Raw genomic sequence first — 55,877 nt, forward strand, 5'->3', positions numbered from 1 at the left:
AGGCCCCCAGGCGCAGGCGACCGTCACGCCTTGCCATGGCTGGGCTCCTGCTCGGCAGCCGCCTCGGCGGGCGCGGCCACCCGGGCCCGCAGCAGCAAGGCGACGCTGGCCCAGACCAGCAGCACGCTGGCGGCGAGGAACAGCATCACCGCCTGGTAGCCCTGGAGGAAGGCGTCGTGCACCCAGCCCTGCAGCACCTCCGGGGCTTGCGCCAGGTGCGCGCCCAGCAGTGCCACGCCCTGCTCCGGCGCGGCGGCCGCACGGGCCAGCCAGTCGGTATCGGCCGCCACGCCCGTGGAGCCGGCCAGCGCGTGGGCGGCGAATGCGCGGTAGAGGCCCACGCCGACCGCCAGACCGAGGCCGCCGCCGACGTTGTGCAGGGTCATCAGCGAGCCCATGGCCACCGAGCCCACCTGCTGCGGCACCGAGGAGATGCCCAGCACCGTGGACGGCCCGAGGATGCAGGCCCAGCCCAGCCCCATCACCGCGAAGGCGCCCAGCAGGTACGGCAGCGAGGTGCCCTCGGCGAAGCCGGCCTGCAGCAAGGCCGACAGGGTGAAGAACAGCAGCCCGGCCTGGATCAGCAGCGCCGGGCCCTTGTGGTCCACCAGCCGCCCCACCACCGGCGACAGCAGCGCCACGCCCAGGGTGGTGGGCAGTAGCAGCAGGCCGCTGGCCTGCACGCTCTCGCCACGGATCAGCGACAGGTACAGCGGCATCACGAAGAAGGCCACGCAGTAGAACAGCGCCAGGCCGAAACTGGCGGTCACCGCGGCGACGAAGCGGCGGTTGACGAACAGGCGCAGGTCGACGATGGGCGCACGCACCCGCAGCTCCACCGCGACGAAGGCGATGAAGGCCAGCGCGGCCAGGCCGATCAGCCCCAGGGTGGTGGCCGAGGCCCAGCCCCAGGCACCGCCCTGGACGATCACCAGCACCAGGCTCGGCAGGCCCACCAGCAGCAGCGCTGCACCGGCCCAGTCGAGCCGCGCGCCGTCCTGCTCGGCACGGGATTCGTCCGCCGCCAGGGCGATGATCGCCAGGCTGAGCAGCACGAAGGGCACGTTGACCAGGAAGATCCACTGCCAGCCGAAGGCGCTGGTGATCACCCCGCCCAGCACCGGTCCCACGGCGAGGCCGACGCCGTTGACGCCGAACAGCACGCCGAAGGCCTTGCCCTGCTCCTCGCTGGCGAAGGTGGCCGAGACGATGGCGCCGGAGGCCGTGTACAGCACCGCACAGGCCAGCCCCTGGGCCACCCGCGCGGCCACCAGGGCATCGATGCTGGTGGCCAGCCCGGCACCGAGGGAGGCCAGGCCGAACACCGCGAGGCCGATGTTCAGCACCCGCCGGCGGCCATGCAGGTCGGCCAGCCGGCCAACCAGCACCATGGTGCTGGAGAGCGCGAGGATGAAGCCGTTGATGACCCATTGCAGGCTTTCCACCGAAGCACCGAGGTCGGCCTGCAGGGCCGGTAGCGCGGTGTTGACGATGGTGAAATCCACGCAGCCGAGAAAACTGGCGATGCTCACACCGAGCAAGGCCCACCATTTGCGTTGCTGTTGCGCAAAAACGCTCATGGGAACTCCTTCCGTCATGACAGGGGGTGGAGGCCGTCGTCCGTGTGGCGTGGGGCCCTCTGGTTGGGGCGAATTCATTCGCCCAGGCAGCCCTTAGGGCTGCTTTTTTCGCGGATGAATCCGCTCCTACGGTTGGTTCATCAACCCTCCGGCTGTGTGCCGGGTGGGTTGGCGATGCGGCGCATCGCTGGGCGAATAAATTCGCCCCTACAGGTTTTTGTGGGAGCGAATTCATTCGCGATGGCGGCGCAAGCCGCCCTTCATGGAACATTCAGATCGCAATCGCACTCCCCGCCCAGGCCGGGTGCACGGCGCCCGGGAGGGTGAAGGGGATCGGGATGCCGCGCTTCTTGAACTTCAGCGGCAGCCAGTGCACCCGGTCCGGCGCGTGGGGTTCGATCAGCAGGCGCCGGGCGGTGGCCATGGCGTCAGTCATCTGCTGTGGGTAGATCACGTAGTCGTAGCCCTCCTCCGCCCACAGCGGGAGGATGATCGGCACCTCTTCCAGGATGTACTCGCGGCACTGGGCGGCCGCGCGCTCGACGTCGGCGTCCGGGTCGCGCAATCGCAGGCGCTCGATGAACACGCCGATGGTGGCTTCGATGGCGCCGCGCAGGTCCTCGCTCTCGCGATAGAGCTGGTCCACCTGCTGGCGCAGCTCGGCGTAGCGGTCCGAGGCCAGCTCCTGGTTCCAGCGGCTGACCGTTACCGGTGCTTCCAGCCCCGACAGGTAGCGGCGGTTGCGCGCCAGCCAGGCATCGCCGTCGCGGATCGAGGCGGACAGCGCCTCCCCCGGCGACTTGCCGTGCTTGTTGTGGCGCTGCAGGGTGTCGGCCACTACCACCTTCACCCGGCTGAAGCCGGACTTGTTGATCAGGTGCACGGTGGAGCTGAGTTTCTGCCCCTCGTGGTACTCCTGCCCCACGCTCACCGCCAGCACGCAGCGCTTGCCGGTGAAGTCCAGCTCCTCGCCGCCCTTGTTGAAATAGGCTTTCAGGTTGATCGCTTCCACGTCACTCATGCTGCTTAGCTCCAATAGGCCAGGGGCTGGTCGTCGCCGAAATAACCGATGAATACGCCGAGGGTGATCCGCGTGGCGGTGGCCGAGGGGCGCACCGCATGGATCAGCCGCGGGTTGAGCAGGATCAGGTCGCCCGGCTCGGGCTTGACCACCACCTCCGGCGGCGGCAGCAGGTGCCGTTCGATGCCGTAGGCACGCGAGCCGCGCAGCCGCTCGTATTCCGCCTCATCGGGCTGCTGGCCCCAGAACTCCAGTTCGCCGCCGTCCTCCGGGATGGCCAGGTAGACGTTGGCGGACAGCTGCGTCAGCAGCTTGGGCTCGTGGTCCTGGGGCGCGTTGCGCTCGAGGTTGTCGGTATGGGGGGTGAGGTCGGTGCCATTGCCGAGGAAGCGGGTGATGCCGACGAAGCACTTCTGCCCGTTCACATCCAGCAGGCGCGCGCCCTTGGGCCAGACCTCATCGAGCAGCAGGCGCAGCTCGTCGATGGGCGACGCCAGGGGCCGGAACACGTCGCGCACGCGGCGGATGGTGGGCACGGCCTGGGCGTGGTACTCGGCGCGGCTGGCCTCGTCGCCGATCTCGATATAGGCCTTGCCCAGGCGCACGAACTCGTTCTGCTCGCTGAAGGCGCTGCGCAGTTCGTGGCGGCTGAGCCGCTCGCGGGCCAGTTCGACGGTGTCGGCCGGGGCAAAGCCCTTGATGAGGATGCCGTAGTGCCGGGCCTGGATCAGGCCGGCCAGGTGGTCGGCGGTCAGTTCGTCGACCGTGGTGGTGATCAGCATGGTGTTGCCTCGCATGTATCCCTGAAATGGAACGTCCGTTGTGGGTTCGGGGAAGGGTCGGCCCTGGAGGGGCGTGGGCTTCGGGACGGGTCATGGATGCGCCTCCCCGTGGCTGTTGAAGCGCCGGTCCACCTGCTCGGCTGCCACGAAGCCGGGGCCGATCACACCCTCGTCCCGGTACAGCCGGGCGGTGTCGGCGAGGTCCTGCACCAGGGCCTCGTCCACGTCCACCCGCCTGGGTTGCGAGTAGCGGTTGGAGCGCAGGTGCACCTCCAGCGGCAGGCCGCTCTGGCGCGCCTGGATCGCCGAGAAGGCCTCGACATGGGCGTTGGCCCAGTCCCAGGCACGGCCGACGCGCTGGAGGAAGTCCCGCAGCTGCTCCGGCTTGTCACGGATCGCCGCCGGGTTGGCCACCAGCAGCATGTTGCCGGCGAACAGCCCTTCCCCGCTGACCACAACCCGCGTGCCGCCTTCCAGCTGCACCATGCTGGTGTACGGGTCCCAGGTGGCCCAGGCATCCGCCCCACCGTTGGCCAGCAGGCTGCGGGACTCCCCCGGCTGCAGGAACACGAACGTCGCATCGCGCCCGCTGCGGCCCACCGAGCGCAGCGCAGCCAGCGCCAGGTAATGGCCGATGGAGCCGCGCGTGGTGGTGATGCGCGTGCCCACCAGGGACGCGGCATCGGTGAGCGGCGAGCCTTCGGGCACGACGATGGCCACCGCCGTGGGCGTGACCTTCAGGCGCACCACGCCCACCGTCTTCAACCCGGCACCGGCCGAGGCGGCGAAGACGAAGGGCGCGACGCCCAGGGTGCCGACATCCACCGCGCCGGCGCTCAGGGCCTCGGCCGTGGGCGCCGCCGCGCCGAAGGCGGCGAACTCGATGGGGTACGGCACCGACTCCAGCTCGCCGGCGGCCTGCAGCAGCACCTGCAGCGAGTTCTTCTGGCTCGACACGCGCAGCGCCTCGGCGCCCAGCGCGGGGGCAGCCCCCAGCGCCAGGCACAGGAGGCCCGCCAGCAAACGTCCCGTGCCCATCATCAGAACGCCAGGCTCACGCGGCCGTAGTAGTAGCCGCCACCTAGCCCGTACGGGGAGAACATCCCGTACTCGTAGGTGCCGGCCCAGGGCACGATGCCGATCTTGTCCGGGTAGACGTCGAACAGGTTGTTCGCCCCCAGGGCCACGGTGAGGTTCTGGGTGACGTCGTAGGCGACGTCGATGTCGGTGATCCACTTGGCGCTGTAGGTGCGGTCGTTGGCCGGGATGTTCGAGCCCTCGGTGTATTCGCCATAGCGGGTCAGCGTCAGGTTGAGGGTCCAGTCGTCCACCTTGTAGTTGGTGTTGAGGATCCACTTGTCCTTGGGCGTGGCCTTGGTCAGGTCGGTCTGCTGCTGGCGGTCGAACAGCACGTAGCCGGAACCCAGGCTGGACAGCTCGGGCGGCGTGTCGGCGAGGTCGCGGATGGTGGTCTTGTTGTGGTTGTAGGCCAGGCTCCAGCGCACCGTGCCGTACTCGTCCAGCGGTTGGCGGTACTCGGCCACCAGGTCGACGCCCTTGGTGCGGGTGTCGGCGGCGTTGGCGAAATACTGGCCGGAAAGGTTCGGCGACAGGCCGTTGGCCACCAGGATCGCCGACACCGCCGGGCCGGTGAGCACGCCGGTCTGCAGGATGCGGTCGTCGATGTCGATCAGGTAGAAGTCGGCGGTGAGGCGCAGGCGGTCGGTGGGTTCGGCGGTGAAGCCCAGGCTGTAGTTGCGCGAGGTCTCCGGTTCCAGGGCCTTGGCACCGAGGGCGATGGCTTCCGGCGAGCCGGGGCGCATCTGCTTGGTGCGCGCGGTGGTGGTGGAGCCACCGCTACCGAAGATGGTCACCGAGCTGGTGGAGGAGAACACGTTCTGCGCCAGGGATGGCGCGCGGAAGCCGTTGCTCGCCGCCGCCCGCACCGCGTAGCCCGGGGCGAACTCGTAGCGGGTGGTGAACTTGCCGCTGAGGGTCTCGCCGATGTCCTGGTTGTAGCGCTCGTAGCGCAGGGCGAAGGCGTTGTACCACTGCGGGGTGACGTTGAGGCCGAAGTCCACATAGGCGGCGCCGCTGTGGCGGATCATGTCGCCGGCGTCCTCGGGGGTGGTGCCGTTGACCGAGAACAGGCCCGGGTCGGGTCGGCGCCCGCCCAGGCTGCCGCTGGGAATCACGTAGTTGCCGTAGTTGTAGGAGTTGGGCTCGCCCTCGGTGAGTTCGTACTTCTCCCAGCGGTATTCGATGCCGGCGGAGGTTTCCAGGGGGCTGTCCAGGCCGATGTCCAACGCACGGGTCAGGTCCAGGTTGGTGGTCCACTGGTCGAAGATCTCGTCGGTCAGGTGGAAACGCCGCTGACTGAAATCCGGCCCGTTGGAGAGGTTGAGGTTGTTGTCGGTGTAGAGCTTGGCCTTGTCGCGGCCGTAGCTGGTGGAGAGGTCCCAGTCCCAGTCGGCGGCCAGGCCCTTGAGCCCGGCGAGGAACTGGTAGTCCGTCTCGTTCACCTCGCGGGTGGCCTGGCCGCCCTTGGGGTACGGCTGGTTGGCCAGCCAGTTGGTGGCGGTGATGTCGGTGGGCGCGCGGTGGCCGAGCACCTTCTTGCCGTCGCGGTAGCTGAGGGTGGAGAAGGAGTAGAGCTTGAGGTCCTCGCCCAGCGGCAGCTCCAGGTTGTAGGCGCTGCTGTAGGTGCGGTCGCGGCCCAGGCCGTACTCCTCGCCCCAGCCGTGGCGCTGGGTGATGCGCGGGTCCGGCTGGCCGTTCTCCAGGGTGCCGAAGTTGCCGCGCACGGCGCCGGCGCGGTCGTAGGGCTCCTGCACCTTGGCGTCGAAGGAAAGGTTGAAGAAGCCGCCCTCCCCCAGGCCGAAGCCGAAGTTGGCGGCCTCGTGGCCGGTGGTGCCGTCGCCGCTGTAGTACTGGCCGAGGGAGCTGTCCGAGGTGATCCCCTCGGCGTCCTTCTTGAGGATGATGTTGATCACCCCGGCGATGGCGTCGGAGCCGTACTGGGCGGCGGCGCCGTCGCGCAGCACCTCGATGCGCTCGATGGCGGCGGTGGGGATCAGGTCCAGGTCCACCGGCACGGCGGCGGTGCCGACCCGGGCGTTGTTGTTGATCATCGCGGTGTTGTGGCGGCGCTTGCCGTTCACCAGGATCAGCACCTGGTCACCGCCCAGGCCGCGCATGCTGATGCCACGCACCAGGAAGGCGGTGCCGCCGCCGTTGATGGTGGGTGCGTTGAAGGACGGCAGCAGGCGCGTGAGCATGTCCTTGAGGCCATTCTGGCCGCTGGTCTTCAACTGCTCGCCGGAGATCACGTCCACCGGCGCGGGGCTGTCGGTCACGGTGCGCTGCTGGCTGCCGCGCACGCCGGTCACCACCACGGTGGACAGGGTCGGGTCGCTGGCGGCCACGGCCTCGCCGCCCAGGGCGAGGAGCAGCGCGGCGCTGAGGGGGGAAAGCGAGAAGGTCTTGCTGAAGGCGTTACGCATCACGGGACTTCCTGTAGGCGACCGCAACCCGGCCGCATCTGGCTCGATCTGTGGGGGATTGGGTCAACGGGCCTTGGCGGCCACCGCCTCGACTTCGATCAGCGCGCCGGGCAACACCAGCCCGGCCACCTGCACCGTGGTGCGGGTCGGCTTCAGCGGCTGCTTCTCGCTGCCGAAGAACTGCCGGAAGCCGCGCTGCAGGCCCTCGAAGTCCATGCGCCCGTCCAGCTTCGGGTCGCCCACCAGGTACACCCGCAGTTGCACCACATCGCCCAGGCCGAGGCCACGCGGGGCCAGGGCGGCCTCCACCTTGCGCAGCACGGCGACGGTCTGCGCCTCGGTGTCGCCGGCAGCGCGCAGATCATCCTTGGCGGCCTTGGGGTCGGCCGGGTCCGGCAGGATGCCGGAGACGAAGGTCAGCGCCGTGCCCGGCGGCAGGGTCGCCGACTGCAGGATCGGCGAGTTGGGATAGGTCGAGGGCACCCGCTCGATCTCCGCGGCCTGGCCGACGGTGGCGAAAAGGACCCCCAACCCCAGAAGGGCATGTTTGAAAGGCATCGCGAAAGCTCCAAGGTCTGTGTTGGCGCCAGCCTCGGAGGTCCGCTACCTGGCAGGTGGATCTGGTTATGGATGTGGCGCGGCGTGGTTCAGGCCGTTTGCCGGTGTTGCGACGTGCCTTGCGCACGCTCGAAGATGTTCCGCACCACGCGCCGGGCAGCGCCGGCGGCGGCTTCCTGCCAGATGCCCACGCCGCTGTGGGCGAGGCCGTCGCTGGTCAGGTGCACGCGGCCCTGGGCCTGGTTGAGCAGGCCGTAGTCCGGCTCCGCCACCTCGTGGCTGATCCAGGGGCCGAGGCTGTGGGGAATGCGGTTCCAGGCGATGGCCAGCGGCTTGCGCAGGTCCTGCCCGTGGCCGGGGTGCAGCAGCTCCACGGCCTGGCGCGACAGGGCGATCTGCTCATCGATGGTCTTGTCGCCGAATTTGCGCGCCACCTCGCCGTTGTTGTACGCGGCAATGAGGATGCCCTCGGCCTGGTTGAAGCCGCCGCTGGGGTACCAGAGCCCGGAGGCCTCCTGGTTGATGAAGGAAAGCCCGCCGTAGATCTGGTAGTCGGTCTCCCAGAAGCGCCGCGACTGCCAGGCCACCTTGTTGGCGTAGCCGAACTGCACCGCCGAGATCGCCTGGCGCACCGGGGCGGTGAAGTTGCTGTCGACCTTCGCCAGCAGCGGCAGCGGCAGCGCGATCACCGCGTAGTCGCTGGTCACCTGCTGCTCGCGGCCGCTGCGGCGGTCGCGGTAGCCGATCTCCACGCGGTCCTCGTGGTTGCGGATGGAGCGCACCTCCGCACCCAGGCGCAGGGACGGCTGCAGGTGGCGTTGGAAGGCCACCGGGATGCGGTCCATGCCGCCCACCGGCTGGAACATGGTCGGCGAGAATTCCGGGTATTCGTCGATCATCAGCGCGGTGCCCAGGGCCGGGTTGAGCAGCGTGCGCAGCGGCAGCGGCTCGTTCTTCTGCGCCAGCTGGTCGCCGGCACCGGGCCAGACCTTGTAGCCGGAGCGCGCCGAGCCGAGGTAGTCGAGCTTCTCCGACAGGTCGCCCCAGGTCTTGAGGAAGCCCAGCAGGTTCTGCCGGTCGGCCGCGTTCAGCTCCTGGTCCAGGGCCTGGCGGTTGACCGCCTTGGCCAGCAGCTCGGCGATGTGGCCACGGCTGTCGTTCACCGCCTGGCGGATCTGCATCGGCGGTGCGGACAGGTCCGGGCGCACCAGGGCGTTGCGGCTGGTGTTGACCAGCACCTCCAGCTCCACGCCCAGCTCGCGGCAGTAGCCGAGCATCAGCTGGTGGTGGCTGGGCAGGCGCGCGGGGCCGGCGTTGAAGTAGAAGCCTTCGTCGAAGTCGGCGACCTGGGTGGTGCCGTCGGTGTACTCGACGCGATCGCCGCGGCGCAGCGTCCAGTTGCGCCCGCCGACCCGCTCGCGGGCCTCCAGCAGGGTCACGGCGAAGCCGGCCTTGCGCAGCTCGTAGGCCGCCACCAGCCCACCGATGCCGGCACCGACCACGGTGACGCTGGCGCCCTGCCCCAGGCCGCTGGCCGGTTGCAGCGCCGCGTAGTTCTCCTGGCTGGCAGCCGTGGCCGGGCTCATCACCCCGAGCACACCCATGGCCGCCATGGCGGCGCGGTAGCCCCCAACGGCACCGATGCGGGCGATGAGCTGTCGTCTGGTCAAAGGCATTGCAGGCACTCTCCTTGATTCCCTTCCACCAGGCACGGCTCGCCCGATGGCGCCCTTCCCTGGCTGCATCCGGATATCGCATCCGGTTATAGATTCACATCCAAGAGCTTCGAAATCGCTCTATGTGGAGCCATCCTATGGGGCGGAATTTGATAAGAGAAATACATTTTGAGCATATGCAAATATTAAAATGTTTCATTTTTATCAATCTGCATATTGCGCGAAACGCATAATCATCTTGAAACATCATGCCCACGTAGCCCAAGGCACGGGCGGCGCGGTGTTGGCAGGAGCGCGGAGCTGACGAGACGGGATGGCAACCGTAGGAGGCGAAGGGCGCAGGCACCGTCCGTAGCCCGGACTTCAGTCCGGGGGTAGCGGAAACCCCGTTCCCGGGCTGAAGCCCGGGCTACGGTTTGCCTGGACCTGCGTTTACCGCATGGGATGGCGCTGAGCGATTTCGTGTGGAGATCGGCGCCAGGGAGCATCTGGGTAGCCCGGACTTCAGTCCGGGGATGCCACAGGCTTCGCTCCCGGGCTGAAGCCCGGGCTACTTCGAGGCGGCGTTTGCTTCCGCTGCCGCCAGCACCCGCAGCAGGTTGCCGCCCCAGATCGCGGCGAGGTTCTGTTCGCTGTAGCCGGCGGCGAGCAGGCGTTCGCTGATGCGTGGCAGGTCGCTGACGTCGCGCAGGCCTTCCACGCCGCCGCCGCCGTCCCAGTCGGCGCCGATGCCGACGTGTTGCGGGCCGACCACGTCGAGGATGTGCAGCAGGTGCGCCATGAAGTCGTCCAGACGCGTGGGCGGCAACGGGTAGCGGGCATCGGCCTCGCGGATGCGCCGGGCGAGGTCGGCCACCTGTTCCGGGGAGAGACTGGCGGCCAGGCGGAACTCGCGGTACAGCGGCGCCAGGGCCTTTTCCCGCTCGGGGTTTGGCGGCCGGGGGACCAGGTCGCTGGGGAAGCTGTTGACCTGTATCACCCCGCCCTTTTCCGCGAGCCTGCGCAGGCGCGCGTCGTCGAGGTTGCGCGGGTGCGGGCCGATGGCGCGGGCGCCGGAGTGGGAGGCGATCACCGGGGCGCGGGACAGCGCCAGCACCTGGTCGAACACCGCGTCGGAGGCATGGGACACATCAATGAGAATCCCCAGCCGGTTGGCCTCCCCCACCAGTTCGCGCCCGGCCGGGCTGAGGCCGTGCCATTCCGGCAGCGCGGTGGCCGAGTCGGCGAATGAATTGTTCTGCGCGTGCACCAGGCCGAGCATGCGCAGCCCCAGGCGCTGGTAGGTGGCCAGACGGCCGGGATCGGCGGCCAGGGGCTCGGCGTTCTCCATGCTGATCAGCACCACGCGGCGACCGGAGGCGACGATGCCGGGCACCTCCTGCGCCCGCGTGGCCAGGGCGAATTCATCGGGCCGCGCGGCGACCATGTCGCGGATGCGCGTGATCACCGCCAGGCCGTGTTCGCTGGCCAGGGTGCGCCCCTCTGCCGTGCGCGGGCCCTGAGGCGTGAACACGGCGAAGAAGCCGCCATCCAGCCCGCCCTCGTGCATGCGCGGCAGGTCGACCTGGGACAGGTCGTCGGCGTAGCGGTGGCGCTGGCTGATGTCCCAGCCGGGCCGCGCCAGTTGCATGGGGGTGTCGAGGTGGCTGTCGAGCACCAGCAGCCGCTCGTGGAGGGCGCGGATAGCGGGCGGGACGTCGGCAGCCTGGGCGCTGCCGGTGAGCAGTGCCAGGGCGATCAGGGTTGGCTTGAGGTACATGGAACCGATCCTTGGATGCCTGGGATACGTGACGGGCTCAGCCCCAGCGGAAGCTCCTGTCCCACAACGGCGCCACGTCCAGCCGCTGCGGCAGCACACCAGCCTCGAAGAAGGTGTCGGCCACGGCCTGCTGGGAGCGCACCGCTGCGTCGTCCACCGCCTGCAGCACGCGCGGCCCGCTCTGGGCCTTGTACTGGGCGAGGAACACCTCGCGGGGGATGCCGAGGATCTTCTCGCTCTTCGCCGCCCAGGCCTCCGGGTTGTGCTGCACCCATTGCCAGCTGCGGTACTCGCGCTGGACGTAGTCCTCGATGGCGGCGCGCTTGCCCGGGTCGTCGATGGCGCGCTGGTTGGCAGCGATCACGTAGTTGCCGGATAGATAGCCCTGCCCCGTGCGCAGCACTCGCGCGCCGCTGCGCAGCTCGGCCAACTGGATGAAGTAGCCGAAGGTCACCCAGACATCCAGGTTGCCGTTCTGGAAGGCGGCGAAACCATCCTGGGGCGTCAGCGCGAAGGGCTGGATGTCGGCCAGGGTCAGGCCCTGCTCCTTCAATGCGCGCAGCAGCATGTAGTGCGAGGAGGTGGAGCGGATGTAGCCCACGCGCTTGCCCGGCAGCTCCGCCAGGGACTGCATGGCCGAGCCCTTGGGCACCACGAAGGCCTGGTTGTTGACGTCGCCGGTGAGCACGGCGATGAGCTTCACCGGCGCCTGGTTGCGGATGCCGAAGATGGGCGGGATCTCGCTCATGGGCGCGAGGTCCAGGGTGCCGCTGATCAGCGCTTCGAAGCCGAGGTTGCCGCCGTTGAACTCGGCGTATTTCACCGCGTAGGGCGGGCGCTCGATGCCCGCCTCGTCGAAGAAGGTGGGCGCCGCGCCCTTGTAGGTGGCGACGTTGAGGCCGATGCCGTTCCAGTCCCGGGCGAAGGCCGTGGGCAGCGCGCAAGCGAGCCCGGCCAGGGCGGAGTACTGGAGGAAGTGGCGGCGGTTCATGGGGGCTCCTTGCAATCAGTCGAGGAAGTCGGGCTCGTCGCGCAACAGGCGGTCCCAGTAGGGCTGGAAGCTGAACCAGCCGCCGAATTCGGTGCCCACCTGGCGCGCGGTGTGTTCGGCCACGGCCGGGGGAATGGGCCGGGGCGTGCCGGCGGCCTCGGCCAGCAGCTGGGCGTGGGCGGCGTTGTCCAGGGCGATGAAGCGCCAGACGGCGGCCTCCACGGTGCGGCCGACGGTGAGCAGGCCGTGGTTCTGCAGGATCAGCGCGACGTTGCTCGGCCCCAGGGTGGCGGCGATGCGTGCGCCCTCGCTGGCTTCCAGCACCACGCCGGTGAAGTTGTCGAACAGCGCGTGCTTGCCGTGGAAGGCGCAGGCGTCCTGGGTCAGCGGGTCGAGCAGACGCCCGAGGCTGGACCAGGCCTTGCCATAGAGCGAATGGGCATGGGCGGCGGCGACCACGTCCGGCCGGGCCTCGTGCAGCGCGGCATGGATGGCGAAGGCGGCGAGGTTGAGCGCGCCCTGCCCTTCGACGATCTCGCCGTGGGGGTTGACCAGCAGCAGGTCGGAGACGCGGATATGGCCGAAGTACACGCCCACCGGGTTGACCCAGAAGTGGTCGGGGAACTCCGGGTCGCGCACGGTGATGTGGCCGGCGCCGCCCATGTCGAAGCCGTGGCGGGCGAACAGGCGGAAGGAGCCGGCCAGGCGCTGCTTGCGCAGCAGGCGCTCGGCCTCGACCGTGGGTTGCTGCGGCGGCTCCTGCCAGCGGTATACGGTGTGGCCGTCGCGGGGCAGCGAGTAGGCCGTGGGTTGCGGGGTGCCGGTGAGGCCGGTCAGCCTGGCGGTCATGCGGTTTCTCCTTGAAGGGCCGGCGGGCTCAGTAGCCACGCGCGGCCTGCACCAGGTTCTCCAGCGGTTGCCCGCTGTGGAAACGTTCGAGGTTGCGCGCCAGCAGCGCGGCGAGGTTGCGGTACACCTGCGGCGTGTTGGCCGAGGTGTGGGGGCTCAGCCGTACACGGGGATGGCTGTAGAACGGGTGCCCGGCCGGCAGCGGCTCGGGGTCGGTGACATCGAGGCTGGCGAGCGCCAGGCGCCCGTCGTCCAGGGCTTGCAGCAGCGCGGCCTGGTCCACCAGGGCGCCGCGCGCGACGTTGATCAGGTGCAGGCCGGGGCGCGCCGAGGCCAGGGTCTGGCGGTTCACCACCTGGTGCGTCTCGTCGGTGGCCGGCGCGGCCAGCACCAGGTGATCGGCACGGGCGAAGAGATCATGGATGTCGCCGGCACGCTGCACGCCGTCCAGGCCGAAGGGCTGGGGCGAACGGCGCAGGGCGAGCACCTGCATGTCCAGCGCCAGGGCCTTGCGCGCCAGGTCCCGGGCGATGCTGCCGAAGCCGTAGAGGCCGAGGGTGCTGCCGGCCAAGGACGCCAGCGGGCGTTGTCGCCAGGCGTCGGCGCTGTCGATCCACAGCTCGGGCAGCTGCTTGGCGGCGGCGAAGATGGCTGCCAGGGCGAACTCGGCGATGCTGCTGGCGGTGGCGCCCCGGGCGCTGGCCACCGGCGGGCCGTCGAACAGCCAGGGCGGGAAGAAATCCAGCCCCGAGCTCACCAGTTGCAGGAAGCCCAGGCCGAAGGGCCAGCCGGGGGGCGGCTCGGCGGCGTTGCGCCAATCGGCGTGGGGCGCGGCGATCAGCACCTGTATGTCCGTCGGCAGCGTGCTGGGCAGGCCACGAGGCAGGTCCAGCACCTCCACCCCCGGCAGGCGCGCGCGCAGCAGGTCGTTGAAGGTGCCGTCCAGCTGGCTGGCGATGCGCGCCCGGCTCATGCCTGCCCGCCCCGGCTGGGCAACGCGAACGCGGCGCGGCCGGCGGCGCCGAGCACGGCGTCGTTCTGCGGGGTGTGGATGCGGCTGCAGAGCACGTCGCGGTAGTGCCGTTCCAGCGGGTTGCCCCGGGCCAGGGCCGGGTTGCCGATGGCTTCCACGCCCAGCTCCACGGCGGTGATGGCCTGGGTGGTGACCAGGTACTTGACCTGGGTCGCCTCGCTGGCGGGGATGCGGCCTTCGGCGGCGGCGTCGAGCAGCACGCGGTTGGACAGCAGCAGTGCATCGATGCGCCCCACCAGCTCCTGGAAGCGCGGCAGGCTGGAGAGCGGCGCGCCGAGGTTGGCCGGTGTACGCTCGGCCAGCCAGCCCACCAGCCAGTCACGGGCGGCGCGGGCCACGCCGTCGTAGATGCTGGAGAGCAGCACGGCGAGCCAGAGCACGCCGCTGGAGTCCAGCTCCGAGGGGCGCGGCTGGCTGGCGGGGAGGATGTCCACGGCGTATTCGTCGGGCACCAGGACGTCGTCGAAGACCACGTCGTGGCTGCAGGTGGCGCGCATGCCCAGGTGATCCCAGGTTTCCTCGATGCGGATGCCCGGCGTGTCGCGGTGCACCAGCCAGGTGCCGACGCGGGGCTCGGCCTCGTCGCTGCGCGCCCACACAGACAGCCAGGTGAGCCCGGGGATGCCGGTGGAGTAGATCTTCCGCCCGCTGATGCGCCAGCCCTCGGGCACGCGCCGGGCGATGGTGCCCGGCAGGCCGCCACGGGCGGGGGTGCCCAGGTCCGGCTCCACACGCAGGGCGTTGATCAGCGCGCCCTCTTCCACCGCCTCGCGTGCCAGGCGCAGGCGCAGGTGCTCGGGCCAGGCCTGGTTGGCCTGCAGGCGCGCGTGCTGCAGGTACTGCATCACCAGTACCAGGGCGGTGGACGGCTCGCCCCGCGCCACGGCGGCGATCACCCGGCGCGCCTGGGCCAGGCTGGCCTCGCTGCCGCCGAGGCGACGCGGCACGGTGAGGGCGATGAGGCCGTGCTCGTGCAGGCGGCGCAGGTTGGCGTGGGGGAATTCGCCGTGGCGGTCGTAATGGGCGGCGCTGGCGGCGAACTCGTCGCTGAGCTGGGCCAGCAGGTCGGCGAAGGCCGGGGAATCGAGGTCGGGCACGCGGGCCGTCTCCTTGGCGGTTTTCAGGTCGAGGCTCATCGTTGGGCGGTCCGTGCGAGGGTGTGGACGAAGGGGCTGGCCGGCGCTTCGACGCCGAGCAGGGTGAGCAGGTGCTGGCGCAGCTCCTGGAAGCCGCGGCTGGCCACCTCCCGTGGACGCGGCAGGCGCACGGGGATCTGCTCGGCGATGCGCCCGGCCTCCAGCACGACGACGCGATCGGCCAGCAGCACGGCCTCGTCGACGTCGTGGGTGACCAGCAGCACCGAGGGCTGGTGGGTGCGCCACAGCTCGATGATCAGCTGGTGCATGCGAATGCGGGTCAGGGCATCCAGCGCGGCGAAGGGCTCGTCCAGCAGCAGCAACTCCGGCTCGCGCACCAGGGCGCGGGCCAGGGCCACGCGCTGCGCCTCGCCGCCGGACAGGGTGCCGGGCCAGGCGTCGAGGCGATGGCCCAGCCCCACTTCCTGCAAGGCGGCCAGGGCGCGGGTCTGCGGGTTGGCGCCGCGCAGGCCGAGGGCGACGTTGCGCCAGGCGCGCTTCCAGGGCATCAGCCGGGGTTCCTGGAACACCGCCGCGTGGGCTTCGGGCACCTCCAGCGTGCCGCCGTCCACCGCATCCAGCCCGGCCAGGGCGCGCAGCAGCGTGGTCTTGCCCGAGCCGCTGCGCCCCAGCAGGGCGACGAATTCGCCGGCGCCCAGCTCCAGGTCGAGGCCGTCGAGCACGGCCTGGCCGGCGAAGCGGCGGGTCAGCCCGCGCACGCGCACCGGTGGGCGCAGGCGTTGCAGCGCAACATCCATGGTCAGTTCCTTATGAAGGTGGGGCGCCAGGCCAGGGCCAGGCGTTCGAGCAGGCGCACCAGGGCGTCGATGGACAGGCCCAGCACGCTGTAGACGATGAGGCAGATGACGATCACGTCGGTGCGCATGAAATCGCGGGCGTCGTTGACCAGGTAGCCGAGGCCGGCGCTGGCGTTGATCTGCTCCACCACCACCAGGCCCAGCCAGCTGATGCCGAAGGCGTAGCGCAGGCCGACGAAGAAGGACGGCAAGGCACCGGGCAGGATGACGTGGACCACCCGTTCCAGGCGGCTGAGCCCGAACAGGCGCCCGGCCTCCACCAGCTTGGGATCGACACCGCGGATGCCGGAGAACAGCGTGAGGTAGACCGGGAAGGTGGTGCCGAGGGCGATCAGGGCGATCTTCGGCGTCTCACCCACGCCGAACCAGAGGATGAACAGCGGCACGATGGCCAGGAACGGCAGCGTGCGCAGCATCTGCACGGGGGAATCGATGATCAGCTCGCCCCGGCGCGACAGGCCGGCCAGCAGGGCCAGCACCGTGCCGAGGGAGACGCCTATGGCCAGCCCGCTGAGGGCGCGCTTGAGGGACACCCAGAGGTGCCCGGCCAGCTCGCCGCTGGCGATCATCTGCCAGAGGGTGTCGCCGATGGCGCTGGGCGCGGCGATGATGCGCGCCGGCAGCAGGTCCGCGCGGGAGGCCAGCTCCCAGAGCAGGAGCAGCACCAGCGGGCTGACCAGGCGCAGGCCGAGGTTGCTCCAGCCCTTCCAGCGCAGGGGCGCCAGCAGGGCCGTCAGTGCGGTGCCCGGGGGCACCAGGGCGTTGCTTCGCCGGGACATTCCTTCTCCTCGCTCGGGGCCTTTCCAATGGTCGGGGGCCGCAGGCGGGAGGTTGGATCGAGCCCGCTGCAGCCTGGCTTGACCCACATGCTATCCATCTAAAAAACCGCAGTGAAATTCGATCTGGTTCTAATCTAATATACAAATCGTGCATCTAGCCGATGCTGTTACATGCAAGATGCTTTGGTTATGAGCCTGCCGCAGCCCCTTCCTCCGCCTGGTGCGCCACGCGCTGGGCCACGGTTTCACCGAACAGCGCCACCGGCGCCTGCAGGTTGCCGAGGAAGCGTGGGTGGATCAGCCACAGGTCGATCACCGGCTTGAAGTCGCTCACCGGCACCACTTCCAGGCGCTCGCGGTGGCGGCTGTTCTCCAGCAGCGGGCGCGGTACCAGGCCGAAGCCCAGGCCATTGGCGATCAGCCCCAGCTGCAGCTCGGTGCCGAAGGTCTCCAGGTTGATGCGCAGCGACAGCCCCTCGTCGCTCAGGGCACGTTGCAGGCCGGCGCGGAAGCCGCAGCCATCGGGGTTCAGCACCCAGCCGCGCTGGTAGCAGTCGGCGAGCTTGCAGGAGCGCTTGCGCACCTCGCCCCTGGCCGCGACCACCACCAGGTCCATGCGCGCCAGGGAGCGCCCGACGATGCCTTCGGGGAACACCTTGCCCGCCGGGAACAGCGCGGCCACGGCGTCCAGCTCGCCGTTCTCCATCTTGCCCAGCAGGTGGCTGCCCCAGCCGGTGGAGACCTGGGTCTGCAGGTCCGGGTAGAGGGTCTTGAGCTGGCTGAGGGCGTCCAGCAGCACCACGTCGCCCACCGTCTGCGGCACGCCCAGGCGCAGCACGCCGCTGGGGGAGGAATCGCTCAGCACCAGTTCGCGCAGGGCGTCCATCTCGCGCAGCACCGAGCGGCACTGCTCGTACACGCGCATGCCCATGGGCGTGGGCTTCAGCGGCTTGGTGTTGCGGTCCAGCAGGCTGACCCCGAGGGCCTCCTCGAAGTTCTGCACGCGCCGGGTGATGGCCGGCTGGGTGAGCTGCAGGGACTCCGCCGCCTGGCTGATCGACTGGCTGCGGATGACGGCCACGAATGCATCGATATCATCTATCTTCATTCTTTATTCGCATAATAAATGGCTGGAAGAATACGCAAGAAGAATAATATCTTTTGCCCCGGCACGGTAGCGGTTACCGCTGCGCACTCACGGACATCGAGGGAACCATGTCTCAAACGCCCAACCTCGGACGGCTACGCGGCTTCATCGTCGACCTCGCCGACCTCCTCGCCCAGGCACCGGACGAGCCACGGATACTCGACCAGGGCGCCGCGCTGCTGCGCGACCTGGTGAGCACCGACGACTGGCTGCCGGACGCCTACGCCCAGCCCAGCCCGGAGCGCTACCAGCAGTACCTGCTGCACGCCGACTCGCGCCAGGCCTTCTCCATCGTCAGCTTCGTCTGGGGCCCCGGCCAATCGACCCCGGTGCACGACCACCGCACCTGGGGGCTGATCGGCATGCTGCGCGGCGCCGAACTCAGCCAGGGCTTCGCCCGCAACGCCGACGGCAGCCTGCGACCCGACGGCGCGGCCGAATCTCTGCAGCCGGGCGACGTGGTCGCCGTGTCGCCCCGGGTGGGCGACATCCATCAGGTGCGCAACGCCTTCGAGAACCGCACCTCCATCAGCATCCACGTGTACGGCGCCAACATCGGTGCGGTGCGTCGCGCCGTCTATGCCGAGGGCGGCGTCGAGAAGCCCTTCATCTCCGGTTATTCCAACCTCCACCTGCCCAATATCTGGGACCTGTCGAAAGAGAGCCTGGCGCCATGAGCCGTATCCCCCTTCGCCGTTTTGCCGACATCCGCTCCGCCCTCCTCGCCCACGAGGAAGTCGCCCTCATCGACCTGCGCGAGGAGGCGCCCTTCGCCGAGGCGCACCCGCTGTTCGCCGCTAATATCCCGCTCTCCAAGCTCGAACTGGAAGTGCTCGACCGCGTGCCCCGCCGCGACACCGCCGTGACCCTCTACGACGACGGCGAAGGCCTGGCCGAGCGCGCCGCCGAGCGTCTGCTTCAACTCGGTTACAGCGACGTAGCGTTGCTGGAAGGCGGCCTCGCCGGCTGGCGCGAGGCCGGCGGCGAGCTGTTCCGCGACGTCAACGTGCCCAGCAAGGCCTTCGGCGAACTGGTGGAAAGCCAGCGCCACACGCCCTCCCTCGCCGCCGAAGAGGTGAAGGCGCTGCTGGACGCCAAGGCCGACGTGGTGGTGCTCGACGCCCGCCGCTTCGACGAGTACCAGACCATGAACATCCCCGGCTCCATCAGCGTGCCCGGCGCAGAACTGGTGCTGCGCGTACGCGAACTGGCGCCGAACCCGAGCACCCGGGTGATCGTCAACTGCGCCGGGCGCACCCGCAGCATCATCGGCACCCAATCCCTGGTGAACGCCGACATCCCCAACCCGGTGGCCGCCCTGCGCAACGGCACCATCGGCTGGACCCTGGCCGGGCAGGCACTGGAGCACGGCCAGCAACGGCGCTTCACCGACGTCAGCGTTGAAACCCGCGAGCAGGCCGCGCAGGCAGCCCGCGCCGTGGCCGACAAGGCCGGCGTGCGCCGCGCCAGCCTCACGCAGCTAAGCGAATGGCGCGCCGAGGCCGGCCGCACCACCTACCTGTTCGACGTGCGCACCGAAGAGGAATACCGCGCCGGCCACCTGCCCGGCGCCCGCTGGGTCGCCGGCGGCCAACTGGTGCAGGAGACCGACCACTACGCCAGCGTGCGCGGCGCCCGCATCGTCCTCGCCGACGACGACGGCACCCGCGCCAACATGACCGGCTCCTGGCTGGCGCAACTGGGCTGGGAGGTGCATGTGCTGGACGGGCTCGCAGCAGCGGACTTCAGCGAGAGCGGCGCCTGGCGCCCCGCCCTGCCCGCCCTGCCCCAGGTCGAAGCCATCGCCCCACAGACCCTGGCCGCCTGGCTGGAGCATGGCGACACGGTGGTGCTGGACTTCACCGCCAGCGCCAACCACGTCAAACGCCACATCCCCGGCGCCCGCTGGGTGCTGCGCGTCCAACTTCGCGAAGCCCTCGCCACGGCTCCGAAGGCCGAACGCTACGTGCTCACCTGCGGCAGCGGCCTGCTGGCCCGCTTCGCCGTGGACGAAGTGGCCGCCATCACCGGCAAGCCGGCCTTCCTGCTCGACGGCGGCAACACCGCCTGGGCCGACGCCGGCCTGCCGGTTGAAGCCGGCGAAAGCGGCCTACTGTCACCGCGCATCGACCGCTACCGCCGCCCCTACGAAGGCACCGACAACCCGCGCGAGGCCATGCAGGCGTATCTGGATTGGGAGTTTGGGTTGGTGGAGCAGTTGGGGCGGGATGGGACGAGTGGGTTCTTTGTGGTGTGAATGGGCTTCTACGCTTGTAGTGCCCCAAGGGTCGTAGTGTCCGCTATAAGTTAGTTAGCGGACACTACGACAAACTAAAGGGCCGACTCGATAGTCGACCCCAAAAGAAAAACAATCGACTTGGTTAGGCATCTGATGTGAAGAAGTCGCGTGCCTTTGATCCAACGTACCAAGTAATACCTTTATTGGCAGAAAATCCGATGACCACACCAACTCCAAAAGGTATTGCCTTTTCCAGAGCCTTGCGCGTGAAGGTTATCCCTAGTTTCTTAAAGATTTCCTTAACTGCCTGGAGAGTGGCTCCCTTTAGATTTTCCTGCACTAACTTGATGAATGCTTTTGACCCAACAGCTTTACCGCCTTCTTTTGCAGCCTCACTAATGGCGCCAAGGCCGGCAATGATATAGCAGAGACGTTTTTCTTCTTCAATTAAAACGTCATGCCCATAAACGGTCGCTAAGGCCATGGTCATTTCTATTTGAAATTTCATGCACGCCACAGCATCCGCACTGGCGCCGCCGCCAATAGCGACGGCGGTCCCAATGCCAGGTATCACGCCTGTTAAGGCGGTGGTACCCCCTGCGAATGCGGCATAGTAGCTGTAATTCGAAATGATCTTTTCCGAGGCCAGCTTTCGAATTTCATTTTCCTGCTTGGTGGGGTGAGCTTCTTTAAGCTTCTCCATCAACTGCAACGACTCACGCTTAATGCCTTCGGGCTTAGCCACAATCAACTCCACGGCCTTCAAGAGTTTAGGCTTATCTTCCGGCACGACTTCATTACTATCCATGTTTCACTCCTTTGCTGTGTCTTTTCTGGCATTTTATTAATACAAAATCTTGGCTGAATCCAAGAGGGCGAAGCAAACAATTTCAGTTATAGGCAGGCATCCCGTTCATAGTTTTTTTGTCAAACAATTTAATAGAGCACCTTTTTCAGGCAAAAGCAGTAATGCACTCATGTAACTCAACCTTGATCATTGCGGCACATAACCTCCTCTGCTCCACCTTCAACGCCTTAATCCCCTCCCGAGGCGGCAAGTTGCTGGGCACATTCACATCCCCAGGCCAGACCAAGACGCTGGAGCAACTGGATGAAGTGCCTGCCCAGGTCGATCTGGCCGGGGGATACCCAGTAACGGCAGCGCGATCACGCTTGTTGAGCAGGCGCCCAAGGCTAGGTATTCGAGGTAATGCCAGGGCGTCGCGGCTACGGGAGCGGAAGGCAGCACCTCGGCGCGGACGTCCGCCACCCTCCTCTCGAACAACTCCGGATCGGCGTAACCCCGGTACAGCGTGCGGCTGTGCTTGCCGCGCACGAAGGCCGAGAAGCTGCGCCTGGGTACGACACAGGCCCCCCATGCTCACCAATGGCAGGCAGAACAGTGTGCTGAGTGGGTTGGGGTAACGGCCTGCGGCGAATTCCCAGGCGGCCATCTCGAACTCGCCGGTTGGCCGGAATGGGTAGCCGGTGAGGACGTGGTGAATGTCATGGAGGGGCAGCGCCCGCCGGCGCCACTCGAAATTCGGCAGATAGACCTTGAGGTCGCGGCAGCCCACGGGTGACCAGCGCTTGGCACTGACGCCACCATCGACAGGGAGGCCATGGCGGGTATAAAACTGGGCGGCGGCTTCTTTCAGCGAAGAATTCGGATCGACTTCCATATCACCTGACTCCTTTCAGGTTCGCCGTGTCGTTGCGGACTTCATGGATATGAAGCTTGTGCCGCCGGCTGCGTCATTCTTGACGCGGCGGGCGTATGGATCAACTGGGTGACTGAAGAAATTTCAGCGTCGCTCTGATGAGCCAGGTTCAGCTTCACACTGGACTGAGGGGCCATCTTCTCCAGAGAACCCGCCAGCTTCGACCAGAAGCAAGCACTTCTGGAGCAGTAATGCCCGACCTATAACCAGCTACAGACAGATTTCCTGCGGGTTCGTAATCTCAAATCAGATACCCTTCCGCCCTCCTGGCAATTCCTGCCCCCCAGTATACGCAGCGGCTGTGAGCCTTTTCCGTCACAACGCTGGCTATGTCACTCACCCACAATTTGGTACTGCACAGTTCCATGAAGAAACTCATAGCGATCTCCTTCATCCTTCTAAGCGGCTGTTCAATCTTTCCTGAAACCAAGGAGGAGCTGCTGCAAACGGGCACCAAAAGCCCGGAATACTGCTTCAACAACGAGAGCGAACTGGTTGCCAGACGCGTCGAGACCTACCTGTCGAAGTGCTATAGGCCAAGCTATGTTCGCACTGGAGAAGTCACTGGCTTCGTAAATAACCAACAGGTGAAGAAGGAAGTAAGCAATGGAGCCACTGAGCTTTCTGTTTACTCGCCATCAGGCACGGGCGCCGGCTACTTCTTGAATGTGCTGATTTCAAAAGGCGACGCCAGTTGCAAGACGAAAATGTCTGTTACTGCTTACAACTTTGCTTGGGTGAGACACTTCAAGAAGCTGAATGAGAGCGCAAACGGCGGTGACCCGTGGTGTCCCTTGTAAGCCCCGCATACGGTTCTTTTCGCGCTGGGTGCCTCAAGCCTCTTTCCCATACGGGCTGGGCAGATCGTTGCGTTCGAGCAGGTACTCCATTGAGCTGTTGATCGCCCAGACCATCAGCGCATCCAGCGTCATATCGAGGGGTTGGCCGTTCAGCAGCGGTTCGAGCCGCTGCAGGGTGCCGGGATAGTCTTCGGTGTGGAAGTGGAACCGCCCGTAGTTGCCGTGGCGGTCCACCAGGAGGTAGGTGCAGTAGTGGTCATCGTCCGACCAGCGACCGAAGCAGAAGTAGTTGGCGCTCAGGTGCGCGATCTGTTCTTCCGCCAACTCTTCCCTGGCGAAGTACTCGCCGAAGTTCCAGGCGATCGCCGGGCAGAACGCGTGCAGGCACGGGTAGGAGGTCGAGGTCGAACGCCCGTAGATCTCGAGGATGCGACGGTCGCCCCAGCGGCCGCGATCCGCAATGACGTCGTAGATGGCGAAGCGCTTCCTGAACAGCGCCTTCAACTCTTCCGGCATCGCGAACGCATGCTGCGTCTCGGCGCTCAGCAGGTCCTCGTCGGAAACAGCGCCCGACCACTCGAACAGCGTGCCGTCCTGGAAGTACTCGTCGAAGTACAGCTCATAGGTTTCCCCCTCCTCGTCGTAGAACGCATGCAGGCTCAGGCAGAACGACTCGAAACGGTTCAGGGCCTCAGGCCAGGTTTCGTCCGCCCCGCCACGGAGATGGTTGCCGTAGCTGTTTTCACCTGCTGGTTTGGGCTGGATGCCGAGGATGCCTTTGATTTTCTTGAACACGATGGGGGCCTGATGAGGGTTAAGAAGGACGTGCAACCGGTGAGTACTGACCGGTCGGTTGCTGGTAGAGCGCGACACTAAACGAAAAGGGAGCGGCTCATCTGGGCGTGGTTATCGAATCGAGTGTTAGGTAGCAGGAGGATCAGCCACCGGGACTATATGCTTTATCTGCGGTAGCGGCTCGCGCACTTCACTTCGTCGACCAGATGGCGGCCCTAACAATAAGCCGGCCCGTTCTGCTCAACGACTGATCACTCGCGAATGACAACATCGCGCGATGAGCAGGCACTCGAATACGTGGGCAGCTGAGGAGTTTGAGGAAACCGTGCTGGAGATAGCAAAGAGCTTTATTCTTAGGCTAAACATCAACCAGCCATTAAGCTAAACCGAATTTGGGGATTTTTATGAAGCGCTATGGATTGGTCATCGGAAACTCAGCTTACTTGAATCATCCACTTGATAATGCGACGAACGACGCAGAGGCCGTGCACCGAGCGCTGAAAGAGCGTGGTTTTGATTCATTGCTAATCTGCAATGCCACCTGTGAGGCGATGACTGAAGCCATTACCATCATCAAGCGTAAATTGAACCCTGGCGATTTGTTTTTCTATTTCTTTGCAGGGCATGCCTATGAACATCTAGGACATGGATATCTTCTGCCGATCGACATTACCGAATTCACAGCTGGAGCCATAAATTTCAGCGCTTACACTGTTAACGAATTACTCCAAGAAACACAAGACCTAGAACTGACGCGAGTCATAGTGCTTGATGCCTGCAGAGTTGCCTTTAATGAGTCGGATATCTCGGCACGCACCATCAATGAATCTATTCATGAAATCCGCGCAAGAAATGAAAGAAAACAAGGCAATCTCTTGCTCTCCTATTCCACCAGTTACGGTGATGTGGCATTAGATGGCCAAGAATCTAATAGCCGATTTACAAAATACCTCACGAGGCTTTTGTTAAATCATAAATTGAGCATTGAGGAGATGTTTAAGGAGATTGGCTGCTCAGTAATTAGAGATACGGAAAATCGGCAGCGCCCCTGGTTCTACTCCAGCCTGGAGGCTGACATCAAAATATCCGATCTTCCTATATATCAGCAGCGACACAGCTTCTACACGCCGGTGAGTTCCAACCTGCACGCACTTGCCGGATCGCGTAATAAAGAAAATTTATTATTAATCGGCAATAGTGGGAACATTCAGTTCCTGAATAGCCCTGGACCAAACGGAAAATTAAAATTTAAGGGAGGCGTCAGGGCAGCTTGCATTAGCAATTCTGGAGAAATTAGCTTCCTAGATCAGAAAGGGAGCTTAATTATCCCAAATTTAAATAAAGAAATAGATCTTGGCGGGGTTGATCCAATCGGCATCACCACAAGCAATGACGGAAAATTTATCTTGGTATATGGCCTTCAGGAGTATGTTATTTTTCACAAAAAAGCAGACTCATGCGAACCTATATATGCTGACTACTGCAGGCCAAAATGGTTCTATTGTGCAGAGTTTATCAATGACACCGAGGTATGGATTTCGGGAGATTGCCAGGAAATTCACGTAGTACGATTGGGCTCTTCGAAAGTGGAGGCCCGAAAAATTCAGCTGCCCTTCCATGACTACATATACGCCATAAGTCATTACAAGGGAGATCTCGTACTCCTTTCCACATCGCATGGAAAGATATACATGATTAACAAAGTTTCGGAGGTCGCAGGCTTAATCATGGGGCTTGGTGAAAGTGTACGTTTACCGTCATCGCGACGCAGCAACCTTCTCAATTGCAGTGATGACGAGATCATAAGCAATTTTCTATTTTCACCGAAAAATTTAAAAAAGTCCGATCTGAGATTTTTAAAGGGCGCAATTGAAACCAACAACCTACTATATCTAACGCGCGCCAGTTCAATCCCTATTATTGCCATTGGCAGCTCTGAAGGCATCATCACAATTATCGACACACGAAACTGGGACGCGTATCAGCAGCTGGATGCAAGTGGCGGCAGGGAGACCGAACTAACTGGGCTCGCCTTCACGGCTGACGACACTTTAGTGGCTACAACAAAAGACAATCACGCACTGTTCTACACACCAATCAATGAGGGCTATTTAGTTTCTTTGGCCTATGTCGACTCCTTAGAGTAAAAATCCACGTTCGTAGAACGTGGACTTGCTTTGGCCCCCTATAAGGGGGCGCAGCCAGACTTCAGAGTTTGGACGTAGGGTGTGCCACGCGCACCTGGAGTTCGCCGGAAGCACCGTGCGGCGGTGCGCACGGCACACCCTACGGCACGTGTTCTCCTGCTGGGGTCTCAATTCAAATCGTCACAGGCAGAGCCGATGACTCATGACCACGCCCTAAGGACGTGGTTTCCCAAGTTCAAATAAATCCCCCCATTCTTACAGTCAGTGTTTGCGACACAACTTCATTAAGTTGAATTGGTGTCCAATAGACCAACTGAACTACCGCTAGGCTCTAGGCTAATCTCGAGTAGACAGCCATTCACGAGCGGCGGTTATAGGGTCTATCTGCCAGGCAAGGCCCGCAGACTAGAGAACGTAAGCCCCTCCTCCTCTTGCCCTCCCGCTTGCCCATCCCTATCCTCCCCCCCGCCACGGTCAATCCCGTGGCCGGGTTTAGCGACCCGAAAGACATTGGCGCGATTGCGCCAGCTGGTGCATGCGAGAAACGGCGGATGTTTCTTGCAGGCATTGGCACGCATGCAGTTCTTCTGCACCGCTCTATGGCGGACCGCGTGGGGAGACCCTCGGGTCTGCCGGATTCCAATGTCTCCGGTTCGCTAACCCCGCGCGGTCTGCCACCCTTTCGTTTAGCGACGTAGGTGGCAGCTCCTTAAACGACATTGGAGCTACACCCATGCATGACGCATCCACCCCCATCACCTTTCAACGCCATTGCCATCAACTGCGCGCCGTGATGATCGACAACCGCCCCTGGTTCGTCGCCATCGATTTCGCGCTGATGATCGCCGCCGCCCGCCCCTATCGGCTGACCAAGCGCCTGTATCCCCACCAGCACCGTTTCGCGATGCTGCGTTTTGCCAGCGGTCGTTGCGAGGAGCTGGAGTTGATCAGCGAGGCCGGGCTTTACCGGGCGCTGTATCGCTTCGGGCATCCGGAGCATTGCGCGTTGAGCCAGTGGCTCAGCGATGAGGTGATCCCCGCGCTGTACGACTACCACCGCGAGGTCGATGCCAGCCCGCGACGCATTCTGATGACCTGGGCGAACCAGCGTGTCGGCGCTCTGCGTTGGCAGGGGGAGCTGTGGATTGCGCGGCGGGACCTGCCGCGCTTCATGGCCGCGCACGATGACCCGGCATTGAGTGATGGGCCGAGTTGGAAGCGGTTCTTCTAGGACTCGGCCGGGAACGCCGCATGACGGTGCGGCGTTTTCTTTGTTGCGTGTGCCAGGCAGGAACGGTGGGCTGAAGCCCACCCTATGTACTGGAGCCGCCCGGCCCACCTTACAGCCTCACGCGGAGCGCCGCCCGGCGGATGACTCAGGCCGCCCTGCCCTGCCCCGTGCGGCGGCGCGATGAGAGCGGCAGCAGGTGGCGCAGTTCTTCTTCGACGATGCGGTTTTCGAGGCGCATGTCGAGCATGGGGCAGCTCAGTTCCAGGCAGTCGCCGTGCTGCAGGTGCGTGGCGACGATTTCGCTGTCGAGGCGGCTGAAGAGGTAGTGGACCATGCCCGGCTGGAGGAATTGCGGATGCTGCTCCAGCAGGGCTTCGCCGGCTTCCCGCGAGGCGCGCCAGGCCTGTGGGTCGAGGCGCAGGTGGGTTTCGCTGAAGCAGGTGCCGTTGCGTTCGATGCGTTGGCGCAGGTGCAGCGGTTCGTCCAGTTCGCCCAGCAGCAGTTCCGAGGCCACGGCGCATTCGAGCAGGTGGGCGCGGGCGGATTGACCCTGCAGCGGGTCGTGCAGGTCGTGGCCGAGGGTGACGCCGACGTGGAGCAACTGGCCCCGCGAGCCCACCAGGTAGATGGAGACCAGGCAGGCGTCCGCCGCGATGGCCTGGACGTGGTACGGCACTTCCAGGTCGTCGCGGTCGATGCGCAGGACGCGGCCGTTGCCCTTGTAGAACCAGCCGGCGTCGTCCCGCGCGCCCAGCGGCAGGCCGCTGACGTGGGTGAGCAGCGGGTTGTCGGGCATGGCGGGCGGGCGCAGGCGGGTTTCCTGGCGCAGGGTGGGCAGCGTGTGCGTCGGGCCCGGCAGGTGACGCAGGTGCGCCAGGTGGTCCTGGTGGCGGCGTGCGCAGTCCTGCAGGGTCTGGTAGAGGCCGCTGCTTTCGCCGTGCACCCGCACCGTGTGCGCGGGGTCGTCGCCCAGCAGGCCGATGCGCGGCCCGCCGCTGTGTTCGATGTCGAGGACTTTCAGGTAGTCGCCCATTTCAATTACTCCCTAATAAGCAGTGCGGCGTTGGCCGGCGGTGTGGCTTCGCGGGGTGCCTGTGCGCGGCCTTCCTTGAGCCCGAGCGCCAGGCACAGGCCGGCGAGGCTGCCGGCCAGGGCCAGGTAGAGGATCGATGGCAACCCGTGGTGGGTGGCGAGGTAGCCGGCGAGGATCGGCGCCAGGCCACCGCCGAGGATTTCGCCGAAGCCGATGACGATGCCGGTGGCGGCCGTGAGCAGGTGCGGCGCCACCGATTCGCCCGTGAGCGGGCCGACGGTGAGGCAGATGAGGCTGAAGTTGAAGAAGGTGATGAAGAACAGCACCAGGAACAGCAGCCAGGGCTCGGCAGGGGTAACGATCAGCGTGGCGACCAGCGCGGCGCTGGCGCAGAACGAGAGCAGCACCACCGACTTGCGCCCGAAGCGGTCGGACAGGCCGGGGATGATCAGCTGGCCGACGAAGCCGCCGAAGCCGATCGCCGAGATCACCAGCGCCATCGCCTCCAGCGACAGCCCGAGGTGGTCGGTGAGGTAGCTGGGCAGCAGCGCGCAGAGCACGAACTGGCAGGTGAGGATGCAGAACATGATGCCGATGTTGCGCCGCACGTTGCCGCTGCCGAGGGCCGCGAGCCACAGGCGCCAGGGCCGCTCCTGCCCGGCCTGGAGGGGTGCGGGGACGGGGCGGTAGGTGCGCTGCAGCCACCAGGCGAGGATGAACCCGGGGATGGACACGCTGATGAACACCCAGCGCCAGGAGCCGAGCCAGGCCAGCAGGCCAGCGGCGATCAGCGGCCCGAGGCCGAGCCCGAGGATGGGGAACACGGCCTGTTGCACGCCGATGTTGAAGCCGGTGCGCCGGGGGTGCGAGACCTGGGTGGTGACGCTGATGCTGGTGGGGGTGAAGGCGCCTTCGGAGAAGCCCATGAGGCCGCGCAGGAGGATGAGCCCGAGCACGCCGCCGGCCAGGGCGGAGAGCCCCGAGAGCAGCGAGAAGGCGAGCACGGAGACGACCAGCACGCGCTTGGCGCCGAGCCGTTCCACCAGGCAGCCCATGCCCAGGGCGGAGACGCCCCAGGTGAGCGCCAGGGCCGCGGAGATGTTGCCGAGATCCTGATAGTCCAGCTGCAGGTCGCGCATGATCAGCGGGAACAGCGGCAGGATGATGAAGCGATCCAGCCCCACCAGGCCGAAGCTCAGCGACAGCAGGATCACCATGCGTGTTTCGTAGCGGGCATCCCAGCCCGTGTCGCTTGCCTGCTCGCGCATGGCCAGCCCTCCTCTTCTAAGGAGCCGAAAAAGGTGGCGCGGGTTACCCCGCGCCACCGTGCCCGAGCGTGCTCAGGCTGCCCATTCACCGAGTGCCATTTCGGCGGTGAAGCCCGGCCCGAACGCGGCGAGCAGGCCTTTGCTGCCGGGTTTGGGGGAGCTGTCGAACTGCCGGCGTAGGACGTCGAAGACCACCACGCTGGCGATGTTGCCGGCCTCCGACAGGCTGGTGCGCGAGAGCGAGACGCGCTCGGACGGCAGGTCCAGGTGGCGGACCAGTTCGTCGAGGATCTTGCGGCCGCCGGTGTGGAAGATGAAGAAGTCGTTCTGCGCGCAGTTCTGCTGGTAGCCGGCCTGGTTGAGGCGCTCGATCACCGGGGCGACGTCCTTGATGGAGTTCATCACGGCCTTGTCGAGGGTGAAGTGGAAGCCGGTGTCCTTCACGTCGTACTTGATGAAGTGCTCGCTCTTGGGCAGGAAGAACGAGTCGGTGGCCTTGATGCGGAAGCCCTTGGCCTCGTCGTCGGCGCGCAGCACGCAGGCGGAGACGGCATCACCGAACAGCGCCGCCGAGATGAAGGAGTGCAGCTTGGTGTCGTCCGGCTGGTAGCACAGCGAGGAGAACTCCAGGGAGACGATCAGCACGTGGTTGTCGGCCTTCAGGGTGGCGAAGTCGTGGGCGCGGTTGATGGCGGCGGCGCCGGCCACGCAGCCGAGCTGGGCGATGGGCAGCTGGATGGTGGAGTTCGGCAGGCCGAGGTCGTTGATCAGGTGGGCGGTGAGCGACGGCATCATGAAGCCGGTGCAGGAGGTGACGATGACCATGCGCACGTCCTCGGGCTTGAGGCCGGCGTTGTCCAGCGCCTGGCGGGCGGCGGCGGAGGACATTTCGCGGGCGGCACGCTCGTAGACGATGCTGCGGTGGGTGAAGCCGGTGTGGATGGCCAGCTCGTCGATGGGCAGCACGAGGTGGCGCTCGTTGACCTCGGTGTTGAGGATCATGCGCTTGGCCAGGGCCATGCGCGGGTGGTCACCGTGGAGGTTCTCCAGGTGCTCGATCATCTGCTGCTGGGTGATCTTGTGTTGCGGGAACAGTACGTGGGGTTGGCAAAGAGTCGACATGTTGAATCCTCGTTGATCGTTCAAAATTCGTTCATTCAGTGGGTAAGAACCCGTTCTTCAGGCACAGCCAAGCCCGTCAGCGCTGGCGTGGGCCAGCACTTACGGGGGGCAGCGGCAGGAGAAAAGGGCGTAAACCGCACGCCGGAAAATGACGTTCTTGTTTTAGCTGCCACGGAGCCCTTCCGGGCCCCGCGGCAAGAGCCTCAGTGGTCGAGTACGAACTTGTAGGCGTACTGCCAGGCCAGGTTGCTTTCACGCACCTGCTTGCGCACCACCATCCTCACGCGGGCGCCGACCTTGAGCTGGGCCGGGTCGACGACGTCGACGATCTCGGAGGCGATCACCAGGCCGTCGTCCAGCCGCACCATGGCGATGTGCCGGGGCACCACTTCGCCGTAGCCCATGGCCGCGAGGATCGGGTTCTCGGCGTTGGCCATGACTTCGATATGGCCGGTGCGCTCGCAGCGGTAGGCGCTGACCTTCAGCGAGTTGCAGGCGCCGCAGACGGTGCGCCGGGGGAAGAAGATCTCGTGGCATTCGTCGCAACGGCTGCCTTCGAGCCGGTACTTGCCGCCGTGCTCGCGCCATTCGCGAAGCATGCTGGCGGTGGTCATCCGGTGGATCTGTTCGGGGTAGAGAGACATGGTCGACACTCCTCAGTCGTTGGCCAGGACGATCACCGAGTTGTGGGCGGCGTAACCCCCCAGGTTCTGCGAGACGGCGATACGGGCGCCGGGAACCTGGTTGGTGGACTCGCCGCGCAACTGGCGGAACAGTTCGGTGATGTGCAGGATGCCGTCGGCGCCGGAGGCGTGGCCGCGTCCGATGTTGCCGCCGTCGGTGTTCAACGGCAGTTGGCCGTCCAGGGCGATGCCGCCCTCGCGGACGAAGTCGCCGGCCTGGCCGGGCTTGCACACGCCCATGGATTCCATCTGGATGAGCCCGGCGCCGAGCAGGTCGTAGACCTGGGCGACGTCGATGTCCTTGGCGGTGATGCCGGCCTTCTTGTAGGCGATCTCGGCGCAGGCAATGGAGTTGGCCGAGACGGCCATGCCGACGTCCTGGGGCAGGCCCGGGTACTTCAGTGTCGGGTTGTGGTAGCGGGTGCCGTAGTAGTGCGACACGCCGGTGTAGGCGCAGCCCCGCACGAACACCGGTTTGTCGGTGTACTTGTGGGCCAGGTGCTCGGCCACGAGGATGGCGCAGCCGCTGGCCTCGCCCCAGGCGAGCATGGAGCCGCAGGCCTCGGTGCGCTTGAGCTCTTCGAGGCTGGGGATGGGGTGGCCGTAGCGGGTGGAGCCGGGGGTGTTGTGGGCGTAGATGCGCATCTGCCGGCCGAAGCTGGCGAGCACGTCGGCCTCGCGACCGGCATAGCCGTACTTGTGGAAGTACTCGGCGGTGGCCAGGGCGAAGGCGTCGGTGTGGGAGATGCCGAGGAAGTAGTCGTACTCGCACTCGGTGCTGGAGCCGATGTACTCGGCGTAGTTGAAGTGGTCGGTCATCTTCTCGAAGCCGCCACACAGGACGATGTCGTATTCACCGGAGGCCACCATCTGGTGGGCCATCTGGAACGACACCGAGCTGCTGGTGCAGTTGGCGGTGCTCATGAAGGTGGGCGCGGGGCTGATGCCGAGGGCGTCGGACAGGGTCGGGCCGAGGCCGCCGTATTCGGAAATGCCCTCGCCGTGGTAGCCGTAGGCGACACCCTGGATTTCACGCGGGTGCATCTTGGCGGCGTGGATGGCCTCGTAGGCGGACTCGACGATCATTTCCTTGAAGGTCTGCCGGACGCGGGAGTTGCCGGGTTTCGGCGTATGGGCGGCCGACACGATTGCAACGCGACGTGCAGTCATGGTTGTGCTCCTTGCAGTACGGGCGGTCAGAGGTAGGCGGTCAGGGCGTAGTCGGCACGCAAATACTTGAATTCGTATTTGATCGACGTGCCGTAATCCACGTACACCTTGTTCTCCAGCACCTTGCGCAGCGGCTTGGCACGCTGCTGGTAGGCGAGGATGGCGTCGGTGACCGTCAGCGCGATGGCATCGCTGCCGGCGCCGAACCCGTACGACGAGAGGAGGATCTTCTGCCCCGGCCGTGCCTGGTCGAGCACGTTGATCAGCCCCAGCAGCGGGCTGGCCGAGCCGGTGTCGCCGACGCTGCCGGCGTAGATGCCGGGCTCGATCTGGCGCGGCTCGAAGCCCAGGTGGCGGCCCAGCGAGCGGGGGGTGGAGACGAGGTTCTGCTGGAACACCGCGTAGTCGTAGTCATGGCTGGAGGTGCCGAGCTTCTTGAACAGGCCGTGCACGGCGCGGGCGGTCTGCTCTTCCAGGCCGATGCTGTTCTTGTCGGAGCCCAGGCCCATGCCGGAGCGGATGTAGCGCTCGCCTTGCGGGCGGATGTTGTCGGCGACGTCGGCGGCGCAGGAGAAGCTGCCGTCGAACTCGGCGATCAGGTTGTCGCGGCCCAGCAGCAGCGCGGCGGCACCGGCGCCGGCGTAGGCTTCGGTGAGGTCGCCCGGGGCGGTGTTGCGGTTGATGGTGTCGGCACCGATGGCCAGCGCGTTGCGGGCCATGCCGGAGGCGACCAGGGCGTGGCCGATCTGCAGGGCCGAGGTGCCGGACTTGCCGGCGAACTGGACGTCGGCGCAGAACGCGTCGTAGCCGCTGCCGAGCATCTCCAGGATCACCGCTGCCGAGGCGCGGGATTCATAGGGGTTGGTGCAGGTTCCCAGGTACAGGGCGTCGAGCTCGGCGATACCGCCCTGCTCCACCGCCTGCTGGGCCGCGAGGGCACCCAGGGTGATGACATCTTCGTCCGGCTGGAGCACGGCACGTTCGGTTATCCCTAACTGATCCCTGACCAGTCTCAGGTCGGCGTTACGCCAGACGCTGAGCACCTCTTCGACTTTCAGGCGGCACACGGGCAGCCCGTAGCCGTAACTGACAATTCCTGTCTTATGCACGGTCGTATTCCTCTTGAGCACATTTTCATTGAGACAAGCCATCCCTTGCCGTCCGGAATGGGCAGCACGCAAATCACATCGAAAAAAGGCACTCCTGCTTTCTAGTTCCGGGCGGGAACGCACGAGTCGTCCGCTCGCCACAGGGTGTCCGCGACGTCCGCAGGTTGTTTCACGGGCACCGATAGCTCTCTCACGCTTGGGGCGTGCTTGCGTTGCCAGCGCCAACGGCGCTGTGCAGGGCATTGCGCAAACATCACCTTCCCGTCATCGACCTCCTTTAGAATACGAAACGTACCGTATCTATTTTATGAAACACTTCAACTTCGTTTGCCCAAGAGAGAGAGGTATCGGTAGCCGTGGTTACTTCTGCCGTGATATGTGACCGCCGACCCGATCCCCCCATCTCAAGAGGAAGTTTTGTTACAAATTCACTGCACGAAACGGTCCGTATCGTTTCGTAAAATCAGCCTATACCTTAGAATTCGTTTGTCAACACATTTTCTATGGGGACTTTTGCCTTGACTCGAACACGCTCACGAAGCTCCATCGGCTCGCTGCGTAGCCCGCATGCGCACAAAGCCATCCTCAAGTCGACGACCGAGATCCTGATGGAAAGCGGTTATGCCGGGTTGAGCATCGAGTCCGTCGCAAGACGGGCAAGCGCCAGCAAACCGACGATCTACCGCTGGTGGCGGAACAAGGCAGCGCTGATTGCTGAGGTGTACGAGAAGGAAAGCGAGCAGATCCGCATCTTCCCGGAACTTGGCTCGTTCCGCGAAGATCTCTCGTTTCTTCTGCACAATCTCTGGAAGATCTGGCGGGAGACCATTTGCGGCCTGGCCTTTCGGAGCGTCATCGCCGAGGCCCAGCTGGACCCGGAAACGCTGGAGGAACTCAAGGATCAGTTCATGGAACGGCGCCGGGAAGTGCCCAAGCGCCTGGTGGAAAATGCCGTGAATCGCGGTGAATTGCCGAAGGACATCAACCAGGACCTGCTGCTCGACATGATCTTCGGGTTCTGCTGGTACCGCCTGCTCACCGACCAGTTGCGGGCCGAAGAGGACATCGATGACTTCATCAACATGCTGACCAGCGGTGTCTGCGCCTCCCCCACCGCCTGACCAGCAAGACAAAGACCCGCAGGGAGCGCGGGTCGTCCAGGATCAGGCCGGTTGGCCTGAAAACTCGCGGTAGAGTTCCGGCAGGAAACTCGCCAGGTGATTGAACTCGCACAGATCGTGCACCGCGAACTCGAATGCCAGCTCCTCCAGCCCGGCAGCATCCAGCCCCAACCCGGCCAACAAGCTCTCTGCCCGTTCAGCACCGGGGAACCGCGCCATCGACGGGTGCGCACCGACCCAGTAACGGCTGGTCAGCCACATCCCCTCCTCCGTTTCCTTGAACAAGTGGACCATCAGCGACACCGGCACGTCCGGCTCCTGGGCCAGGCTCATCAGCGCACTCACGCTGCCATCGATCTTCGCTTCGCGGTACAGCGCCGGGTCCAGCCCCAGTTCCGATGGCTCGCGGAAGTCGATCTTCAGGTCCATCAGGCGCGAGCCGACGTACTCCGTGGCGCAGAAGCTGTTGCCGTAGAGCCGCTCGGTGAAGCAGCAGCCGTCGTCGCAGAGCTTGTGGGCATTCAGGCAGGGATTCTTCACGTGCGCATAGGGAAACCAGAGCATGTAGCGCTCGGCCTCCAGCGGGTGCCAGAGGAACCACCACTCGAACATGCGTGCGCTACAGCCCGGAAAGAACTTCCGGCTCTGGACATAGGCCATCGGCCCGCTCAACAGTGCGTACCCGGCTTCCGCACTGCGGTAGTCGGGATCGAGCAGGCGATTGATGTCGTCCACCGACGGCGTCAGGGTCTGCTCAAGGGGCAACGGTCCGCGCTGCAACAGTTGCACGGCAGACAACGGGACCTGCATGTCTCCGCTGAAGAAGCGCGCGTAAGGCTTGCCGCGAATCGCTTCGCGGTTGCGCAGGAACTGCTTCTGCATCGGCAGGGAAAAATAACTGAATGGCACCATCACGCGTGTTTGCATTGAAGTAACCTGCATCGTTGGTTGCGATGGGGATCAGGCGCGGACGGATCACATATCTCACCTCCCTGCGGGAAGGTGTCGGCCCCTGAGACGCTAGGACAGGTCAAAAACAAAGTCAAATTTGAATTTAAACTAAGCCACACAGAGTCGGTTCCATGACAGCTACAGAGCAGCAGCCCGCCGGTCGCGCATCTCGCCAGGACGGCCAGGCCACACGCCAGCAGATACTCGAGATCGCCGGGCAGGTTTTCGCTGAACGCGGCTTCGCCAATACCACCAGCAAGGAGATCTGCGCCCGCTCCCAGGCCAACGCGGCTGCGGTGAACTACCACTTCGAGGGCAAGGACGGCCTCTACACCGCCGTGCTGCTGGAAGCCCACCAGCGGATCATGAGCCTGGAGACGCTGGAGGCGCTGTCTACAAGCGAACTGTCAGGCCAAGACAAGCTGCGCCGGCTCATCGCCGAATTGCTGGGCAGCCTCGGCAGCCCCCGCCTGGCCTGGCCCGCCAAGGTGCTGGCGCGGGAGCTGCTCTCCCCTTCCCCGCTGCTGCCGGCCGTGCTGAAGATGGAATCCTTCCCCAAGGCGCGCGCTGCCCGCCGCATCATCGGCGAACTGCTGGGCCTGCCGGAGGATGACCCGGCGGTGCTGCGTAGCGCCCTGAATATCTTCTCGCCCTGCCTGTTCCTGCTGATCGCCCACGACACCCTCAGCACCACCGTCCTGCCCGGCCTCGATACCCAGCCGCAACCCCTGCTGGAGCACATGCTCGCCTTCGCCCTGGGCGGCCTCGCGGCCATTGGCGAGCCGCACCGCGCCGGTTGAGACCGACCGGGCGGCTGCCCTGCTCTAGCGCTCTGCAGGCGGGCGCTCGTGAACCGCCCGGAGAAACTCGGCCGCCAGGTGATGCGCCCATGAGCGCGCGGTGAACCCGGCGAGGTAGGCGCAGTGGCTGCCCCGCCGGGTGATCGCCAGCACGGTCCTGGGCATGCGTGCCATGGCGTGCTGGTGGTCGCGCACGTTGCCCACCACGCACACCGGATCATCCTCGGCGTTGAGCACCAGCAGCGGGATGCTCACCGTCTCCATCACCGTGATCGGGTTGCAGCTCTCCAGGTAGGCCTGCTGGCTGGGGTAGCCCGCGCACTCGTACAGGTGACGGTGGAATTCATCCAGGCTCTGCGCGCCCTCCAGGGCGGCCAGGCTGGGCAGGTGCGCCAGCGCGTCGCGGTTGGGGGTGACGAACTGGCGAACCAGCTTGCGTGCCATCAGTCGGGTGTAGGGCGCGCGCGAGCGGGCGAAGGCCACGCGGATGTCGTAGCCCGGGCAGTAGGCGAAGGCGCCGCGCAACGGCGTCGCCTCGCCCTCCTCGCCCAGGTAGCGGATCAGCAGCCCCGTGCCGGCGGAAATGCCGGCGGCGTAGAGCGGCGAGTGGGGGTAGCGCTCGCCGATCACGCGCAGCTGCTCGCGCAGGTCCGCCGTGTCACCCATGGTGTTGAAGCGCGGGCTGGTCAGCGGCAGCCGGCCGTGGCCACGGCGCTCGCAGAACACCACGCGCCAGCCGGTGAGCCGCTGCAGGTCCCGCACGAAGCCGCGCATGCTGTGGGGCGAGCCGGTGATGGTGTGCAGCACCACCAGGGTCGGCACGTCCGCCGGCAGCTCGGCGCCGAGCCAGTGCAGCGCCGTGGTGCCGCCATCGGCCATGCGCAGGGTGTCGACCCGGTCGTAGGCCAGGCGCGGGGCGAAGGCCTTCTTCAGGCCCAGGCCGAGCAGTTGCAGGTGGCCGTTGAACAGCCAGGGCGTCGCCCAGAAGCGGCGGGTGAGGCGCGGCACCTGGGCGATCAGTGCCTGGTTCTCCGGGTTGGCCTGGTAGACCAGCTCCGGCTTGCGCGCCGCCGTGCGCAGGTAGTGGGCGCCGAGCCCGACCGCCAGCACGGGCAAGGCGGTGATCCAGATCGACATCGGAACTCCTCAATCAGACAGAAACCTGCCCCGGCAGGGGCCCATGCCCGCTCAGGTGCGCAGCTGGGCCCGGAGCATCTTGCCGATGGGCTGCTCGAGGCAATTGCATGTGGAAGTCGGTGCCCGCTTTGTCAAACGCACCAGCCGGCTAGCACGCGCATCCTACCTAGGCTTTGAAAGGCAGGCCCTGATTGCCCTACCCTTGCCGCCCTGTCGAGGACGTACAGCGAGAAGGAGTCTTGATGCAGCGCGTGATGATCATCGGCCAACCCGGGTCCGGCAAAAGCACCCTGGCCCGCAGGCTGGGTGAACTGACCGGCTTGCCGGTCGTCCACATCGACACCATCCATTGGCAGCCGGGCTGGGTGGAACGCACCCGGGACGAGAAGACCCGCCTATGCCACGAAGTCGAGGCCCGTGAGCGCTGGATCTTCGAAGGCGGCCATTCCGAAACCTGGGGCAACCGGCTCGCCCGGGCCGACCTAATGGTCTGGATCGACCGCTCGGCGCCGCTCCGTTTCTGGCGCGTACTGCTGCGTACCCTGTCCCAGCGAGGCCGCACCCGCCCCGACCTGCCGGAGAACTGCCCGGAGCAACTGGGCAACCTCCCCGAGTTCCTCGGCTTCATGTGGCGCACCCGGCAATCGGCCCGGGCCAAGATGGAACAGCTCGCCGCCACCGCGCCCTCCACCTGCCGCGTCGTGCGCCTGCGCTCCAACCGGGATACCGAGCGTTTCCTGGCGGACATCCAGGCATCCCGGGTCGTCTCAGGCCTGCGCACCGGCGCGCCGCTGAACGACTGAATCCTTCCACCACGCGAACCGGCCCTCTCACCCAGGCATCCTCGATGCCTGCTGCAAGCACAGCAGAGCCTAGGACTCTACGTGCCGGGCGGTCGCCTACATGCGCCGACTGGTTGAGCCCAAACCGGATATGAAGGGATCACCTCGGTACTTCCCTGTTCATCAATCCTCGGCACTGCCAGCGGCATTGAGCAACGTACAAAGCAGCACTTCAGGGATTCAGCAGTCTTCTGAAGGAGCGCCCCTTATTTCGCAAAGCCTTCCACTGAATAGCTACCAATGGTAGGTTACCAAAGGTAGGTAGAGTCTCCCTCCTCCTTTCAATCTCGAACCAGCCTTCACTGGAGTAACAACATGCACGCCCTTATCGTTGTAGCTCACCCCAATCCTGACTCGCTGACGCACGCTGTCGCCCGGCGTATCGCGCTTGGCATCGAGGCTGGAACCCACCGACACACCTTCGAACTTGCAGACCTGGCGAGCGAGGGCTTCGACCCCCGTTTCAACCTGGCAGATCAGGCACTGTTTCAAGGACAGGCATCGCCGAGTACTGAGATTGCCATGGAGCAAGCACGGCTGGATCGGGCAGATGCACTGGTGCTGGTCTATCCCATCTACTGGTGGTCGTTCCCCGCCCTGCTCAAAGGCTGGGTTGACCGAGTGTTCACCAACGGCTGGGCCTATGAAGAAAACGGCAACGGAAAGGTGATCAAGAAATTGCGCCGACTGCAGGTCCACCTGGTTGCAGTCGGTGGCGCTGGGGAGGGAACATTTAACCGACATGGTTACGCATCAGCCATGAAGACCCAGATTGACCACGGCATCTTTGACTACTGCGGCGCCCAAGTACGCAGCTCGTCATTTCTACTGGCATCTGATGTTGGCTATCCGGAATCCGCTCTAGAGAAAGCAGATCAGATCGGTGCCAGCGTGTTTATGGAAGTGCAAGAGAGAAAGCTGGCCCGATGACCTCGTCTACTTTTCCGTCTTCACGCCGTCGCTTGACTAAAGAAGCGCGTACCCGCCAGTTGCTAGAGGTTGCATGGTCACTCATTGGCAGTGAGGGTACGGACGCCCTCAGTCTTGGTCGCTTGGCTGAGGCAGCCGGGGTCACGAAACCGGTGGTCTACGATCACTTCGGTTCCCGCAATGGCCTGTTGGTTGCACTCTACGAGGACTATGACGTCCGCCAGACAACTCTTTTTGATGCTGCGGTCCTGGAAGCCAAATCCACCTTGATGGATAAAGCTGGCGTGGTCGCTGGCGCGTATGTCGATTGTGTACTGACACAAGGGCGTGAAATTCAGGGCGTATTGGCCGCACTGAGTGGAGCGCCGGAGCTGGCAGCGTTGAAGCGTCAGTATCAGGAGCTCTTCATCAAGAAGTGCGCAGGGATATTCATGCCTTTTGCTGGGGCCGAGGGCATTTCAACGGCAAGTCTCTGGGCAATGCTCGGGGCTGCTGATGCGCTCTCAGAAGCGGCTTTAGCGGGTGATATCACCGACGCAGAGGCAAAGGAGGAGCTCCGACAGACCATCTTGGGCATGGTTCAGCGAAGCACCTGACTTTGCTCCGCGCCACGCTGTACGTGCTGATGAAGCCGACCGCATGGCAGGACCTTCGCGACCTGAACCAGTACATGAGCGGCGTGATTACGAGGAAGTGACCCCGTAAGTTTCACGATGAAGCAGATGAGCTTTTACGAATGAGGGAAATGGCCGCTACGAGGTGCTCGTGACGGCCAAAAACGGAGAGCTGAGCCGGCAAACTGATCGGTTTTGATTGGTTGGTGCATTCAAAATCGGCAGAGGCCGAATTCAACACGGAAATATAGGACTACTTCAGACCACTCCTAAAGTAGTGGCAAACCTTTTTTCAGCAAAGTGAAGTGCCACCTCATCACCGATCACAAGATTCAAGCAAACAACTCCATTGGCCCATACACACACTCAATTCCATTTCTAGAGACCGGTTTACTGCCCTGCTCTAGAAAGTCACCATCAACACTATATAAATGAGGATATGTAGCCGGCCCATTATAGGACGAGATTGAGATCAGGCACTCCAGAACTCCCGAGCATCCGCCATGGTCAAATGAACTCATATCGCTATCAGGAACCGAAGTCGGTGTACACCCACACCTCAAACACTTTCCAGGGGCCTTTCTACGGGCTCTCCACTCTGCCCAGCCCACCAGCTCGCTCTCCACAGCCCGGAACGTCTCTTTCAAACTTTCGAACGTAAGGTTTTCTATAAAACTTAAACTGGATGGGTCCTGCACCAATTCGATCAGCGCGCGCTTCTCTGCCAAAACCCCTTCAAGATACTCCATTTTTTCATCATCCCTTTCCAGCACCTCAGCAACCGAAATATCGTTACAAGAGGTGCACCAGAAATGTCTCTGAGCCATGGGAATCCTATGAGTTTCCGATAATAAATACTCTCTCGGCAGATATTTCATTTGGCGCTCGAATGAGCAGCAGGTGCACTTGTAATTCAACAGCATCTTTTCTTCACCAAATCAAGAGGATTAGCAAGTAAGCCAGCAAAATAGCCAAACGAGCATAAGACTCGACCTAGGCATCACTCAACAGCAGATTTCCAGGAAAATGCCCAACAGATGCCGTTTCACTACAAGACGGTAGTTCCACTAGTCATATCGCCAGCAATATCAGAGCAACAAAAGCTTGTACGTGCTGATGTAGCCGACTTCATCTATTGCTCTAGCTGTGAGAGTTCGTATGGCGATACCTGATAGTACAGCCGCAGAAAGATAGCACGGCAGAATCGTCCCAAACGCAGCAGAGCTGCGAACAATATCTCGCTATCGTCACTCGGGCTTTCCTGCAGGATGGCCGATCAAACTCGGAGTAAGGCCGAAGCAAGTTGCAAAAGTCACCCTCCCCGACCCGGCCCACCCACGCGGGCCGGGTCACGCCTCAGAAGGTCAAGGTACCCAGCCCCATCCCCGGATCACTGAAGCTCGGGCGGCCGTCTTCCAGGTGGCCACTGAAGCGCCGCAGGAAGCCGTCAACGCCCTGTGCGCTGACACTGAAGTCGTACCAGTTGCCGCTGCTGCGCAGCGAGTAGCGCACCTCGCGGCGCTGGCCCGGGGCGACGGTCAGGGTCTGGCTTTCGCCGCGGTAGTAGACGTTGTCCTTCACGGTCATGCGCAGGGGCTTGAGGCCTCGGTTGACCAGCTGCACCACCAGCCTGCCGAACAGCGGGTCGTGGTCGATGCGCACTTCGGGCTGAGGCGCCCTGCGGTCGGCAGCTGCCACGCGCAGGTTGCCACGGAACACCCGCAGGAAGCCGTTGGGGCCATGCACTTCCAGGTGGTAGTCGCCGCTGGCGTCCCCCGTGAAGCGGTCATGCAGGCGCCGGTGGGCACCGACCGTGTAGCGTTTCGGCGCGCGGACGCTGTCCAGCAGGTCATAGACCTGGAACACCGCGCCGGCCTTGCCAGTGTTGGCGAAGGTCAGGCTCAGGGCTTCCTCGCGGACGCGGTAGCGCGCGTGTACCGCCAGGTCGTAAGGCAAGGGACGCGCACGGCGCAGGCCCATCTCCTGCTTGGGCATGGCGGCCACCGCTGGCGGCTTCGGCTTGGGCAGCTTCACCTGGCTGGCGACGATGGCGTCGGCCTGGCTGGTGTCCGGCAACCCCGGGAGTGCCCCGTTGTCGGGGTGGCTGAAGTCGAAGGCCGAGGTCAGGTCGCCACACACCGCTCGGCGCCAGGGGCTGATGTTGGGCTCCATCACGCCGAAGCGCTGTTCGAGGAAGCGGATCACCGAGGTGTGGTCGAACACCTGGGAGTTGACCCAGCCGCCCTTGCTCCAGGGCGAGATCACGTACATGGGCACGCGCGGGCCGAGGCCGTAGGGCTGGTTGCGATAGCGGGTGTCGCCCAGGGTGTGCCATTCGAGGGTGGCGTCGGCGGTGGTCTTGCCGTGCAGCGTGCCGTCGGCGTTCAGGCCCGGCGCGGCAGGGGGCGCCATGTGGTCGAAGAAGCCGTCGTTCTCGTCGAACATCACCAGCAGCGCGGTCTTGCTCCACACCTCGGGGTTGGCGGTCAGCGCGTCCAGCACCCAGGCGGTGTATTCGGCGCCCCAGATCGGGCTCGACGGACCGGGGTGCTCGGAATACTTGGCCGGCGCCACGATCCACGACACCTGCGGCAGCGTATTGGCCAGCACGTCGCGCTTCAGCGCATCCAGCTTCCAGGTGCTCAGGCCGTTGACGATCAGCGGCGAGTCCGGCCCGGCCGCGCGGTACTGGCGGAAGCCGATCAGCGGGTTGTCGGAGAAGTTGTCCGCCATGTCCTGGTACACGCGCCAGCTGATGCCGGCGGCCTGCAGCCGTTCCGGGTAGGTGGTCCAGGTGTAGCCCTCTTCCACCGGGCCTTCGCTGTCGTGGTCGTTGGTGGTCACCGGGCCGCCGTGCTGGCCGAGCGGGTCGTTGGTGCCGGTCCAGAGGAACAGGCGGTTGGGGTTGGTGCCGCCCTGGAACGAGCAGTGGTACGCGTCGCAGACCGTGAAGGCGTTGGCCAGGGCGAACTGGAAGGCGATGTCCTGCTCCTTGTAGTAGCCCAGGGAGCGCTCGGTCTTGGCCGGCAGCCACTTGTCCATGCGCCCCTCGTTCCAGGCCTGCTGGGCGTCGGGCCAGGTGTGCGGGGTGCCGTCCACGCGCTGGGCGCTGGTGGTGCGGGTGTCGAAGTGGTACGGCAGGACCTCGCCCTTGCTGCCCTTCTGGTGCCACACGCGCTGGCCGTCGGGCAGCGGGATCGGCACACGGTCGCCGAAGCCGCGCACACCCTTGAGGGTGCCGAAGTAGTGGTCGAACGAGCGGTTCTCCTGCATCAGGATCACCACATGCTCGACGTCCTTGAGGTTGCCGTGGCGGCGGTGCGCGGGGATCGCCAGCGCCGCCTGGATGCTGGACGGCAGCAGGCTGCTGGCGACGGTGGCACCGACCGTGCCGGCCGCCAGCTGGATGAAGCTTCTTCTGCTTTTCGAAATCATCGGGGGAACTCACCAGGTCGTATGAGTGGCAAAAGGCTGCTGAGCGCTTCCATGACGCTGGCAGCGAGATGTTCGAACTCAGGCGACGCTAGTAACGGAAAAAGACGCTTTGGTTTCAGCGCGTCTTGCAACACCCGTTCATGCCAACTCCATCACGCTTCAACGCCATGTTTTTGGTCTAGGCCAGCTTTTGCTTGACAGGCTCTGCCGACTGAACAGGTCCAAGATAGAGCGGTGGCTGAGATCGATTTGCCAGTACGCGCCATGCAGTTCGGGTGGTACAGACCAACGCCTTCAAAGGTGTCTGTCCTCTCCGGGTGTCGCAGCACATGCAGGGTGAGTGACGCTCTTTTCATCCACCCGGCGCAGTGGCTGGCGAGCACGCTAGGTGGACCGATGAAGCGCGGCTCACCCTACGCCCTGCATCCGGTTGGGCGCTCAAGATTGACGCGTTGGATCATCCGATTGGCGTGGTCGGTCATGTCGCCTCCCCTGTCCTTGGGCACACTCGGGCTCACGGATCTTCACCCAGGCTGAATCACTCGACCCGCAGGAGAGCACGATGTCCAGAGGCGCCCCCATTCCCCGCAACCCCGAGAACGACTACACCCGCGAGCAGGCCACCCTGCGCCGTGACTTCATCAAGGAGCAGACCGGTGCCGCACTGGACACGGTCGGCCAGTACGCCATCGACCCGGCCGTCACCCGCGGCAATATCGAGAACTTCATCGGCGTGGTGCAGATGCCCCTGGGGCTGGCCGGCCCGCTGCGCATAGAAGGCGAGCACGCGCGCGGCGATTTCTACATCCCCATGGCCACCACCGAAGGCACGCTGCTGGCCAGCTACAGCCGGGGCATGCGCGCCATCAGTGCCTCCGGCGGGGTGAAGACCACGGTGGTCAAGCACTCCATGCAGCGGGCACCGGTGTTCTTCTTCGAGGACGCGCTGCAGGCCCGCGAGTTCGGCGTCTGGCTGGTGCGCGAGTTCGAGGCGATCAAGGCGGCCAGCGAAACCACCACCCGCAGCGGCAAGCTGTTCGAGATCGAGCAGTACCCGGTGGCCAACATGCTCTACACCCGTTTCTGCTACACCACCGGCGATGCCGCCGGGCAGAACATGACCAGCAAGGCCACCTACGCAGCCTGCGAATGGATCAAGGCCAACCACCCGTTGCAGCCGCGCTACATCCTTTCCGGCGCCATCGACACCGACAAGAAGCACTCGGCCATGAACATGATCCAGACCCGTGGCAAGCGGGTGATCGCCGAGTTCACCCTCAAGCGCGAGGTGGCCCACGAGCTGCTGCGCGTCGAGCCCGCCAACCTCTACCGCTACCGACAGATCGCCGCGGTGGGCGCCTTCCAGGCCGGCTCCGCGTACAGCGGCGCGCACTCGGCCAACGGGCTGGCGGCGATGTTCATCGCCACCGGGCAGGACGCGGCCAATGTGGCCGAATCCCATGGCGGCATCACCTACGGGCAACTGCTGGAGAACGGCGACTACTACTGGTCGGTGACCCTGCCCGCCGTGATCTGCGCCACCCATGGCGGTGGCACCAACCTGCCGACCCAGCGGGAATGCCTGGAGCTGCTGGGCTGCCACGGGGCCGGCAAGGCGGACAAGCTGGCGGAGATCATCGCGGCCGTGGTGCTGGCCGGCGATGTGTCCCTGACCTCCGCGATCCTGGCCGGCGACTGGGTCAGCAGCCACGAGGCGCTGGGGCGCAACCGCTGATGGCATAGGCCGCAGTGGGCCAGGTCATCGCGATTGCCATCACACCCTGAGCTGTCGGCCGGGCGCCCAACTGGGAACAGCGGCGCTTTATGTGACCCCGTGACATATTGGTCACTCGTTGTTCCCGGTCCTTTCGCTCTGTAGGCTATGCGCCCATGAATACGACACCCCCCTCCCGAACGGCCCGCGGGCCGGTGGACCATGAGGTCCGTGACCAGATCGTGGCTGCCGCCACCGAACACTTCAGCCTCTACGGCTTCGAGAAGACCACGGTCTCGGACCTGGCCAAGGCCATCGGCTTCTCCAAGGCCTACATCTACAAGTTCTTCGAGTCCAAGCAGGCCATCGGCGAGATGATCTGCTCGAACTGCCTGCGCCAGATCGAGACGGAGGTCCGTGCCGCCGTCGCCGAGGCCGAGCACCCGCCGGAGAAGCTGCGGCGGATGTTCAAGGCCATCGTCGAGTCCGGTCTGCGCCTGTTCTTCCAGGACCGCAAGCTCTACGAGATCGCCGCCTCCGCCGCCACGGAACGCTGGCCGGCCGCCCGCGCCTACGAAGGGCGCATCCTCGAGCTGCTCCGGGACATCCTGCAGCAGGGCCGGGAGAGCGGCGACTTCGAACGCAAGACGCCGCTGGACGAGACCGTGAAGGCGATCCACATGGTCCTGCGGCCGTACCTCAACCCGCTGCTGCTCCAGCATGGGCTGGACTACACCGACGAAGCCCCCCTCCTGCTCTCCAGCCTGGTGTTGCGCAGCCTGTCACCCTGAATAGTGACCATTGACTAATTTGGTCACAAGAATCAAAGTGAGGCTCCCTATGACTTCGCAATGGGTGCCTCATGCTTCGGCACAGCTTTTCTTCCCTCCTCCTGGTCGGTGTCGTGCCAATGGCGCTGGTCGCCTGCGGCGAGCCGCCGGCACACGATCCGCGTACTGAAGCGCCGCTGGTCCGCACCGCCTACCCCCAGTCGGCGGACGCGGCGACACGCGCCTTCACCGGTATCGTCGCCGCCCGGGTACAGAGCGACCTGGGCTTCCGCGTCTCCGGCAAGGTACTGGAGCGCCTGGTCGACACCGGCCAGGCCGTGAAACGCGGCCAGGTGCTGCTGCGCCTCGACCCGGCCGACCTGAAGCTGGCAGCCAACGCCCAGCGTGAAGTCGTTACCGCTGCCCAGGCGCGGGCCAGGCAGGCGCGCGAGGATGAGGCCCGCTACCGCAAGCTGCGAGGAACCGGTGCCGTCTCGGCATCGGCCTACGACCAGTACAAGGCCGCCGCGGACACCGCCCTGGCGCAGCTCAGTGCAGCGCAGGCGCAGGCCGAGGTGGCACGCAACGCCACCCGCTACGCCGAACTGACAGCAGACGCCGATGGCATCGTCATGGAGACGGTCGCCGAGCCCGGCCAGGTGGTGAATGCCGGCCAGGTGGTGGTCCGTGTCGCCCATGCCGGCCCCCGGGAGGCGGTGGTGCAGCTACCGGAAACCTTGCGCCCGGCGGTGGGTTCCACTGCCCAGGCATCGCTGTTCGGGAAAGGCGATCTCCGCGTCGCGACCCGCCTGCGCCAGCTCTCCGACGTGGCGGATCGTCTGACGCGCACCTTCGAAGCGCGCTACGTGCTGGAGGGCGAACTGGCCAATGCCCCGCTGGGGACCACCATCACCGTGCAGGTGGCGGATGGGCAGCCCGGCGCGGCCGGCGAACAGCAGATTCCTGTCGGCGCCTTGTACGACGCCGGCAACGGCCCTGGCGTGTGGGTCATCCAGGGTGAGCCGGCGCGTGTGGCCTGGCGTCCGGTCGCAGTCCACCACCTGGGCGCCGAGCAGGTGCGCATCGCTGGGAGCCTGCAGCCGGGCGAGCCGATCGTTGCCCTGGGCGCCCATCTGCTGCACGAGGGGCAGCCGGTCCGCACGGCAGACGCCCATGCCGTCGCCGCCGTCGAGGAAGTGCGTCCATGAGCGAGGGCCGCTTCAACCTCTCCGCGCTGGCCGTGCGCGAGCGCGCCGTCACGCTGTTCATGGTCTGCCTGATCTCCCTGGCCGGGATCGTGGCCTTCTTCAAGCTCGGGCGGGCGGAAGACCCGGCCTTCACCGTCAAGGTGATGACCATCGTCACCGCCTGGCCCGGCGCCACCGCCCAGGAGATGCAGGACCAGGTCGCCGAGAAGCTGGAAAAACGCCTCCAGGAGCTGCGCTGGTACGACCGTAGCGAGACCTACACCCGCCCCGGTCTGGCGTTCACCACGCTCACGCTGCTGGACACGACGCCGCCAGCGGAGGTGCCGGAGGCGTTCTACCAGGCCCGCAAGAAGATCAGCGACGAAGCCAAGCTGCTGCCGGCGGGGGTGATCGGTCCGCTGGTCAACGACGAGTACTCCGACGTGACCTTCGCCCTCTATGCCCTCAAGGCCAGGGGCGAGCCGCAGCGCCTGCTGGTGCGTGACGCCGAGACCCTGCGTCAGCGGTTGCTGCACGTGCCCGGTGTGAAGAAGGTCAACATCATCGGCGAGCAGGCCGAGCGCATCTACGTCGAGTTCTCCCATGAACGCCTGGCCACCCTTGGCATCGGCCCGCAGGAGGTGTTCGCTGCGCTGAACGGCCAGAATGCGCTGACCCCGGCAGGCTCCGTGGAGACCCGGGGGCCGGAAGTGTTCCTGCGCCTCGACGGCGCCTTCAATGAGTTGCAGAAGATCCGCGACACTCCGGTGATCGCCCAGGGGCGCACCCTCAAGCTGTCCGACGTGGCCACGGTCCGGCGCGGCTATGAAGACCCGGCCACCTTCCTCATCCGCAACGGTGGCGAACCGGCCCTGCTGCTGGGCATCGTCATGCGCGAAGGCTGGAACGGCCTCGACCTGGGCAAGGCACTGAACGACGAAGTGGGCGCCATCAATGCCCAGCTGCCCCTGGGCATGAGCCTGAGCAAGGTCACCGACCAGGCCGTCAACATCAGCGCCTCGGTCGACGAGTTCATGATCAAGTTCTTCGTCGCCCTGCTGGTGGTGATGCTGGTGAGTTTCCTCAGCATGGGCTGGCGCGTGGGCGTGGTGGTGGCGGTCGCCGTACCGCTGACGCTGGCCCTGGTGTTCGTGGTGATGGCCGCCACCGGCAAGAACTTCGACCGCATCACCCTGGGCTCGCTGATCCTCGCCCTGGGCCTGCTGGTGGACGACGCCATCATCGCCATCGAGATGATGGTGGTGAAGATGGAGGAAGGCTACAGCCGCATCCAGGCCTCGGCCTATGCCTGGAGCCACACTGCCGCGCCGATGCTTTCCGGCACCCTGGTCACCGCCGTCGGCTTCATGCCCAACGGTTTTGCCCGCTCCACCGCCGGCGAGTACACCAGCAACATGTTCTGGATCGTGGGGATCGCACTGGTCGCCTCCTGGCTGGTGGCCGTGGTCTTCACGCCCTACTTCGGCGTCAAGCTCCTGCCGGACTTCAAGAAGGTCGAAGGCGGCCACGAAGCCCTCTATGACACCCCTCGCTACAACCGTTTCCGCACGCTGCTCGGGCGCGTCATCGCCGGCAAGTGGCTGGTTGCCGGCTCGGTGGTGGGGCTGTTCGTGATCGCGATCCTCGGCATGGCGCTGGTGAAGAAGCAGTTCTTCCCCATCTCCGACCGCCCGGAAGTGCTGGTGGAGGTGCAGATGCCCTACGGCACCGCCATCGCCCAGACCAGCGCCGCCACGGAGAAGGTCGAGGCCTGGCTGGCCCAGCAGAAGGAGGCGCGCATCGTCACCGCCTATGTCGGCCAGGGCGCCCCGCGCTTCTTCATGGCCATGGGCCCGGAGCTGCCTGACCCGTCCTTCGCCAAGATCGTGATCCGTACCGACAACCAGGACGAACGCGAGGCGCTCAAGCACCGGCTGCGCCAGGCGATAGCCGAGGGTCTGGCCAGCGAGGCACGGGTCCGCGTCACCCAGCTGGTGTTCGGCCCCTACTCCCCCTTCCCGGTGGCCTACAGGGTCAGCGGCCCGGAGCCGGACACCCTGCGGCGGATCGCCGGCGAGGTGCAGGCAGTGATGGACGCCAGCCCGCTGATGCGCACCGTCAACAGCGACTGGGGAACCCGGGTGCCGACCCTGCATTTCACCCTGCAACAGGACCGCCTGCAGGCCGTGGGGCTCACCTCCAGCGCGGTCGCCCAGCAACTGCAGTTCCTGCTCAGCGGTGTGCCCGTGACCGCCGTGCGCGAGGACATCCGCACCGTGCAGGTCATGGCCCGCGCCGCCGGGGACATCCGCCTCGACCCGGCCCGGATGCTGGACTTCACCCTGGCCGGGGTCAACGGGCAGCGCATTCCACTGTCGCAGGTGGGCGAGGTGCAGGTGCGCATGGAGGAACCGATCATGCGCTGGCGCGACCGCGTGCCCACCCTCACCGTGCGCGGCGACATCGCCGAAGGGCTGCAGCCACCGGATGTCTCGACCGCCATCAGCAAGCAGCTGCAACCCATCATCGACAGGCTGCCCAGCGGCTACCGCATCGAACAGGCGGGCTCCATCGAGGAGTCGGGCAAGGCCAGCAAGGCCATGCTGCCGCTGTTCCCGATCATGCTGGCGGCCACCCTGGTCATCATCATCCTGCAGGTGCGCTCGATCTCGGCGATGGTGATGGTGTTCCTCACCAGCCCCCTGGGCCTGATCGGCGTGGTGCCCACGTTGCTGCTGTTCCACCAGCCGTTCGGCATCAATGCGCTGGTGGGGTTGATCGCCCTGTCGGGCATCCTCATGCGCAACACGCTCATCCTCATCGGGCAGATCCGCCATAACCAGGACGCGGGCCTGGAGCCCTTCCAGGCCGTGGTGGAGGCCACCGTGCAACGGGCCCGCCCGGTGATCCTCACCGCGCTGGCGGCGATCCTCGCGTTCATCCCCCTGACCCATTCGGTGTTCTGGGGAACGCTCGCCTACACCCTCATCGGCGGCACCCTCGCCGGTACCGTGCTGACCCTGGTGTTCCTGCCGGCCATGTACGCCATCTGGTTCGGCATCCGACCCATTCCCAACCAGGCAACCGCGGAGGTGCAGCCCGCATGAGCCCTGCCCCCGCTGCCTTCAAGCCACCAAGAGGAACCACCATGTCGAACCCTGTCGTCGTTCTTGTCACCGGCGTGTCGTCGGGTATCGGGCGCACCACGGCCGAACGGCTGGCGCAACGCGGGTGCCGCGTGTTCGGCAGCGTGCGCCGCATCGCCAGCGCCCAGCCGATAGCCGGCGTGGAGCTGGTGGAACTGGATGTCCGCGACGAGGCCTCGGTCAACCTCGGGGTCCAGCAGGTCATCGCCCAGGCCGGGCGCATCGATGTGCTGATCAACAACGCCGGCGTGACCCTGCTCGGCGCCACCGAGGAAACGTCGATTGCCGAGGCCCAGGCCCTGCTGGATACCAATGTCCTCAGCATCCTGCGGACCACCCGCGCCGCCCTGCCCCACATGCGTGAACAGGGCGGCGGCCGCATCGTCAATGTCAGCTCGGTGCTGGGCTTCCTGCCGGCGCCCTACATGGCGCTCTACTCGGCCTCCAAGCATGCCGTGGAGGGCCTGTCCGAGACGCTGGACCACGAGGTGCGCCAGTTCGGCATTCGTGTCGCCCTGGTCGAGCCCTCGTTCACCCGCACCCAGCTGGACCTCAATGCACCCCGGGCCGCCCTCGCCCTGCCTGCCTACGAACGCGAGCGTGGCCTCGTGTCCCGCAGCATCGAAACGAGCGTACGCAAGGCACCGCTGCCCGACAGCGTCGCCGCCACCCTGGTCGAGGCCGCACTGGGGCCCTGGAAGATGCGCCACACCCCTCGGGGCGAGGCCTCGTTGCTGCGCACGCTTCGCCGCTTCATGCCCGCCGGGGCGGTGGAGAAAGGCCTGAGGAAGACTTTCGGGCTCGCCTAGGCCGAGCCTGTTCCACAATGAACCCACCCTTGAAACCACCCAACGCACGCCGCCCGGTCCCCGGCGGCAACGGAGGCCACATGGATACACACCCCACAACAGTCAACTGGGCCAGCCAGCAGGCAGAGGCGCTGCAGCGGATGCGCGAAGGCGGCGGCCAGCCGGGCCTTGCCCGACCTGAGCAGCTGGCGGGCAAGAGCGGTCGGCAGATCCTGGAAGGGATGATGTCCGGCGAACTGCCCTACCCGCCGATGAACGACACCATGAACATGACGCTGCTGGAGGTGGGCGACGGGCGTGCGGTGTTCCAGGGCACTCCCCTGGCTGGGCACTACAACCCTCTCGGCACCGTCCACGGCGGCTGGTTCGCCACCCTGCTGGACTCCGCCCTCGGGTGCGCCGTGCAGACCTCGCTTCCAGCCGGGCGCTCCTACACCACCGCCGAGCTGAGCCTCAACATCGTGCGCTCGGCCTCCCACCGGACCGGCCCATTAAGGGCTGTCGGCACGCTGATACACGGTGGGCGCCAGGTCGCTACGGCCGAAGCCCGCATCGAGGACGAATCCGGCAAGCTCTACGCCCACGCCACGACCACCTGCTTCGTGTTCGACCTGCCTCCCCAGTGATGGCCGAACGACCGGCCCGATGCCCGCGTGCCGGTCATGGCAACCCCGAACGAGCCCGCCGCTCAGGCCGGTTCGTCTTCAGGCTCCGGCGGCACCGGCTCGATGCGCCACGGGGCCTGGGCATCGTCCCGCGTCGCCTGCCAGCCGGGCTCGAGCCCGGCGAGTTCGGCAATGGAGGGATCCAGGTCGAGCACATGGCCAAGGCCGACGATGCACAGGTCTTCCAGGGCCTCGCTCTCGTTGTCGAGGAACTGCCAGCCGTGGTCGTCCTCGTCATGGACGACGTGAAGGATGGGCTTGCGTTTGTCGATCACGCTTTTCGAAACGATGGTCGCGCCGTTCGGCGGTTGGTCGAAGGGCCACATGGGGAGCCTGCCAGCAGAGTGGGAGCGCTGCAGTATGCCTGCCCCGCCACGACCGCACGAGGCGCGCCATCACGAATTCCCCGACGTTCTTCCAGGCAAGAAAAAGCCCGCCGAAGCGGGCTTTTCCCTTTTCGCCATCAGCGTCCGCCGCCGTGGCTGTTCTGGCCACCCTTGCGGCCGGCCTCGGAGGCCTTCTCGCGGTCATTGGCGAAGTTGCCACCGCTGTTATGGCCGCCCTTGCGGCCGGCTTCGGAAGCTTTCTCGCGGTCGTTGGCGAAGTTGCCGGGGTTCTTGTTGGTGGTCATGTCTTCATCCTCTCTTGGCAGGCCGACGTTGGCCTCACAGAAGGTACGAACAGCCCCCTCGCGGATCGTTCTGAACGAATCGCGCTTCGCCGCGCTTGCTGCCCGACGAGCGGTCCCCGCTGATGGAGCGCTGATATCAACCACCCCGCATCACCGGGCCCGTGGTCAGGAACCTTGAACCCGTCCCGGCACCTCCGCTCCATACCTTCGTCATCCCGACATCAAGACGGAGACCACCCCGATGGAAAAGACCCGATCCCACCTGCTGGACTGGCTGCGTGATGCGCACGCCATGGAGCAACAGGCCGAGCAGATGCTCAAGGCTCAGTCCTCGCGGCTGGAGCACTACCCCGACCTCAAGGCCCGCATCGACCAGCACCTGGAGGAAACCCTGGGCCAGCAGAAGCTCCTGGAAGAAGCCCTGGCTCGCCTGGACAGCAGCCCGTCCACCCTCAAGGACATCGGCGGCAAGCTCATGGCCTTCGGCCAGGCCGTGGGCGGCATGACCGCCACCGACGAGGTGATCAAGGGCGCGATGGCCGGCTACGTGTTCGAGAACATGGAGATCGCCTCCTACACCGTGCTCATCGCTGCCGCCCAGGCCGCCGGTGACGTCGAGACCCAGCGTGCCTGCGAACGCATCCTGCCCCAGGAGGTGGCCATGGCCGACTGGCTGAGGGAGCACCTGCCGAGCCTCACCGAGGCCTTCCTGGCCCGCTCCGAAGCCCCCGAAACCCCGGCCAAGCGCTGAGCCCGGCTCGCCAACGGCCCACGACACGAGGAGACACGACATGAACCACGAGTACCAGAACGTCCACGGCATCGAACGCGCCCTGTCCCTGGGCACCGGGCTGGTGGCCCTGTGCACCGGCATCCACCGTGGCGGCACCGCCGGCACCCTCAAGGCCCTCACCGGCGCGCTGCTGCTGTGGCGCGGCACCACCGGCCACTGCGCCATGAAGGGCATGGTCACCGACCTGGAAGGCGAGCTGGAGTACCTGCGCCAGCGCATCGCCCGCCTGCGCGAGGCCCTGCCCAAGGTGGACAACGCCCAGGGCAAGGCACGCACGCCGACCGAGGCCAAGGTCGACAACGCCATCGAGGAAACCTTCCCCGCCAGCGACCCGATCTCGCCCTGACCTGCGAGGGCGCCCCACCCGGGGCGCCCCTTCGCCTAGGGGCGGAGGATCACCTTGCGACAGCCCTCCTCCTTCTTCTCGAACAGCCGATAGCCCTCCGCCGCCTCTGCCAGCGCCATGCGGTGGCTGATGATCACCTCCGGTTTCAGCGCGCCGGTCTGGATGTACTCCAGCAACGTGGGCAGCGTCGGGTGCACGTGGGTCTGGCCCATGCGGAAGGTCAGCCCCTTGTCGAAGGCGTCGCCGAACAGGAAGCCGTGCATGAAGCCGGCGTACACCCCGGGCACGCTCACCACCCCGCCCCGGCGCACCGCCGCGATGCACTGGCGCAGCGCGTAGCCGCTGCTGATCTCCAGCTTCAGCGTGGTCAGAATCGTTTCCGTGGTACTGCCCTTGGCCTCGAAGCCCACGGCATCGATCACCGCATCCACCCCCCTGAACCCGGGTGTGTTCTCGATGATGGCCGCCGCCGGGTCGTCGATCCGCTCGAAATCGATGGGGATCACGCCGTAGGTCTGGCGCGCGTACTCCAGGCGGTACGGGTGGTGATCGACCATGAAGATCAGCTCCGCCCCCAGCATCCGCGCGCAGGCGGCGCTCATCAGCCCCACCGGCCCGGCGCCGAAGATCGCCAGGCTGCTGCCGGGGCCGATGCCGGCGTTGACCACCGCCTGGTAGCCGGTGGGCAGGATGTCGCTGAGGAACAGCACCTGCTCGTCGTCCAGTTCGTCCGGCACCTTGAATGGCCCCACGTTGGCGTGGGGCACCCGCACCAGCTCGGCCTGGCCGCCTGGCACGCCCCCGTAGAGGTGGCTGTAGCCGAACAGCGCCGCGCCCGGCGGAATCTGCTTCTTGTTGAGGATGGCGCCGCGACCGGTGTTGGTGGTCTCGCAGGCCGCGTGCAGGTTCAGCTGGCAAAAGAAGCAGCCACCGCAGGCGATCACGAAGGGCACCACCACCCGGTCGCCCGTGCGCACGGCCGTTACCGCCGGGCCCGTCTCCTCGACGATACCCATGAACTCGTGGCCGAAGATGTCGCCGTGCTTCACCTGGGGGATCTTGCCCCGGTAGAGGTGCAGGTCCGAACCGCAGATGGCGGTGGCGGTGACCCGCAGGATGATGTCGTCGGGCTGCTCGATCACGGGATCGGGCACTCGCTCGACGCGAACGTCGTGGCTGCCGTGGTAGGTCAAGGCCTGCATGGGGATTCTCCTGGTTGGGGGCTACCCCTGTCGGAAAACCCGCCCGGGCGACTGTTCAGGGAATCGGGATGAACGGTCGGAAGTGCCCGGAGAGAGACCGCCCGGGTCGCCTGCGTCCCGCATGGGGCGCGGCTTTCCGACCGATGGTGTTTCGATACAGGAGTTGTACGGCGAAGGGCCATTGATAGCTAAATGCAACCCTTGGCGTCGGCAAATCTCTACAGCGCTTCGCCTGTGCCTTGCTGCGAGCCTTTCCCACCGATGACAAGGCCCTGCGCCATCATTTACAGCGCGTGTTCAGCCCCTAGTCTAGGAAGTCCGCACAGTGACTTTTTTGCTCGGAGGCTTCCCTTCCGTTGTTCTTCCGTCGCTGCACATTCGCCACCACCCTGAACCAGGGGGTCCCATGTTCCTTAGCGAAATCAGTCGACTCTTCGAACTCAACATGCCCGGCTACAGCTGCAAGGCGATCCGCCAGGACGATGGCTCGCTGTCCTGTCAGTTCACCGACCGCAACAGCCAGGCCACCATTACCATCACGGGGTTGACCACCGCCGAGGTGTGCACGCCTGAGGCCGTGGCCGACGTGAGCAAGAGCTTGCTGGAAGAAATTGCCTGCGCCACCGGTGACGTCCATTCCCTGCTCCCCCCGCTGGCCTCGCCCCAGCGCTGGTAGCTTCCGTCCCGAGGCATGCGGGAGCCCGCCGGGCGGCGGGCTCCCAGGGAGGGTTACTCCCGGTCCTTGCCGCCGTGGCTGTTCTGGCCACCCTTGCGGCCCGCCTCGGAGGCTTTCTCGCGGTCATTGGCGAAGTTGCCACCGCTGTTCTGGCCACCCTTGCGCCCCGCTTCGGCAGCGCGTTCCGGGTCGTTGGCGAAATTGCCGCCGCTGTTCTGGCCGCCCTTGCGCCCGGCTTCGGCAGCACGCTCGGGATCGTTGGCGAAGTTGCCACCACTCACCTGGCCACCCTTGCGCCCGGCTTCGGCAGCGCGTTCCGGATCATTGGCGAAGTTGCCGCCGCTGTTGTGGCCACCCTTGCGCCCCGCTTCGGAGGCTTTTTCACGGTCGTTGGCAAAGTTGCCCGGGTTATCGTTCGACATGATGAATCTCCTGTGACAGGCAGGCCGGAATTGGCCTTGCAGAGGTTCTGAAACGGGCCGAAAGGAAGTGTTCGATCTTTTTAGGCTTCGCTAAGTCTTTGAATGACAAGCGGTTATCGATGATTTCCGGGTGATATCAAGGCTCGCTACGACACCTGTACAACCCCGCTGCCGGCAGCAGCGGGGTTGTACAGGCAGGCCTCAGCGGGACTCCATGGTGGCGGCCTGGTTGCCACCCTCCTCGGCGATCTTGCTGAGCTTCTCGTCGGTGCTCTTCTCCTCCGCCAGGGTGTCCTTCAGCGGCCCGATGGCCTCCTTCAGCCCCAGGTGCTTGGCCATGGCGATCAGCGTGCCGTAGCTGGCGATCTCGTAGTGCTCCACCTTCTGCGCGGCACCGATCAGGCCGGCATCCAGCACCGGGCCCTTGTCGATCTCGTCGATGAGCTCCTTGCCCTCTTCCACCAGGCCTTCCATCGCGATGCACTTCACGCGCTTGAGCTTCAGCCCCAAGGCGTCCACCACCTGGTCGATACGCTCGATCTGGCCCTGGGTTTCCTCCAGGTGCGCCTGGAAGGCCTCGACGAGGATCGGGTTGCTGGCCGCACGGGCCATCTTCGGCAGGGCGCGGGTCAGTTGCTTCTCCGCGCTGTAGACGTCGGACAGTTCGTGGATGAACAGGTCTTGAACGGTTTTACGGGCCATGGGTTGCCTCCAGATGGTTTCGAGTCATGGGTCC

At 65.4% G+C, this 55,877-nt stretch carries 52 protein-coding genes and 1 pseudogene (1 of these 53 cut by a window edge); 19 read left to right on the forward strand and 34 right to left on the reverse strand.

The annotated features are described in order from the left end of the window. The 16 genes from SZ55_RS05970 to SZ55_RS06045 all read right to left on the reverse strand — a co-directional run. A protein-coding gene (locus tag SZ55_RS05970) for an LLM class flavin-dependent oxidoreductase (protein WP_044402836.1) crosses the window boundary here: on the reverse strand, positions 1 to 37 show its start. The gene continues 1,301 nt to the left of window position 1, outside the view; only the first 37 of its 1,338 coding nucleotides appear in the window; its start codon is at positions 35 to 37; its stop codon lies beyond the left edge, outside the window. Beyond that, positions 24 to 1,580, reverse strand: a complete 1,557-nt coding sequence (locus SZ55_RS05975; RefSeq protein WP_044402839.1) for a DHA2 family efflux MFS transporter permease subunit — start codon at positions 1,578 to 1,580, stop codon at positions 24 to 26. Before SZ55_RS05975 ends, SZ55_RS05970 begins: the two co-directional genes overlap by 14 nt. 271 nt (positions 1,581 to 1,851) lie before the next feature. Beyond that, the gene (locus SZ55_RS05980) at positions 1,852 to 2,601 is read right to left on the reverse strand and encodes a tRNA-dependent cyclodipeptide synthase (RefSeq protein WP_044402841.1); all 750 of its coding nucleotides are present in this window, start codon (positions 2,599 to 2,601) and stop codon (positions 1,852 to 1,854) included. Between the two features lie 5 nt (positions 2,602 to 2,606). Further along, positions 2,607 to 3,383: a 2OG-Fe(II)-dependent halogenase WelO5 family protein gene (locus SZ55_RS05985; protein ID WP_044403202.1), complete on the reverse strand. Its 777-nt coding sequence runs from the start codon at positions 3,381 to 3,383 to the stop codon at positions 2,607 to 2,609. Between the two features lie 90 nt (positions 3,384 to 3,473). Then, the gene (locus SZ55_RS05990; protein WP_236692393.1) at positions 3,474 to 4,421 is read right to left on the reverse strand and encodes an aliphatic sulfonate ABC transporter substrate-binding protein; all 948 of its coding nucleotides are present in this window, start codon (positions 4,419 to 4,421) and stop codon (positions 3,474 to 3,476) included. A 2-nt stretch (positions 4,422 to 4,423) separates the two neighbouring features. Further along, positions 4,424 to 6,886, reverse strand: a complete 2,463-nt coding sequence (locus SZ55_RS05995) for a TonB-dependent receptor plug domain-containing protein (RefSeq protein WP_044402846.1) — start codon at positions 6,884 to 6,886, stop codon at positions 4,424 to 4,426. A gap of 63 nt (positions 6,887 to 6,949) precedes the next feature. Continuing rightward, on the reverse strand, positions 6,950 to 7,444 hold the full coding sequence (locus tag SZ55_RS06000; protein WP_044402848.1) for a RidA family protein: 495 nt from the start codon (positions 7,442 to 7,444) through the stop codon (positions 6,950 to 6,952). Positions 7,445 to 7,533: 89 nt separating this feature from the next. Then, positions 7,534 to 9,120: a flavin monoamine oxidase family protein gene (locus SZ55_RS06005; RefSeq protein ID WP_044402850.1), complete on the reverse strand. Its 1,587-nt coding sequence runs from the start codon at positions 9,118 to 9,120 to the stop codon at positions 7,534 to 7,536. Positions 9,121 to 9,670: 550 nt separating this feature from the next. Beyond that, the gene (locus SZ55_RS06010) at positions 9,671 to 10,879 is read right to left on the reverse strand and encodes a dipeptidase (protein WP_044402853.1); all 1,209 of its coding nucleotides are present in this window, start codon (positions 10,877 to 10,879) and stop codon (positions 9,671 to 9,673) included. 37 nt (positions 10,880 to 10,916) lie between these two features. Next, a complete protein-coding gene (locus tag SZ55_RS06015) occupies positions 10,917 to 11,870 on the reverse strand; it encodes an ABC transporter substrate-binding protein (RefSeq protein ID WP_044402856.1) in 954 nt (317 codons plus the stop codon). Positions 11,871 to 11,885: 15 nt separating this feature from the next. Next, positions 11,886 to 12,719 (reverse strand): class II aldolase/adducin family protein, encoded by an 834-nt coding sequence (locus SZ55_RS06020; protein WP_052807539.1) that lies wholly within the window; start codon positions 12,717 to 12,719, stop codon positions 11,886 to 11,888. Positions 12,720 to 12,747: 28 nt separating this feature from the next. Beyond that, entirely contained in the window at positions 12,748 to 13,692 is a 945-nt protein-coding gene (locus tag SZ55_RS06025) for a D-isomer specific 2-hydroxyacid dehydrogenase family protein (RefSeq protein ID WP_044402859.1), read from the reverse strand. Beyond that, positions 13,689 to 14,888: an acyl-CoA dehydrogenase family protein gene (locus SZ55_RS06030; RefSeq protein WP_044402862.1), complete on the reverse strand. Its 1,200-nt coding sequence runs from the start codon at positions 14,886 to 14,888 to the stop codon at positions 13,689 to 13,691. Before SZ55_RS06030 ends, SZ55_RS06025 begins: the two co-directional genes overlap by 4 nt. Continuing rightward, positions 14,885 to 15,646, reverse strand: coding sequence for an ABC transporter ATP-binding protein (locus SZ55_RS06035; RefSeq protein WP_044402864.1), 762 nt, complete (start codon positions 15,644 to 15,646; stop codon positions 14,885 to 14,887). Before SZ55_RS06035 ends, SZ55_RS06030 begins: the two co-directional genes overlap by 4 nt. 2 nt (positions 15,647 to 15,648) lie before the next feature. Further along, complete coding sequence (locus SZ55_RS06040; RefSeq protein WP_082078154.1) at positions 15,649 to 16,485, reverse strand: ABC transporter permease; 837 nt, start codon at positions 16,483 to 16,485, stop codon at positions 15,649 to 15,651. 187 nt (positions 16,486 to 16,672) lie between these two features. Next, entirely contained in the window at positions 16,673 to 17,593 is a 921-nt protein-coding gene (locus SZ55_RS06045; RefSeq protein WP_044402867.1) for a LysR family transcriptional regulator, read from the reverse strand. A gap of 107 nt (positions 17,594 to 17,700) precedes the next feature. Between SZ55_RS06045 and SZ55_RS06050 the strand changes: the two genes are divergently transcribed. Both SZ55_RS06050 and SZ55_RS06055 read left to right on the forward strand, forming a co-directional pair. Continuing rightward, on the forward strand, positions 17,701 to 18,309 hold the full coding sequence (locus SZ55_RS06050; RefSeq protein ID WP_044402870.1) for a cysteine dioxygenase: 609 nt from the start codon (positions 17,701 to 17,703) through the stop codon (positions 18,307 to 18,309). Further along, positions 18,306 to 19,889, forward strand: coding sequence for a rhodanese-related sulfurtransferase (locus SZ55_RS06055; RefSeq protein ID WP_044402875.1), 1,584 nt, complete (start codon positions 18,306 to 18,308; stop codon positions 19,887 to 19,889). The genes SZ55_RS06050 and SZ55_RS06055 overlap by 4 nt, the downstream gene beginning before the upstream one ends. Before the next feature lie 124 nt (positions 19,890 to 20,013). On the opposite strand, the gene SZ55_RS06060 is transcribed toward SZ55_RS06055, so the two are convergent. Beyond that, positions 20,014 to 20,679, reverse strand: a complete 666-nt coding sequence (locus SZ55_RS06060; RefSeq protein WP_044402878.1) for a hypothetical protein — start codon at positions 20,677 to 20,679, stop codon at positions 20,014 to 20,016. A 145-nt stretch (positions 20,680 to 20,824) separates the two neighbouring features. After that, the gene (locus tag SZ55_RS27890) at positions 20,825 to 21,553 is read right to left on the reverse strand and encodes a hypothetical protein (RefSeq protein ID WP_152644442.1); all 729 of its coding nucleotides are present in this window, start codon (positions 21,551 to 21,553) and stop codon (positions 20,825 to 20,827) included. Between the two features lie 404 nt (positions 21,554 to 21,957). On the opposite strand from SZ55_RS27890, the gene SZ55_RS27895 reads away from it, so the two are divergent. Beyond that, entirely contained in the window at positions 21,958 to 22,392 is a 435-nt protein-coding gene (locus tag SZ55_RS27895) for a hypothetical protein (protein ID WP_152644443.1), read from the forward strand. A 33-nt stretch (positions 22,393 to 22,425) separates the two neighbouring features. Here SZ55_RS27895 and SZ55_RS06065 read toward each other — a convergent pair whose 3' ends face one another. Then, entirely contained in the window at positions 22,426 to 23,187 is a 762-nt protein-coding gene (locus SZ55_RS06065) for a hypothetical protein (RefSeq protein ID WP_044402881.1), read from the reverse strand. A gap of 404 nt (positions 23,188 to 23,591) precedes the next feature. Here SZ55_RS06065 and SZ55_RS27320 point away from each other — a divergent pair, with 404 nt between their 5' ends. Further along, positions 23,592 to 25,334, forward strand: coding sequence for a caspase family protein (locus SZ55_RS27320; protein WP_082078155.1), 1,743 nt, complete (start codon positions 23,592 to 23,594; stop codon positions 25,332 to 25,334). 733 nt (positions 25,335 to 26,067) lie between these two features. Beyond that, on the forward strand, positions 26,068 to 26,565 hold the full coding sequence (locus SZ55_RS06070; RefSeq protein ID WP_044402884.1) for a BRO-N domain-containing protein: 498 nt from the start codon (positions 26,068 to 26,070) through the stop codon (positions 26,563 to 26,565). 145 nt (positions 26,566 to 26,710) lie between these two features. On the opposite strand, the gene SZ55_RS06075 is transcribed toward SZ55_RS06070, so the two are convergent. From SZ55_RS06075 to SZ55_RS06100, 6 genes are all read right to left on the reverse strand, one after another. Continuing rightward, positions 26,711 to 27,598 carry a hypothetical protein gene (locus SZ55_RS06075; protein ID WP_044402887.1) on the reverse strand — a complete coding sequence of 296 codons (888 nt, stop codon included), beginning with the start codon at positions 27,596 to 27,598 and terminating at the stop codon, positions 26,711 to 26,713. A gap of 5 nt (positions 27,599 to 27,603) precedes the next feature. Next, complete coding sequence (locus SZ55_RS06080; RefSeq protein WP_044402890.1) at positions 27,604 to 28,866, reverse strand: MFS transporter; 1,263 nt, start codon at positions 28,864 to 28,866, stop codon at positions 27,604 to 27,606. A gap of 72 nt (positions 28,867 to 28,938) precedes the next feature. Then, positions 28,939 to 29,988, reverse strand: a complete 1,050-nt coding sequence (locus SZ55_RS06085) for a type III polyketide synthase (protein ID WP_044402893.1) — start codon at positions 29,986 to 29,988, stop codon at positions 28,939 to 28,941. A 203-nt stretch (positions 29,989 to 30,191) separates the two neighbouring features. Beyond that, positions 30,192 to 30,632 (reverse strand): Zn-ribbon domain-containing OB-fold protein, encoded by a 441-nt coding sequence (locus SZ55_RS06090; RefSeq protein ID WP_044402896.1) that lies wholly within the window; start codon positions 30,630 to 30,632, stop codon positions 30,192 to 30,194. 12 nt (positions 30,633 to 30,644) lie between these two features. Continuing rightward, positions 30,645 to 31,841, reverse strand: coding sequence for a thiolase family protein (locus SZ55_RS06095; RefSeq protein ID WP_044402899.1), 1,197 nt, complete (start codon positions 31,839 to 31,841; stop codon positions 30,645 to 30,647). A 26-nt stretch (positions 31,842 to 31,867) separates the two neighbouring features. Beyond that, positions 31,868 to 32,950: a hydroxymethylglutaryl-CoA synthase gene (locus tag SZ55_RS06100; RefSeq protein WP_052807540.1), complete on the reverse strand. Its 1,083-nt coding sequence runs from the start codon at positions 32,948 to 32,950 to the stop codon at positions 31,868 to 31,870. Between the two features lie 518 nt (positions 32,951 to 33,468). On the opposite strand from SZ55_RS06100, the gene SZ55_RS06105 reads away from it, so the two are divergent. Next, on the forward strand, positions 33,469 to 34,071 hold the full coding sequence (locus SZ55_RS06105; protein ID WP_044402906.1) for a TetR/AcrR family transcriptional regulator: 603 nt from the start codon (positions 33,469 to 33,471) through the stop codon (positions 34,069 to 34,071). A 42-nt stretch (positions 34,072 to 34,113) separates the two neighbouring features. Here the strand turns inward: SZ55_RS06105 and phlG are convergent, their stop codons facing one another. Beyond that, positions 34,114 to 34,998: a 2,4-diacetylphloroglucinol hydrolase gene (gene phlG, locus SZ55_RS06110; RefSeq protein WP_044402909.1), complete on the reverse strand. Its 885-nt coding sequence runs from the start codon at positions 34,996 to 34,998 to the stop codon at positions 34,114 to 34,116. A 155-nt stretch (positions 34,999 to 35,153) separates the two neighbouring features. Here phlG and SZ55_RS06115 point away from each other — a divergent pair, with 155 nt between their 5' ends. Then, positions 35,154 to 35,822: a TetR/AcrR family transcriptional regulator gene (locus SZ55_RS06115; RefSeq protein WP_044402911.1), complete on the forward strand. Its 669-nt coding sequence runs from the start codon at positions 35,154 to 35,156 to the stop codon at positions 35,820 to 35,822. 24 nt (positions 35,823 to 35,846) lie between these two features. On the opposite strand, the gene SZ55_RS06120 is transcribed toward SZ55_RS06115, so the two are convergent. Next, complete coding sequence (locus tag SZ55_RS06120) at positions 35,847 to 36,959, reverse strand: YheT family hydrolase (RefSeq protein WP_044402913.1); 1,113 nt, start codon at positions 36,957 to 36,959, stop codon at positions 35,847 to 35,849. A 242-nt stretch (positions 36,960 to 37,201) separates the two neighbouring features. Here SZ55_RS06120 and SZ55_RS06125 point away from each other — a divergent pair, with 242 nt between their 5' ends. The 3 genes from SZ55_RS06125 (at position 37,202) to SZ55_RS06135 (ending at position 39,327) form a co-directional block, all read left to right on the forward strand. Continuing rightward, the gene (locus SZ55_RS06125) at positions 37,202 to 37,762 is read left to right on the forward strand and encodes an AAA family ATPase (RefSeq protein WP_044402916.1); all 561 of its coding nucleotides are present in this window, start codon (positions 37,202 to 37,204) and stop codon (positions 37,760 to 37,762) included. 354 nt (positions 37,763 to 38,116) lie between these two features. Continuing rightward, a complete protein-coding gene (locus SZ55_RS06130) occupies positions 38,117 to 38,731 on the forward strand; it encodes an NAD(P)H-dependent oxidoreductase (RefSeq protein ID WP_044402919.1) in 615 nt (204 codons plus the stop codon). Continuing rightward, on the forward strand, positions 38,728 to 39,327 hold the full coding sequence (locus tag SZ55_RS06135) for a TetR/AcrR family transcriptional regulator (RefSeq protein WP_044402922.1): 600 nt from the start codon (positions 38,728 to 38,730) through the stop codon (positions 39,325 to 39,327). Before SZ55_RS06130 ends, SZ55_RS06135 begins: the two co-directional genes overlap by 4 nt. Positions 39,328 to 39,677: 350 nt before the next feature. On the opposite strand, the gene SZ55_RS27900 is transcribed toward SZ55_RS06135, so the two are convergent. Then, the gene (locus SZ55_RS27900; RefSeq protein ID WP_139233642.1) at positions 39,678 to 40,223 is read right to left on the reverse strand and encodes a hypothetical protein; all 546 of its coding nucleotides are present in this window, start codon (positions 40,221 to 40,223) and stop codon (positions 39,678 to 39,680) included. 478 nt (positions 40,224 to 40,701) lie between these two features. Further along, entirely contained in the window at positions 40,702 to 42,780 is a 2,079-nt protein-coding gene (locus SZ55_RS06140; RefSeq protein ID WP_044402925.1) for a phosphocholine-specific phospholipase C, read from the reverse strand. Between the two features lie 562 nt (positions 42,781 to 43,342). Between SZ55_RS06140 and SZ55_RS06145 the strand changes: the two genes are divergently transcribed. From SZ55_RS06145 to SZ55_RS06170, 6 genes are all read left to right on the forward strand, one after another. After that, positions 43,343 to 44,515 carry a hydroxymethylglutaryl-CoA reductase gene (locus tag SZ55_RS06145; RefSeq protein WP_044402928.1) on the forward strand — a complete coding sequence of 391 codons (1,173 nt, stop codon included), beginning with the start codon at positions 43,343 to 43,345 and terminating at the stop codon, positions 44,513 to 44,515. A 155-nt stretch (positions 44,516 to 44,670) separates the two neighbouring features. Beyond that, complete coding sequence (locus tag SZ55_RS06150) at positions 44,671 to 45,285, forward strand: TetR/AcrR family transcriptional regulator (RefSeq protein WP_044402931.1); 615 nt, start codon at positions 44,671 to 44,673, stop codon at positions 45,283 to 45,285. Positions 45,286 to 45,356: 71 nt separating this feature from the next. Beyond that, positions 45,357 to 46,472 carry an efflux RND transporter periplasmic adaptor subunit gene (locus SZ55_RS06155; protein WP_044402934.1) on the forward strand — a complete coding sequence of 372 codons (1,116 nt, stop codon included), beginning with the start codon at positions 45,357 to 45,359 and terminating at the stop codon, positions 46,470 to 46,472. Beyond that, positions 46,469 to 49,558, forward strand: coding sequence for an efflux RND transporter permease subunit (locus tag SZ55_RS06160; RefSeq protein ID WP_044402937.1), 3,090 nt, complete (start codon positions 46,469 to 46,471; stop codon positions 49,556 to 49,558). Before SZ55_RS06155 ends, SZ55_RS06160 begins: the two co-directional genes overlap by 4 nt. Positions 49,559 to 49,599: 41 nt before the next feature. After that, positions 49,600 to 50,406 (forward strand): oxidoreductase, encoded by an 807-nt coding sequence (locus SZ55_RS06165; protein WP_044402940.1) that lies wholly within the window; start codon positions 49,600 to 49,602, stop codon positions 50,404 to 50,406. A gap of 80 nt (positions 50,407 to 50,486) precedes the next feature. Then, positions 50,487 to 51,032 carry a PaaI family thioesterase gene (locus SZ55_RS06170; protein WP_044402943.1) on the forward strand — a complete coding sequence of 182 codons (546 nt, stop codon included), beginning with the start codon at positions 50,487 to 50,489 and terminating at the stop codon, positions 51,030 to 51,032. Positions 51,033 to 51,094: 62 nt separating this feature from the next. Here the strand turns inward: SZ55_RS06170 and SZ55_RS06175 are convergent, their stop codons facing one another. Continuing rightward, entirely contained in the window at positions 51,095 to 51,397 is a 303-nt protein-coding gene (locus SZ55_RS06175; protein ID WP_044402945.1) for a hypothetical protein, read from the reverse strand. A 137-nt stretch (positions 51,398 to 51,534) separates the two neighbouring features. Beyond that, positions 51,535 to 51,681: pseudogene (locus SZ55_RS06180) on the reverse strand (general stress protein); the annotation flags it as partial. A 262-nt stretch (positions 51,682 to 51,943) separates the two neighbouring features. On the opposite strand from SZ55_RS06180, the gene SZ55_RS06185 reads away from it, so the two are divergent. After that, positions 51,944 to 52,453 carry a ferritin-like domain-containing protein gene (locus tag SZ55_RS06185; RefSeq protein WP_044402951.1) on the forward strand — a complete coding sequence of 170 codons (510 nt, stop codon included), beginning with the start codon at positions 51,944 to 51,946 and terminating at the stop codon, positions 52,451 to 52,453. Between the two features lie 40 nt (positions 52,454 to 52,493). Beyond that, positions 52,494 to 52,841 carry a YgaP family membrane protein gene (locus SZ55_RS06190; protein ID WP_044402953.1) on the forward strand — a complete coding sequence of 116 codons (348 nt, stop codon included), beginning with the start codon at positions 52,494 to 52,496 and terminating at the stop codon, positions 52,839 to 52,841. A gap of 35 nt (positions 52,842 to 52,876) precedes the next feature. On the opposite strand, the gene SZ55_RS06195 is transcribed toward SZ55_RS06190, so the two are convergent. Further along, positions 52,877 to 54,043 carry a zinc-dependent alcohol dehydrogenase gene (locus SZ55_RS06195; RefSeq protein WP_044402956.1) on the reverse strand — a complete coding sequence of 389 codons (1,167 nt, stop codon included), beginning with the start codon at positions 54,041 to 54,043 and terminating at the stop codon, positions 52,877 to 52,879. A gap of 406 nt (positions 54,044 to 54,449) precedes the next feature. Between SZ55_RS06195 and SZ55_RS06200 the strand changes: the two genes are divergently transcribed. Next, positions 54,450 to 54,719: a hypothetical protein gene (locus tag SZ55_RS06200; RefSeq protein ID WP_044402958.1), complete on the forward strand. Its 270-nt coding sequence runs from the start codon at positions 54,450 to 54,452 to the stop codon at positions 54,717 to 54,719. A 53-nt stretch (positions 54,720 to 54,772) separates the two neighbouring features. Here the strand turns inward: SZ55_RS06200 and SZ55_RS06205 are convergent, their stop codons facing one another. Together SZ55_RS06205 and SZ55_RS06210 are read right to left on the reverse strand one after the other, a co-directional pair. Beyond that, entirely contained in the window at positions 54,773 to 55,141 is a 369-nt protein-coding gene (locus tag SZ55_RS06205) for a general stress protein (RefSeq protein WP_044402961.1), read from the reverse strand. Between the two features lie 201 nt (positions 55,142 to 55,342). Continuing rightward, on the reverse strand, positions 55,343 to 55,843 hold the full coding sequence (locus tag SZ55_RS06210; RefSeq protein ID WP_044402964.1) for a YciE/YciF ferroxidase family protein: 501 nt from the start codon (positions 55,841 to 55,843) through the stop codon (positions 55,343 to 55,345). Positions 55,844 to 55,877 lie beyond the last annotated feature (34 nt).

It is taken from the genome of Pseudomonas sp. FeS53a (assembly GCF_000931385.1).
Classification (GTDB): domain Bacteria; phylum Pseudomonadota; class Gammaproteobacteria; order Pseudomonadales; family Pseudomonadaceae; genus Metapseudomonas; species Metapseudomonas otitidis.

Coding starts and splice junctions, on each gene's coding strand:
- SZ55_RS06030 (WP_044402862.1), bottom strand. CDS start 14,888: ATGAGCCTCGACCTGAAAACCGCCAAGGAGACGGCCCGCGTGCCCGAC.
- SZ55_RS06210 (WP_044402964.1), bottom strand. CDS start 55,843: ATGGCCCGTAAAACCGTTCAAGACCTGTTCATCCACGAACTGTCCGAC.
- SZ55_RS06205 (WP_044402961.1), bottom strand. CDS start 55,141: ATGTCGAACGATAACCCGGGCAACTTTGCCAACGACCGTGAAAAAGCC.
- SZ55_RS06090 (WP_044402896.1), bottom strand. CDS start 30,632: ATGTCTCTCTACCCCGAACAGATCCACCGGATGACCACCGCCAGCATG.
- SZ55_RS06125 (WP_044402916.1), top strand. CDS start 37,202: ATGCAGCGCGTGATGATCATCGGCCAACCCGGGTCCGGCAAAAGCACC.
- SZ55_RS06145 (WP_044402928.1), top strand. CDS start 43,343: ATGTCCAGAGGCGCCCCCATTCCCCGCAACCCCGAGAACGACTACACC.
- SZ55_RS06070 (WP_044402884.1), top strand. CDS start 26,068: ATGCATGACGCATCCACCCCCATCACCTTTCAACGCCATTGCCATCAA.
- SZ55_RS06045 (WP_044402867.1), bottom strand. CDS start 17,593: ATGAAGATAGATGATATCGATGCATTCGTGGCCGTCATCCGCAGCCAG.
- SZ55_RS06005 (WP_044402850.1), bottom strand. CDS start 9,120: ATGCCTTTGACCAGACGACAGCTCATCGCCCGCATCGGTGCCGTTGGG.
- SZ55_RS06130 (WP_044402919.1), top strand. CDS start 38,117: ATGCACGCCCTTATCGTTGTAGCTCACCCCAATCCTGACTCGCTGACG.
- SZ55_RS06200 (WP_044402958.1), top strand. CDS start 54,450: ATGTTCCTTAGCGAAATCAGTCGACTCTTCGAACTCAACATGCCCGGC.
- SZ55_RS06020 (WP_052807539.1), bottom strand. CDS start 12,719: ATGACCGCCAGGCTGACCGGCCTCACCGGCACCCCGCAACCCACGGCC.
- SZ55_RS06040 (WP_082078154.1), bottom strand. CDS start 16,485: ATGTCCCGGCGAAGCAACGCCCTGGTGCCCCCGGGCACCGCACTGACG.
- SZ55_RS06035 (WP_044402864.1), bottom strand. CDS start 15,646: ATGGATGTTGCGCTGCAACGCCTGCGCCCACCGGTGCGCGTGCGCGGG.
- SZ55_RS06060 (WP_044402878.1), bottom strand. CDS start 20,679: ATGGATAGTAATGAAGTCGTGCCGGAAGATAAGCCTAAACTCTTGAAG.
- SZ55_RS06000 (WP_044402848.1), bottom strand. CDS start 7,444: ATGCCTTTCAAACATGCCCTTCTGGGGTTGGGGGTCCTTTTCGCCACC.
- SZ55_RS06175 (WP_044402945.1), bottom strand. CDS start 51,397: ATGTGGCCCTTCGACCAACCGCCGAACGGCGCGACCATCGTTTCGAAA.
- SZ55_RS06135 (WP_044402922.1), top strand. CDS start 38,728: ATGACCTCGTCTACTTTTCCGTCTTCACGCCGTCGCTTGACTAAAGAA.
- SZ55_RS06010 (WP_044402853.1), bottom strand. CDS start 10,879: ATGTACCTCAAGCCAACCCTGATCGCCCTGGCACTGCTCACCGGCAGC.
- SZ55_RS27320 (WP_082078155.1), top strand. CDS start 23,592: ATGAAGCGCTATGGATTGGTCATCGGAAACTCAGCTTACTTGAATCAT.
- SZ55_RS06050 (WP_044402870.1), top strand. CDS start 17,701: ATGTCTCAAACGCCCAACCTCGGACGGCTACGCGGCTTCATCGTCGAC.
- SZ55_RS06140 (WP_044402925.1), bottom strand. CDS start 42,780: ATGATTTCGAAAAGCAGAAGAAGCTTCATCCAGCTGGCGGCCGGCACG.
- SZ55_RS27900 (WP_139233642.1), bottom strand. CDS start 40,223: ATGAAATATCTGCCGAGAGAGTATTTATTATCGGAAACTCATAGGATT.
- SZ55_RS06015 (WP_044402856.1), bottom strand. CDS start 11,870: ATGAACCGCCGCCACTTCCTCCAGTACTCCGCCCTGGCCGGGCTCGCT.
- SZ55_RS06075 (WP_044402887.1), bottom strand. CDS start 27,598: ATGGGCGACTACCTGAAAGTCCTCGACATCGAACACAGCGGCGGGCCG.
- SZ55_RS05980 (WP_044402841.1), bottom strand. CDS start 2,601: ATGAGTGACGTGGAAGCGATCAACCTGAAAGCCTATTTCAACAAGGGC.
- SZ55_RS06120 (WP_044402913.1), bottom strand. CDS start 36,959: ATGTCGATCTGGATCACCGCCTTGCCCGTGCTGGCGGTCGGGCTCGGC.
- SZ55_RS06165 (WP_044402940.1), top strand. CDS start 49,600: ATGTCGAACCCTGTCGTCGTTCTTGTCACCGGCGTGTCGTCGGGTATC.
- SZ55_RS05975 (WP_044402839.1), bottom strand. CDS start 1,580: ATGAGCGTTTTTGCGCAACAGCAACGCAAATGGTGGGCCTTGCTCGGT.
- SZ55_RS06085 (WP_044402893.1), bottom strand. CDS start 29,988: ATGTCGACTCTTTGCCAACCCCACGTACTGTTCCCGCAACACAAGATC.
- SZ55_RS06025 (WP_044402859.1), bottom strand. CDS start 13,692: ATGAGCCGGGCGCGCATCGCCAGCCAGCTGGACGGCACCTTCAACGAC.
- SZ55_RS06080 (WP_044402890.1), bottom strand. CDS start 28,866: ATGCGCGAGCAGGCAAGCGACACGGGCTGGGATGCCCGCTACGAAACA.
- SZ55_RS06185 (WP_044402951.1), top strand. CDS start 51,944: ATGGAAAAGACCCGATCCCACCTGCTGGACTGGCTGCGTGATGCGCAC.
- SZ55_RS05995 (WP_044402846.1), bottom strand. CDS start 6,886: ATGCGTAACGCCTTCAGCAAGACCTTCTCGCTTTCCCCCCTCAGCGCC.
- SZ55_RS06155 (WP_044402934.1), top strand. CDS start 45,357: ATGCTTCGGCACAGCTTTTCTTCCCTCCTCCTGGTCGGTGTCGTGCCA.
- SZ55_RS06170 (WP_044402943.1), top strand. CDS start 50,487: ATGGATACACACCCCACAACAGTCAACTGGGCCAGCCAGCAGGCAGAG.
- SZ55_RS27890 (WP_152644442.1), bottom strand. CDS start 21,553: ATGGAAGTCGATCCGAATTCTTCGCTGAAAGAAGCCGCCGCCCAGTTT.
- SZ55_RS06095 (WP_044402899.1), bottom strand. CDS start 31,841: ATGACTGCACGTCGCGTTGCAATCGTGTCGGCCGCCCATACGCCGAAA.
- SZ55_RS06195 (WP_044402956.1), bottom strand. CDS start 54,043: ATGCAGGCCTTGACCTACCACGGCAGCCACGACGTTCGCGTCGAGCGA.
- SZ55_RS06160 (WP_044402937.1), top strand. CDS start 46,469: ATGAGCGAGGGCCGCTTCAACCTCTCCGCGCTGGCCGTGCGCGAGCGC.
- SZ55_RS05985 (WP_044403202.1), bottom strand. CDS start 3,383: ATGCTGATCACCACCACGGTCGACGAACTGACCGCCGACCACCTGGCC.
- SZ55_RS05990 (WP_236692393.1), bottom strand. CDS start 4,421: ATGGGCACGGGACGTTTGCTGGCGGGCCTCCTGTGCCTGGCGCTGGGG.
- SZ55_RS06055 (WP_044402875.1), top strand. CDS start 18,306: ATGAGCCGTATCCCCCTTCGCCGTTTTGCCGACATCCGCTCCGCCCTC.
- phlG (WP_044402909.1), bottom strand. CDS start 34,998: ATGCAAACACGCGTGATGGTGCCATTCAGTTATTTTTCCCTGCCGATG.
- SZ55_RS06150 (WP_044402931.1), top strand. CDS start 44,671: ATGAATACGACACCCCCCTCCCGAACGGCCCGCGGGCCGGTGGACCAT.
- SZ55_RS27895 (WP_152644443.1), top strand. CDS start 21,958: ATGAAGAAACTCATAGCGATCTCCTTCATCCTTCTAAGCGGCTGTTCA.
- SZ55_RS06115 (WP_044402911.1), top strand. CDS start 35,154: ATGACAGCTACAGAGCAGCAGCCCGCCGGTCGCGCATCTCGCCAGGAC.
- SZ55_RS06190 (WP_044402953.1), top strand. CDS start 52,494: ATGAACCACGAGTACCAGAACGTCCACGGCATCGAACGCGCCCTGTCC.